The organism is Pseudothauera rhizosphaerae (assembly GCF_004801305.1).
Taxonomy (GTDB): domain Bacteria; phylum Pseudomonadota; class Gammaproteobacteria; order Burkholderiales; family Rhodocyclaceae; genus Pseudothauera; species Pseudothauera rhizosphaerae.
This window is the reverse complement of sequence record NZ_SSOD01000012.1, coordinates 1-56753: the sequence shown is the minus strand read 5'-3', so window position 1 is coordinate 56753 and position 56753 is coordinate 1. Positions and strand designations below refer to the sequence as shown.

The following is a 56753-nucleotide window of genomic DNA, read 5'->3' as shown; positions in this document are numbered from 1 at the left end:
AGCCGCTACTGGGTCACCGTGGCGGCGCGCTGATCTTTTTTCCGCCGGTCTGTCCCCTTTTGCCGCGTCGCCGGGCATAGGAAATGAACACCTCATTTCCACCCATTCCGAAAGGGGCACCGATGCAAAACCTTCGTCCACCGCGCGCCGCGCCGCTCGCCCTGGCCTGCCTGCTGGCCCTGGCGCCGGCCGCGCCGCTGCTGGCCGCCGAGCCGGCCGGCGCGCAGACTGCCCAGCGCCCGCAGCGCTTCGACATTCCGCCGGGGCCGCTGGCCGGGGCGCTGAATCGGTTGGCCGCCACCGCCGGCCTCTCCCTGAGCTTCGACCCCGCGCTGGTCGGCGGCCGGCACAGCGCCGGGCTGCAGGGCAGCTTCACTGCCGGCGCGGCCCTGGCCCGGCTGCTGGAAGGCTCCGGCCTGACGTGGCGCGAACGCAGCCCCGGCGCGATCAGCATCGAACGGCAGCTCGTCGCCCAGGACGGCGTCGTCACCGGCACCCTCAACGTCGGCGGCCTGCGCGGCGACGAAGGCGGCGCCGAGCGCGACCGGCGCGGCTACGACGACGTCTACGACCTGGACGTGTCCACGTCCTACCTCGGCAAGACCGAAGTCGAGCGCTACAAGGGCGCCACTCCTTCCGACCTGCTCACCGGCGTGCCCGGCGTGTTCAGCGGCGACGCCCGCAACAGCGGCGCGCTCGACGTCAACATCCGCGGCATCCAGGGGCCGGGCCGCGTGCCGGTCACCATCGACGGCACCGAGCAGGCGCTGACCGTCTGGCGCGGCTACAACGGCGCCAGCAACCGCAACTACATCGACCCCAACCTCATCGGCGGCATCCAGATCCTCAAGGGGCCCTCGCTCACCCGCAACACCTACACCGGCATCGGCGGCGCCATGGTGGTCAACACCCTGGACGTGGATGACGTTCTCGACCCCGGCCAGACCTTCGGCGGCGAAATCAAGCTCGAAGGCAGCAGCAACTCGGTGGACCCGCGCCTGCCCAGGCTGCGCACCGGCGAGGATTACCGGACGGTCGAAGGCTTCCCGCAAGGCACCCCCAACTTCCCCTACAACGACCGCACGCTGACGGTGCAGCCCAAGCGCGGCGGGGGCGGCTACAACGTCTTCGACGGCGGCGACCACGCCTACCGCCTGGCCTTCGGCTGGCGCCCCGCCGAACAACTGGACCTGATGGCCGCCTACGCCTACCGCGAGCGCGGCAACTACTACGCCGGCAAGCGCAACGCCGGCTACTACTCCAGGGAGCGCACCAGCTCCGCCGACGACTACATCACCAACATGGCCCGCTACTGGCTGCCCGGCAACGAAGTGCCCAACACCTCCAGCCAGATGGAATCCTGGCTGTTCAAGGCCACCTGGCGGCCCAGCCCCGACCAGGCCGTGCAGTTCGGCTACCGCGACAGCCTCACCTACAACGGCGAGATCATGCCCTCGCGCATCATCGAAGCCGACGACCGCGGCGCCGTCCAGTGGCCGCTGAGCCGGGTCGATGCCAAGGCCTACAACCTGGAATACAAATGGCAGCCCGCAGGCAGCCGCTGGGTCGACCTCTACGCCAATCTGTGGCACACCGACACCCGCAGCGACACCTACACCGCCGGCGGCTTCCCCAACTTTGCCTTCGGCCCGGCCGCCCCCTACCTTTTCAACACCGCCCTGCGCGGGCAGGACAGCGGCCGCAGCGGTGTCACCCTGAGCAACAAGATGGCCGTGCTGGACAGCCTGGATCTCACCCTGGGCGGCAGCTACCAGTACGAAAAGCTGCGCTCCGACCGCGACCCGAGCGGCCGCATGGACCCCAACCTGCCCAGTTGGAACGGCATGTGGAGCTACCCGCGCGCCGGCCGGCGGCAGGAATGGGAAGGCAGCTTCAACCTCGACTGGCGGCCCGCCGGCTTCCTGAGCTTCAGCGCGGGGGCGCGCTATGCCAGCTACTGGGCCTTCGACGATTTCCTCAAGGAGCACGAGGGGCAGATCAGGAGCGTGGTGACGACGGGGTACGACGATTTTTCCTACTGGACCGAGGCACCGAGGAGCCAGTCCGATATCGACGCCGATATCGCCACCTACCGCCTGCTCGGCCAGCTCGGCTTCTACACGCCGGAGATGGTCGAAATGCTGATCGCCAGCGTCTCCCGCACCGTGAGCACCACCCACGACCTGCCCGGCACATGGTTACCGGACGGGAACGGCAACTACACGAAAGCGAGCTATCCCTGCTTGAACGGCACGCTCGACGGTGTGGCCAACGTCGTGCACTGCTCCGGTAATCCCATCCGACGCACCGAAACCGACAAGGCCAAGACCCGCAGGGACCGCGGCTGGGTGCCCTTCTTCGCCGCCACGCTCAACTTCAGCGACTACAGCCGCGCCTATTTGCGCTACGGCGAAACCCTGCGCTTTCCGAGCCTGTTCGAAAGCACCATGGCCTTCTCCTCCTCGCTCAACCCCTGGGGCGTCAAGCCCGAACACGCCTACAACTGGGAAGCCGCCTACGTCCATGACCTGAGCCCGCTGTTCGGGCCCGGCACCGTCGCCGACGTCAAGCTGGCCTACTACGACAACAAGACCCGCGACGCCATCGAGCGCGACGGCAGCTTCAACTTCAACAACGTGGACGAGCACCGCATCCGCGGCATCGAACTGAGCGGGCGCTACGACAACGGCCGCTTCTTCACCGACCTGGGCATCAACTACAACCTGGAGAACACGGTCTGCGATGAAGACACCGCGGCCAAGCTGAGCACCACCAACGGCTACGTCCCCGGCAGCGGCCGGCTGGTGCCGGACTGCGTGGACTACGGCTTCCCCGGCGGCTACCTGCTCACCCAGTCCGCCCCGGACCTCTCGGCCACCTGGGCGCTCGGCGGGCGCTTCCTGGAGCGCCGCCTGGAAATCGGCGGCCGCGCCACCTACTACCGCGAATACCGCAACGACGACCTGGAATGGTTCCGCCGCAATTCCTACCAGGATTGCATCGGCCAGCAAGCCAATTGCGGCGGGCGGTTCGTCTACACCTTCAACGTCCCCTTCTCCTGGGGCAACACCCTGCTGTTCGACGCCTACGTGCGCTACCGGCTGGACAAGAACCTGGCCCTCGAACTCACCGGCACCAACCTCACCGACCGGTACTACGTGGACCCCGCCACGCGCTCCGCCGTCGCCGCGCCGGGCCGCAGCATCAAGCTCAGCCTCACCGGCCGCTTCTGAACCCTTTCTTCAACCCTGCCCGGACCCTTCTCCATGACCACGACTGAAACCACCTCCACCCGCAGCCAGCGCCTGAAGGCCGCCACCCACGCCACCCACGACGTGCTCGACAAGCGCGTCATGGCCGGCGACATCTTTGCCAGCCGCGACCACTTCGCCCGCTTCCTGCGCGTGCAGTACCGCTTCCACCGCGACATCGAGGCGCTGTACGCCGACCCGGCCCTGGCCGCCCTGCTGCCGGACCTGGCGGCGCGCTGCCGGCGGCCGCAGGTGGCGGCGGACCTGACCGCCCTCGGCCAGCCGCTGCCGCCTCCCGCGCCGGCCCGGCTGACCGCCGGCCTGCCGCTGCCCGAAGCGCTGGGCTGGCTGTACGTGGCCGAAGGCTCCAACCTGGGCGGCACGCTGCTGTACAAGTGGGCGCACGAAAAGCTCGGGCTGGACCAGAACTGCGGCGCCAGCCATCTGGCCGCCCACCCGGAGGGCGCGGCGCGCCACTGGCGCGAATTCACCGCCGCGCTGGACGCGGTGGCGCTGTCGCCGGCGCAGGAGGCGGCGGTGATCGCCGCCGCCGAGGAAGCCTTCCGCACCGTGCATGGCTACGTGGACGAAGAATTTGGCGGTGCCGTTGCCCGCTGAGCAGGGGCCGCTGCCCGCGCCGCCCGCTGCTGCCTCGCCGCCCCCCTCTCTGTCCGTGCCTGCAGCCGCGCCCGTGCCGCCGCCGCTGCAGGGCTGGCGGCGCGTGCTGCTGCTGTGCCTGGCCGTGATCAGCCTGGGCGTGGCCGGCGTGGGCGTGGTGGTGCCGGGCCTGCCGACCACGGAATTCGTGCTGCTGGCGGCCTGGGCGGCGGCGCGCAGTTCGCCCCGGCTGCACGGCTGGATCGTACGCCACCGCCTGTTCGGCCCGCTGCTGGCGCACTGGCAGGCGGGCCGCCTGCCGCGCCGGGCCAAGTGGGCGGCCACCGCCACCATGAGCCTGGCCGCCACGGTGGCGGCGCTGACCGTGCCGCACCCCGTCGGCGTGGCGCTGCTGGTCGCCTGCATGGCCGGCGTGCTCGTCTGGTTGTGGCGGCGGCCCGAGCCCTGAACGCGGGGCGCGTCCGCGCCGGATGCGCCGCCGATCTTTCCCTCGATGAACTGGATGAAAACATGCAAGCCGATTTCGTTACCCTGCCGCCCGACCTGACGCCCTGGAAGATGTTCCTGCATGCCGACGTGGTGGTGCAGGCGGTCATGGCCGGGCTGGCCCTGGCCTCCATCGCCACCTGGACGGTGCTGGTCGCCAAGACCTGGGAACTGTCGCGCATCGGCCGCGGCCTGCGCGCCGCCGGCGCGGTGCTGGCCCAGGCCGGGCACCTGCCCGAGGCGGCGGACAATCCGCATCTGGACCAGGGCGTTGCCCAGGCCCTGGTCCAGGCCGCCCTGCTCGAACTGCGGCAGTCGGCCGGCCTGGCCGACAAGGCCGGCATCAAGGAACGCCTGGCCCTGCGCCTGGAACGCATCGAACTGGCCTGCGTGCGCCATCTGCGCACGGGCACCGGCCTGCTTGCCACCGTCGGCGCCACGGCGCCCTTCGTCGGCCTGTTCGGCACCGTCTGGGGAATCATGAACAGTTTCATCGGCATCGCCCGGGCGAACACGACCACCCTGGCGGTGGTGGCGCCGGGCATCGCCGAGGCGCTGCTGGCCACGGCCCTGGGCCTGGTGGCCGCGATTCCGGCGGTGGTCATCTACAACCATTTCACCCGCCGCCTGGGCGGCCTCAAGGGCAGCCTGGGCGACCTGTCGGCCGGCGTGCAGCAACTGGTGTCGCGCGACCTGGACCGGCGCGAGTCGCCAAAGGCCGGCATTGCTGCCGTGGCCGGCCACTGACGGAGGCGGCCCGATGGCCATCGCCACCCGCCGGGACGACGACGACCCGGACGAAAACCACGAGATCAACGTAACCCCGTTCATCGACGTCATGCTGGTGCTGCTGATCATCTTCATGGTGGCCGCGCCCCTGGCCACCGTGGACGTGCCGGTGGACCTGCCGGCGAGCACGGCGCGCCCGCAGCCCAGGGAAGGGGAGCCGGTGTACCTGACCGTGCAGGCCGATCTGAGCCTGACGCTGAACCAGGCGGCGGTGACGCGGCAGACGCTGGCGGCCGAACTGGCGCGGGCGACCGGCGGCGACCCTGAGGAACGCATTTTCCTGCGCGCCGACAAGGGCGTGCCCTATGGCGAGCTGATGGAAGCGATGAACGCCCTGCGCGACGCCGGCTACCTCAAGGTGGCGCTGGTGGGGCTGGAGGCCGGGGCGCGATGAGCGGCCCCGCCTGGGCGCCGGGCGAGCGCGCGGGACTGCGCTGGGCGGGCAGCCTGGGCATCGTGCTGCTGGCGCACGCGGCCCTCATCGCCGCCGCGCTGCGCTGGCATGCCCCGCGCGAAGCCGAACCGCCCCCGCAGCCGGCGTCGGCGGTGATGGTGGAACTGGCGCCGCTGCCGGCCGCGCCGCCGGCGCCGCCCACCGCCTTGCCGCCCGGCCCGGCGCAGCAGGCGCAGCGCAAATCCCGCCCGAAGGCCGAATCCGGGCCGGCGCCGAAGCCGGCCCCGCGCCCCGTGCCGCGGCAAGCGCATGCGGAAGTCGCCGAGCCGCAGGCGCCCGTAGACACGGCCGCAGCACGGCAGCAAAGCGCCGAAGACGCCCCCGCCGACGCCGCCCGGGCAGAGGCGAACGGCCAGGCGGACGTGGCATCGAGCACCGCTCCGCCCAGCGTCCAGGCCCCGCCCGGCAGCCGCTATGCCGCCAGCCAGCCGTCGTCGGGCGCGGCCAGCCAGGCGGCGGCCACCTGGCAGGCGCAGTTGCTGGGCCACCTGGAACGCTTCAAGCGCTACCCGCGGGCGGCGCAGCGGCGGCGCCTGGAGGGCGTCGTGCTGGTGCGCTTCGCCGTGGACCGGCAGGGCCGGGTGCTCAGCGTCGGCATCGCGCGCGCCAGCGGCCACGCGCCGCTCGACGACGAGGCCGTGGCCACGGTGCACCGCGCTGCCCCGCTGCCGCCCCCGCCGGCGGACATTCCCGGCGATCCGGTGGAGGTGACGACGCCGGTGGATTTCTTCCTGCGCGGGCGTTAGCGCCCGCCGGGCAGGCCCGGGCGGTGTTTGCTCGCTGGGGCAATAAACCAATGTTTGGCAATGATTATTCCGTGAAACAAAGCCGCTCCTCGCTAGGCTTTTGCGCCGCAACGGCGTAGAATCGCCCGCCTTTCCCAGCCCGGAAGCGCGGAGCGCAGCATGCTCTACCCCACCCGTTTCGACGTCATCGTGGTCGGCGGCGGCCACGCCGGGACCGAGGCTGCGCTGGCCGCGGCCCGCATGGGCTGCCGCACCCTGCTGCTCACGCACAACATCGAGACGCTGGGCGCGATGAGCTGCAATCCGTCGATCGGCGGCATCGGCAAGGGGCACCTGGTCAAGGAGGTGGATGCCCTGGGCGGCGCCATGGCGGCGGCCACCGACGAGGGCGGCATCCAGTTCCGCATTCTCAACGCCTCCAAGGGCCCGGCGGTGCGCGCCACGCGGGCGCAGGCCGACCGGGTGCTGTACAAGGCGGCGATCCGCAAGCGGCTGGAGAACCAGCCCAATCTGTGGCTGTTCCAGCAGGCGGTGGACGACCTCACCGTGGCGGGCGACCGGGTTACCGGCGTGGTGACGCAGATCGGCTTGCGTTTCGAGGCGCCGGCCGTGGTGCTGACCGCCGGCACCTTCCTCAACGGCCTGATCCACGTCGGCCTGGAACACTATTCCGCCGGCCGCGCGGGCGATCCCCCCGCGATCTCGCTAGGCCAGCGCCTGAAGGAACTGAAGCTGCCCCAGGGGCGGCTGAAGACCGGCACGCCGCCACGCCTGGACGCGCGCAGCATCGATTTTTCCGTGATGACGGTGCAGCCGGGCGACGATCCGGTGCCGGTGTTCAGCTTCCTCGGCCACGCCGGCCAGCACCCGGCGCAACTGCCGTGCTGGATGACGGAGACCAATCCCCGCACCCACGACGTCATCCGCGCCAATCTCGACCGTTCGCCGATGTATTCCGGCGTGATCGAGGGCGTGGGGCCGCGCTACTGCCCGTCCATCGAGGACAAGATTCACCGCTTCGCCGACAGGGACAGCCATCATGTCTTCCTGGAGCCGGAAGGGCTGGCGACCCACGAGATATACCCCAACGGCATCTCCACCTCGCTACCCTTCGACGTGCAGTTGGCCATCGTGCGTTCCATCCGCGGCCTGGAGAACGCCCACATCCTGCGCCCCGGCTACGCCATCGAGTACGACTACTTCGATCCGCGCAATCTCAAGTCCTCGCTGGAAACCAAGTCCATCGCCGGGCTTTTCTTCGCCGGCCAGATCAACGGCACCACCGGCTACGAGGAAGCCGCCGCCCAGGGCCTGCTCGCCGGCGCCAACGCCGCGCTGCAGGTGCAGGGCCGCGGGCCCTGGTGCCCGCGCCGGGACGAGGCCTACCTGGGCGTGCTGGTGGACGATCTCATCACCCGCGGAGTGTCCGAGCCCTACCGCATGTTCACCTCCCGCGCCGAGTACCGCCTGCAACTGCGCGAGGACAACGCCGACCTGCGCCTCACCGAAAAGGGCCGCGAACTGGGTCTGGTGGACGACGCGCGCTGGTCCGCCTTCTGCGCCAAGCGCGAGGCGATCGAGCGGGGCACCACGCAACTGAAGGCCGCCTGGGCGCGGCCCGAGGCGATTCCCGCGGACGAGCAGATGCGCGTGCTGGGCAAACCCCTGGAGCGCGAGCAGCGCTACTTCGAGCTGCTGCGCCGCCCGGAGACCACCTATGCCGGCCTGATAAGCCTGCCCGGCTCGCCGGCAGAAGCCGAGACCGACCCCCAGGTGGTGGAGCAGATCGAGATCGCCGCCAAGTACCAGGGCTACATCGACCGCCAGCAGGACGAGGTGGCGAAACAACTGCAGGCCGAGGCCACCCGCCTGCCGGCCGACCTGGACTATGCCCAGGTGCGCGGGCTCTCCAAGGAAGTGCAGCAGAAGCTCAGCGCCCACAGGCCGGAGACCATAGGCCAGGCGGGCCGTATCCAGGGCGTGACCCCGGCGGCCATCTCCCTGCTGCTGGTGTGGCTCAAGCGCCGGGAACTGGCCGCGCGGGGTGCCGACGACGACGGGCGCAAGTCCGCATGAGCGTGCTTGAGCCGTACCGCGGCCAACTGGCCAAAGGGCTGGCGGCCCTCGGTCTGGATTTGCCGGCCGGAACGCAAGAGCGGCTGATCGCCTTCGGCGAGCTGCTGCTGAAATGGAACCGGGTCTACAACCTCACCGCGCTGCGCGCGCCCGAGGAGGTGGTGACCCACCACCTCCTCGATTCGCTGGCGGTGCTGCCGCATCTGGCGGGCGTCGAACGCCTGGCGGACATCGGCTCCGGTGCCGGCCTGCCGGGCATCGCGCTCGCCGTCGTGCGCCCGGAACTGGAAGTGGTGTCCGTGGAGACGGTGAACAAGAAGGCCGCCTTCCAGCAACAGGCGAAGATCGAACTCGGGCTCGCCAACTTCCGGGTGGAAAACCAGCGGGTGGAGAAGCTCGCCGCGGATCGTCCCTTCGACGGCGTCATCTCGCGCGCCTTCGCGGAACTGGCCCTGTTCGTCGAACTGGCCGGCCACCTAGTGGCGCCCGGCGGGCGCATCTTCGCCATGAAGGGCGTGTATCCTGCCGAGGAAATTGCCCGCCTGCCGGCCGGCTGGCAGGTCGCCGCCATCCACCGGCTGGCGGTGCCCGGGCTGGACGCGGAGCGCCACCTGATCATCCTGCAACGGGATCGCAAAGAGGACTGAATGGCTCGCATCTTCTGTGTCGCCAACCAGAAAGGCGGGGTCGGCAAGACCACCACCAGCGTCAATCTCGCCGCCGCGCTGCACCAGGCCGGCCAGCGCACGCTGCTGGTGGACCTGGACCCCCAGGGCAACGCCACCATGGGCAGCGGCGTGGACAAGCGCGCGCTGGAAAAGTCCGTCTACCACCTGCTGGTGGGCCTGGCGGGCCTGGCCGAGGCGCGCACCGCCTCGCCCACCGGCGGCTTCGACATCCTGCCGGCCAACCGCGACCTGGCCGGAGCCGAAGTCGAACTGGTGGACCTGGAGCGGCGCGAAGGCCGCCTGCGCGACGCGCTGCGGGAGTTCGACGCGGACTACGACTTCGTGCTCATCGACTGCCCGCCGTCCCTGTCCATGCTGACGCTCAACGCCCTGTGCGCCGCCCACGGGGTCATCATCCCCATGCAGTGCGAGTACTACGCACTGGAAGGGCTTTCGGACCTGGTAAACACCATCAAGAAGGTACACGCCAACCTCAACCGCGACCTGAAGATCATCGGCCTGCTGCGCGTCATGTTCGACCCGCGCATGACCCTGCAGCAGCAAGTCTCCGCCCAGCTCGAAGGCCACTTCGGCGACAAGGTGTTCCGCGCCATCGTGCCGCGCAACGTGCGCCTGGCCGAAGCGCCCAGCCACGGCATCCCGGGCGTGGTGTACGACAAGTCCGCCAAGGGTGCGCAGGCCTACATGGCCTTCGCGGAAGAGATGATCGAGCGGGTCAAGACGCTCTAACCGAAAGACCGACACCGCCATGACCCCACCTAAACTCAAAGGCCTGGGCCGCGGCCTGGATGCGCTGCTGGCCGCCAACCGCGACGACGACGTTGAACAGGGCGAACTGCAGACCCTGCGGGCCGAACTGCTGCAGCCCGGCAAGTACCAGCCGCGCACGCGCATGGACCCCGGTTCGCTGGAAGAGCTGGCGGCCTCGATCAAGGCCCAGGGGGTCATGCAGCCCATCCTGGTGCGGCCGCTGCCGGCGGTGGATGGCTCGCCGCGCTACGAGATCATCGCCGGCGAACGGCGCTGGCGCGCCGCGCGCATCGCCGGGCTGGCGGACGTGCCCTGCCTAGTGCGGGATATCCCGGACGAGGCCGCGCTGGCCATGTCGCTGATCGAGAACATCCAGCGCGAAGACCTGAATCCCCTCGAAGAGGCCGGCGGCATCCAGCGCCTGATCGACGAGTTCGGCATGACCCACCAGCAGGCGGCCGATGCGGTGGGGCGCTCGCGCCCGGCCGCGTCCAACCTGCTGCGCCTGCTGAATCTCGCCGTGCCGGTGCAGGAACTGCTGATGGCCGGCGACATCGACATGGGCCACGCGCGCGCACTGCTGCCGCTCGACGGCGCGAACCAGATCCAGCTCGCCAACCACGTGGCCGCCCGCGGCCTGTCGGTGCGCGAGACCGAGCGCCTGGTGCAGCACACGCTCAACCCGCGCCAGAAGAAAGCCGCGCCACCGCCGGACAGGGACCTGCTGCGCCTGGAGGAGGAGCTTTCCGACGCCATCGGCGCCACGGTGAAGATCAAGGCCAACCGCAAGGGCGTGGGCGAGGTGGCCATCCGCTTCGCCGATCTGGATCAGCTCGACGGCCTGCTCGCCAGGCTGAGGCAATAGGCATCCCCTGAATAACCATGTGATGGATATGGGAATTTTGCCCGGCCGGGCGAGATGGCTGAATGGGGGGGCATTTCATGGTCATATATAAGACGCATGACCGTCCCGGCCGGATCATGTTGCACCGCATCGGCGGTTTGACTTTGTTACGGTTAACCCCTAGTATTGCCCGGATTTTCGAAGCGGTGGCGCGGCTCCTCGCGCACCGGCAAGGCACATGCTGAAGGCGGTTCTACTGCAGCTTGGCGCAACCCTCCTCGCAACGGCCATCGGGGCCGTTTTTTTCGGGCAGCGCGGCGCGGTCTCCGCGGCATTGGGTGGCCTGTCGGTGGTGATTCCGAGCTGGTTGTTCGCCCTGCGCCTGGCCGCGCTGGCCCGGCGCGGCGCAACGACCCATGTCGCCGCCTTCGTCGTCGGCGAACTCGTCAAGGTTGCGTCGATCGTGGGATTGTTGATGCTGGGTCTGGCGCTGTATCCGGACGCCCATTGGGGCGCCCTGCTGATCGCGCTGATTCTGGCACTTAAAGCGAACTTGTTTGCATTTTTGGTAAAGACCTGACCATGGCTGGAAACGCTCCCACCGCATCCGAATACGTCGTCCACCACCTGACGCACCTCAACAACACGGGGCACGCGCAGAAGAACATCGTCGACTGGTCCGTGATCAATCTGGACACGATGTTCTATTCCCTTTCCATCGGCCTGCTGACCGTCTTCCTGCTGTGGCTGGCGGCGCGCAAGGCCACCTCCGGCGTGCCGGGGCGCTTCCAGGCCATCGTCGAGCTGCTCGTCGACATGGTGGCCGACCAGGCCAAGGGCATCGTGCATAGCGCCGAGTCGCGCCGTTTCGTTGCCCCGCTGGCGCTCACCGTCTTCGTCTGGATCTTCCTGATGAACGCCATGGACCTGCTGCCGGTCGATCTGCTGCCGCGCGTCTGGGAATGGATCTACGCCGCCGGCGGCGGAGATCCGCATCACGCCTACCAGCGCGTGGTCGCCACCGCGGACCTGTCGGCGACGCTGGGCATGTCCTGCGGCGTGCTGCTGCTGTGCCTCTGGTACAACGTCAAGATCAAGGGCGTTTCCGGCTGGGTGCACGAACTCTTCACCGCGCCCTTCGGTGCCCATCCGCTGCTGTGGCCGGTGAACTTCGCCATGCAGATCATCGAGTTCCTGGCCAAGACCATCTCCCACGGCATGCGGTTGTTCGGCAACATGTACGCCGGCGAACTGATCTTCATCCTGATCGCGCTGCTGGGTTCCACCGCCACCGTGTTCGGCTTCCTGGGCCACGTGGTCGCCGGCACCATCTGGGCCATCTTCCACATCCTGATCATCACCCTGCAGGCCTTCATCTTCATGATGCTGACCCTGGTGTACATCGGTCAGGCCCACGAAGGCCACTAAGATTTCGTTTTTGTTGTACCTGGTTTTTAAACTCACCTACCTGTAAGCAAGGAGTCGTCATGGAAAACGTTCTGGGTTTCGTTGCGCTGGCCGCCGGTCTGATCATCGGTCTGGGTGCCATCGGTGCATGTATCGGCATCGGCATCATGGGTTCCAAGTACCTCGAAGCCTCCGCCCGTCAGCCCGAGCTGATGAACGCGCTGCAAACCAAGATGTTCCTGCTGGCCGGTCTGATCGACGCCGCGTTCCTGATCGGTGTCGGTATCGCCATGATGTTCGCCTTCGCCAACCCGTTCCAGCTCTGATCGGTTCGGTTCGTCCTCTTAACCTCACCGAGGGAACAGAACAGTGAATCTGAACGCAACCCTGATCGCTCAGCTCGTTGTGTTCTTCATCCTCGGCTGGTTCACGATGAAATTCGTGTGGCCGCCGATCGTGAAGGCACTCGACGAGCGCGCGAAGAAGATCGCGGACGGGCTTGCGGCTGCGGACAAGGCAAAGGCCGACCTCGTGCTGGCCGAGAAGAAGGTCGTCGAAGAACTGCGCAAGGCCCGCGAATCGGCGGGTGACACGCGCGCGGCCGCCGAGAAGCAGGCCGCCAAGCTCATCGACGACGCCCGAGCCGAAGCCGCCCGCCTGATCGCCAAGGCCCGTGAAGACGCCGAAGCCGAAGCCGGTGCCGCCGCCCAGCGCGCCAAGGAAGCCCTGCGCGAGCAGGTCGCCGCGCTGGCCGTGGCCGGTGCCGAGCGCATCCTGCGCAAGGAAATCAACGCCCAGGCCCACGTCGAGCTGCTCGCCAACCTGAAACAGGAACTGCAATAAGTCATGGCCGAGAACGTCACCATCGCGCGCCCCTATGCGGATGCCGCCTTCGAGCTGGCCCGCGGGGCAGGTGCGCTGGGGCCTTGGTCGGAAGCACTGGATCGGCTGGCGGCACTCGCTGCCGATCCGCAACTGCGGGCGTGTATCGCCGACCCCAAGCTGACCGATGACCAACTGATCAAGCTGGTGCTCGATCTGGCGGGGGAAGGCCTGTCCGCCGAACTGCAGAATTTCGTCCGTGTCCTCGTGGCCAACGAACGCCTGCAACTGCTTCCGGAGATCCGTGACCTGTTCGTTCAGCTCAAGAACGAACATGAGGGCGTCCAGGAGGCGCAGATCGCCTCCGCCTTCCCGCTCGACGATGCCACGCTGGCCAACCTGAAGAGCGACCTTGAAGCCCGCTTCAAGTCCAGGCTCGACATCCAGGTCAGCATCGACCCCGAACTGATCGGTGGGGTCCGCATCGCGGTCGGCGACGAAGTCATCGACGCCTCGGTACGCGGCAAGCTCGCGAACATGGCCGCTGCGCTAAAGAACTAGGAGCATACATCCATGCAACTCAACCCCTCTGAAATCAGTGATCTGATTAAGAGCCGGATCCAGAACCTGCAGCTCGCCGCCACGAAGCGCAACGAGGGCACGGTGGTTTCCGTCACCGACGGCATCACCCGTATCCACGGCCTCACCGACGTCATGCAAGGCGAAATGCTGGAGTTCCCCGGCAACACCTTCGGCCTCGCGCTGAACCTGGAGCGCGATTCCGTGGGCGCCGTGGTGCTCGGCGAATACGAGCACATCACCGAAGGCGACACCGTCAAGGCCACCGGGCGCATCCTCGAAGTGCCGGTCGGCCCCGAACTGATCGGCCGCGTGGTCAACGCGCTGGGTCAGCCCATCGACGGCAAGGGCCCGATCAACGCCAAGCTCACCGACAAGATCGAGAAGGTCGCGCCGGGCGTCATCGCCCGCCAGTCCGTCTCCCAGCCGGTGCAGACCGGCCTGAAGTCGGTGGACTCCATGGTGCCGATCGGCCGCGGCCAGCGCGAGCTGATCATCGGCGACCGCCAGACCGGCAAGACCGCCGTGGCCGTGGACGCCATCATCAACCAGAAGGGCCAGGACATGTACTGCGTGTACGTGGCCATCGGCCAGAAGGCCTCCACCGTCGCCAACGTGGTGCGCAAGCTGGAAGAAAACGGCGCGCTGGAATACACCATCGTCGTCGCCGCCACCGCGTCGGAATCGGCCGCCATGCAGTACCTGGCCGCTTACGCCGGCTGCACCATGGGCGAGTACTTCCGCGACCGCGGCCAGGACGCGCTGATCGTCTATGACGATCTGACCAAGCAGGCCTGGGCCTACCGCCAGGTCTCCCTGCTGCTGCGCCGTCCGCCGGGCCGCGAAGCCTATCCGGGCGACGTGTTCTACCTGCACTCCCGCCTGCTGGAGCGCGCCGCGCGCGTGAACGCCGACTACGTCGAGAAGTTCACCAACGGCGAGGTCAAGGGCAAGACCGGTTCGCTGACCGCCCTGCCGATCATCGAAACCCAGGCCGGCGACGTGTCCGCCTTCGTGCCGACCAACGTGATCTCGATCACCGACGGCCAGATCTTCCTGGAAACCGACCTCTTCAACGCCGGCATCCGCCCCGCGATCAACGCCGGTATCTCGGTGTCCCGCGTCGGCGGCGCCGCCCAGACCAAGGTCATCAAGAAGCTCTCCGGCGGCATTCGTACCGACCTCGCCCAGTACCGCGAGCTGGCTGCGTTCGCGCAGTTCGCCTCCGACCTGGACGACGCGACCCGCAAGCAGCTCGAACGCGGCCGCCGCGTCACCGAACTGATGAAGCAGGCCCAGTACTCGCCCATGTCCATCGCCGAGATGGCCATCGTGCTGTACGCGGTGAACAACGGCTACTTCGACGACGTCGAGGTCAACCGCGTGCTGGCCTTCGAAGCCGCGCTGCTGGGTCACGTCAAGTCCAAGAACGCTGATCTGGTCTCCTCGATCCTCAGCAAGAAGGAGCTCGACGCCGACGGCGAGAAGGCTCTGGCTGCCGCGATCGCCGAGTTCAAGAAGGGCTGGGCCTGAGGCCGCGGACGGAGACGGAATATGGCTAGCGGTAAGGAAATCCGTACCAAGATCAAGAGCGTGCAGAACACGCGCAAGATCACCAAGGCCATGGAGATGGTGGCCGCGTCCAAGATGCGCAAGGCGCAGGACCGGATGCGGTCGGCCCGCCCCTATGCCGAAAAGATCCGCCGACTCGCCGCGAACCTGTCCCAGGCCAACGTGACCGACTACAAGCACCCCTTCCTGGTCCGCAAGGACCAGGTGAAAAGGGTGGGGCTGATCCTGGTGACCACCGACAAGGGGCTGTGCGGCGGCCTGAACACCAACATCCAGCGCGTGGCGATCAACGCCATGAAGGACTGGGAGACCAACGGTGCCACCGAAGTCCGTGCCTGCTGCATCGGCAACAAGGGCCTCGGTTTCATGCAGCGGGTCGGTGCCAAGGTCGTGTCGCACGTCGTGCATCTGGGCGACACCCCGCACCTGGAAAAGCTCATCGGGCCGGTCAAGGTCATGCTCGACGCCTTCCAGAACGACGAGATCGACGCGGTGTTCATCGCCTACACCCGCTTCATCAACACGATGAAGCAGGAACCGGTGCTCGAACAACTGCTGCCGCTGACCGGCGACAAGCTCGGTACGCCCGAAGGTTCGTGGGACTACCTGTACGAGCCGGATCCTCAGGTGGTCATCGACGAGATGCTGGTGCGCTACGTGGAGGCGCTGGTCTATCAGGCCGTCGCCGAGAACATGGCTTCGGAACAGAGTGCGCGCATGGTGGCGATGAAGGCCGCTTCCGACAACGCCAAGAACGTCATTGGTGAGCTGCAGCTGGTCTACAACAAGACCCGCCAGGCTGCGATCACCAAGGAGCTGTCGGAAATCGTGGGCGGCGCCGCCGCGGTGTAACGGATTATTGATTTAAGGAAACGACGATGAGTCAAGGAACGATCGTTCAGTGCATCGGCGCCGTGGTGGATATCCAGTTCCCCCGCGATGCGATGCCCAAGGTGTATGACGCCCTCAAGCTCGAGGATGCCGCCGACTCCTTCGCCGAGGCTGGCCTGACCTTCGAGGTCCAGCAGCAACTCGGCGACGGCGTGGTGCGCACCATCGCGCTGGGCTCCTCCGACGGCCTGCGCCGCGGCATGAAGGTTTCCGGCACCGGCAAGCCGATCTCGGTGCCGGTCGGCCACGGCACGCTGGGCCGCATCATGGACGTGCTGGGTCGTCCGATCGACGAAGCCGGCCCCATCGAGACCGACGAGCTGCGCGCCATCCACCAGAAGGCGCCGAAGTTCGACGAACTGTCCCCGTCCGTGGAACTGCTCGAAACCGGCATCAAGGTCATCGACCTGATCTGCCCGTTCGCCAAGGGCGGCAAGGTCGGCCTGTTCGGCGGCGCCGGCGTGGGCAAGACAGTGAACATGATGGAGCTGATCAACAACATCGCCAAGCAGCACTCGGGCCTGTCGGTGTTCGCCGGCGTGGGCGAGCGTACCCGCGAGGGCAACGACTTCTACCACGAGATGAAGGACTCCAACGTGCTGGACAAGGTCGCGATGGTGTTCGGCCAGATGAACGAGCCCCCGGGCAACCGCCTGCGCGTGGCGCTGACCGGCCTGACCATGGCCGAGCGCTTCCGCGACGAAGGCCGCGACATCCTGTTCTTCGTGGACAACATCTACCGCTACACCCTGGCCGGTACCGAAGTGTCCGCGCTGCTGGGCCGGATGCCTTCCGCGGTGGGCTACCAGCCGACGCTGGCGGAAGAAATGGGCCGCCTGCAGGAGCGCATCACCTCGACCAAGGTGGGTTCCATCACCTCCATCCAGGCCGTGTATGTGCCGGCGGATGACTTGACCGACCCGTCGCCCGCCACCACCTTCCTCCACCTGGACTCCACCGTCGTGCTGTCCCGCGACATCGCCGCGCTGGGTATCTACCCGGCGGTCGATCCGCTCGACTCCACCAGCCGCCAGTTGGACCCGCTGGTGGTCGGCGAGGAGCACTACAACGTCGCCCGCCAGGTCCAGCAGACCCTGCAGAAGTACAAGGAACTGCGCGACATCATCGCGATCCTGGGCATGGACGAACTGTCGCCGGACGACAAGCTGGCGGTGGCCCGGGCGCGCAAGATCCAGCGCTTCCTGTCCCAGCCCTTCCACGTCGCGGAAGTGTTCACCGGCTCGCCGGGCAAGTACGTCTCGCTGAAGGACACCATCGCCGGCTTCAAGGCGATCGTCAGCGGCGACCTGGACCACCTGCCGGAACAGGCTTTCTACATGGTCGGCAACATCGACGAGGCCATCGAGAAGGCGAAGAAGCTCCAGTAATCCGCCCGCCCGCGCGGCGCCTGCGCGCGCCGCGCGGAACTGAAAAGGAAACACTATGGCTATGACGGTACATGTCGACATCGTCAGCGCGGAAGAGCAGATCTTCTCCGGGCTGGCCGAGTTCGTCGCGCTGCCGGGCGAAGCGGGTGAACTGGGCATCCTGCCCGGCCACATGCCGCTGATGACCCGGATCAGGCCGGGTGCGGTGCGGGTGAAGGTGCCGAACCAGACCGACGACGAACTGGTCTTCGTCGCCGGCGGCATCCTCGAAGTCCAGCCGGGGCTGGTGACGGTGCTCGCCGACACCGCGATCCGCGGCCGCGACCTCGACGAAGCCAAGGCCCTGGACGCCAAGAAGAAGGCCGAAGAGGCCATGGCGAACAAGAGCTCGCAACTCGACTACGCGAAGGCCCAGGCCGAACTGGCCGAAGCCATCGCGCAACTGGCGGCGATCCAGAAGCTGCGCAAGCGCGGCCACTGAGCCCGCAAGCGCGTCACAAAGAAAAAGCAGCCTGCGGGCTGCTTTTTTGTTTGTGCGTTGCGGGGGCTCAGCGTTTGCCGGTATGGCCGCCTTCGAGGCGTTCGATGCGCTTGGCCAGGCGCGCCAGCGCATCGCGCAGGGTGCGCAGATCGTCGTCGAAACCCTTCGCCGCGGGGTGCGCCACGAGCAGCGCGCGCTCCTCGGTCAGGTACTCGGCGAGATTCGCACCGGCCTTGTCGGCGATCTGGCGCGGCACCTCGCCCAGCGCCCGTGCGCCGGCCGCGATGCGATGGGCGGCCACGTCGCCCACCACCCGGGCGAGGTCCTCCTCCGCATCCCAGCGCAGGTTGCGGAACACGAAGCCGAGCGCATCCGCGAATTCCGCGTTGCCCTGCAGATGCACTGCGCGCATCGCCTCGTCGTAGCGTCCGAGCGCGAACTGGGGCACCGCCGTCAGCGGGATGCTCAGCACCACGTCGGGCGTTTCGGCGGCGTCGGCCTGCAGCAGGCCGTGGGTGTCCACCGAGAAGCCGATCGATACGGGTGCCACATCGAGGCGCGCGACGAGGCCGGCGTGGGGCTGCAGGCGCTCGCGCGCCCAGGGCGCTGCGGCGAGCAGGTGATTGAAGACCGGGATGAAGGCGTTTTCGATCATGGAAAAGACAAGGGGCGGCTGTGCCGCCCCTGCTCCGGCAGACGTGATGCTGCGAGTTTAGCTGACCTGCTGGATGCCGGCGATGACCCAGCCGCGGCTCCCGTCCACCGGTTTGGTCAGATGCCAGATCTCGTCGAAGGGCTGCGGCGCGGCGTCGGCCTCCTCGCGCAGCAGGCCGGAAAAGCGCACGCCGACGATGTACTGGCCGGCCTCTTGGGCCACTTCCACGACCTGGGCGTCGAGTTCGACCACGTCGGTGCGCTGAACTGCGCCGCCCCGTTCGGTGATCTGCATGCGCACTTCGGCGAACACTTCGGGGGTGGTGAAGGCGCGGATGTCGTCCAGGTTGCCCTCGTCGTGGGCGGCCTGCAGGCGGATGAACTGCACCTTGGCCTCGCGGGCGAAGGCCGCGGCGTCGAAATCGGCGGGCAGGGCGGAGGATTCGCCGGCCGGCGTCCGCACGGCTTCGAACTGGGCTGCGGGGGCGGCCTGCGGATCAGTCCGCCCGGCGCCGGCGTACTGCAGGCGGGCGCTGTCGGCCGGCCGGCGGGTGAGCATGCGGAACAGCAGGAAAGCGCCGCCCACGAGCAGCAGCATCAGCACCAGCGAGCCGAACTCCTCGCCCAGACCCAGGTGGGAGAACAGCGCGGCCAGCCCCAGACCGGCGGCGAGGCCGGCGATGGGCCCCATCCACGAGGAGCGGGGCTTGGCCGCGTTGGGTGCGGCCCCCGCCTGCTGGGTGCGGGGCGGCGTCTGGGCAGTGGCCGGCGCGCGGGGCGCGGGCGTGGCCTGGCGCTGGATGCCGAAGCTGCCGCCGCCGCCAAGGCGCCTGGCTTCGGCGTCGGGCATGGCGACGCCCACGGTGAACACGGTGACGATCAGGGAAAGCAGGAATTTCTTCATCGGTCGGGTTTCTCTTCTCTCGGTTCAGAACTTGTAGCCACGGTGCAGGGCGACGACCCCGGCCGTGAGGTTGAAGTAATCGACCCTGGACAGGCCGGCTCGTTCCATGATCGCCTTCAGTTCCTCCTGGCCGGGGTGCATGCGGATGGATTCGGCGAGGTAGCGGTAGCTGTCGGCGTCCTGGGCCACCTTATGGCCGAGCCAGGGCAGGAGCTTGAAGGAATACAGGTCGTAGGCCGGCTCCAGCGGCTTCCATACCTTGGAGAATTCGAGCACCAGCAGGCGCCCGCCGGGCCTGAGCACGCGGCGCATCTCGGCCAGCGCCGCGTCCTTGTGGGTCATGTTGCGCAGGCCGAAGGCCACCGTCACACAGTCGAAGTGATCGTCGGGGAAGGGCAGCCTTTCCGCGTCGCACTGGGCCACCGGCAGGGCGTAGCCCCGGTCGAGCACGCGGTCGCGGCCGCGCGAGAGCATGGCGTGATTGATGTCGGTGAGCCACACCTGGCCGGTGGGGCCCACGCGGCGCGCGAAGGCGAGCGACAGGTCGGCCGTGCCGCCGGCCACGTCGAGCACCCGGTCGCCCTCGCGCACGCCGGAAACCTGGATCGTGAATGCCTTCCACAGCCGGTGCAGGCCGAAGGACATCAGGTCGTTCATGATGTCGTAGTTGCCGGCAACCGAGGAGAACACCTCGGCGACCTTTTTGTGCTTCTCATGTTCGGCGACGGTCTGGAAGCCGAAGTGCGTGGTCTTGTCGTTCATGGTCGAAGCCTTGGGGCGGCCGGGCGGCGGCCGCGGGAATCAGTGGTGGTGACCGCAGCCGCCCTCGGGCGGCGGGGGCGGCACATCGGCCGGGTCGCGGCTGCCGTCCTCGCGGGTGAGGCGCGCCAAGTATTCCTGCCACAGCGCTTCATGGCGGCGGCCGATGTCGTAGAGGTAGTCCCAGGAGTACAGGCCGCTGTCGTGGCCGTCCGAGAACGCCGGCTTGACAGCGTAGTTGCCCACCGGCTCCAGGCCGAGGATGTCCACGTCGCGCTTGCCCTGCTGCAGCACTTCCTGCCCCGGGCCGTGGCCGCGCACCTCGGCGGAGGGCGAATACACGCGCAGGAACTCGAACGGCAGGCGGAAGGTGCTGCCGTCGTCGAAGGAGATTTCCAGGATGCGGCTGGCGCGATGCAGCGTGATGCCCGTGGGGGTCGGCGTGTTCTGGTCGAGTCCTGCCATGGTGGGCGCTTCCGGTCGGAGGGCACAATCATACCCGAATCGGCCGCCGCCCTTTTTGTGCAGATCGTGGCACCAGCGCTGCAGAGCTGTTGCAGTCCCGTGACTTGTCATCAAACATTCAAATAGCCGCAATACACTGGCCGCGGTCAAACGGAGCCCAGCCATGCCAGCCAACATTCTGCTCGTGGAAGACGAACCGGCGATCCAGGAGTTGATCGCCGCCAACCTCGCCCGCGCCGGCCACCACGTGGTGCGTGCGGCCGATGCGGAGACCGCCCAGCGCATCGTGCGCGACGCGCTGCCCGATCTGGTGCTGCTCGACTGGATGCTGCCCGGCATGTCCGGCGTCGACTTCGCCCGCCGGCTGCGGGCCGAGGAGCGCACCCGGGATATCCCCATCATCATGCTCACCGCCCGCGGCGAGGAGCAGGACAAGGTGGCCGGCCTGGAGACCGGTGCCGACGACTACATCACCAAGCCGTTCAGCCCGCGCGAACTGGTCGCGCGCATCAAGGCCGTGCTGCGCCGCCGCGCGCCGCAGGTGACCGAGGATGCGGTGGAACTGGGCGGCCTGCGCCTCGATCCGGTGACCCACCGCGTGACGGCGGGGGAGCAGTCGCTCGCGCTGGGGCCGACCGAGTTCCGCCTGCTGCACTTCCTGATGACCCACCCGGAGCGCGTGCACTCGCGTGCGCAACTGCTGGACCAGGTGTGGGGCGACCACGTGTTCGTCGAGGAACGCACGGTGGACGTGCACATCCGCCGCCTGCGCGGCGCGCTCGAAGCGGGCGGCCACGACCGCCTGATCCAGACCGTGCGCGGCAGCGGCTACCGCTTCTCGGCGCAGGTAGACCCCGCCGACGCCGTGCGATAATCCGCCGATCCATCTCGTTCGAGTTGAGCATGGCTATCCGGTCGGTGCGCTACATCTGGGCCAGTGCGCTGGGCACGCTGGCGCTGCTGGCCGGCCTGGGCCTGGTGGCCGGCCTGGTCGCCGGCGTCGAGGCTGCGCTGGCGGTGCTGGTCGGCGCATTGCTGCTGCTCGGCTGGCACCACCTGCGCAACCTGCAGAGCCTCGCGCTGTGGACCCGCGAGCCCATCGGCACCCCGGTGCCGCGTGCGTTCGGCATGTGGGGTTTCGTGTTCGCCGATCTGGCGCGGCGCTCGCGCCTCGCCTACGACATGCGCGAACGCCTGTCGGCCTCCCTCGAGCGCTTCCGCGAGGCCAGCCAGGCCATGCCCGACGGCGTGCTCTATCTGTCCGCCCACGACGTGATCGAATGGGTGAACCACCGGGCGGAGCAGCATTTCGGCCTCGATCACGCCACCGACCTCGGCGTGCCGGTCACCAACCTCGTGCGCCAGCCCGAATTCGCCCGCTATCTCGCTTCCGGCCACTATGCCGAGCCGCTGGTCATGGCCTCGGCCAGGCGGGGCGGGCTCACCCTGCTGGTGCAGGTCATCCCCTTCGGGGAGGAGCAGAAGATGGTGGTGTCGCGCGACATCACCCAACTCGAAAAGCTGGAGACCATGCGCCGCGACTTCGTTGCCAACGTCTCCCACGAACTGCGCACGCCGCTGACCGTCGTGAGCGGCTTCCTGGAAACCCTGCTCGACGGCTGGAACGACTATTCCCGCGAGGACATCGAGCGCTTCCTCAAGCTCGCCCACGACCAGTCCTCGCGCATGCAGCACCTGATCGAGGACCTGCTGACCCTGTCCGCCCTCGAAACCGGCGCGCCCGCACCGGCCGAGGAGCGCGTGGACGTGGCCGGCCTGCTGCGCGAGGTGCATCAGCAGACCGACCTGCTGTCGGCCGGCCGCCACGAGGTCACGCTGCAGATCGACGGCGACGGGGTGCTGCTCGGAAGTCAGAAGGAACTGCACAGCGCCTTCGCCAACCTGGCGAGCAACGCGGTGCGCTACACGCCGGAGGGCGGCAAGGTGCGCCTGATCTGGCGGCGCGACGGGCAGGGCGGCGAGTTCGCGGTGGAGGATACCGGCATCGGCATCGCGGCCGAGCATCTGCCGCGCCTCACCGAGCGCTTCTACCGCGTGGACCTGGGCCGTTCGCGGGAGACCGGCGGCACCGGCCTGGGGCTGGCCATCGTCAAGCACATCCTCACCCGCCACCAGGCGGAGCTGCAGGTCGAGAGCGCCCTGGGCAAGGGCAGCCGCTTCAGCGCACGCTTTCCGAACGCCCGCCTGGCTGTTGGCTGAAGCCGTTCGGGCCGTGGTTCGGCGCCGATATCTCGAAGCTGACCTGATCGAAGTTGGGCCCCTGCAGCAGCGCCTTGAGCAGGCGGTATTGCGCCAGCCGCTCGTTGCGGAACACCTCGATCACGCGGTTGGGCTGGAACCAGCCGTGGGGCAGCACCAGCGTGTCCGGCGTCTTCAGCGCCTCGGTGCCGGGCACCAGGAAGGCCTGGCTGTAGGGCGTGCGGTTGCCCACGTGCAGGGTCAGGATGCGCGCGGCGAGAACCTCGGGCAGGCCGGGCAGGACCTGGACGCCGGCCTCCATCACGCCGTCGTTGCGATACATCAGCCAACTGATGCGGGCGAGCAGGAAGTTGTCGCTGTCGGGCGGGCGGATGCCGATGAGCTGGTGATGCTCCAGGCGCTCGTGTTCCTGCAACTGGGTGAGGCGGAAGCCGGTGACCGACTGGTCCGCGACCTGCCAGTGCACGCAGGCGAAACCCAGTTCCTCGGCGCGGCGTTCGCGCTCGGCCGCGGTGCGCGGGTGCTCGACCTCGGGCGCACGCTCGCCGAAGGTCATCAGGCTGATGTCGCTGCGCAGGCTCTTGATGCCGTCCAGTGCCTTGGGCTGCTCGAACACCTGCCCGGCGACGTGGTAGCCGATCGCCAGCCAGTCGCCGCAGACCGACGCGGTTCCCCGCGCGCCGCGGCGCGGGAAGCGGCGTCCGGCGGAGGCCAGGCCCCACGGGCGGTACAGGGAGACGAGGAGGCGGGCGGCGGTGGCGGCCGGGCAGTCGGAGCCCAGGCCGAGCGAGGCCGGGCTGACGCCCTGCTTGAGCTGGCCGAAAACGGCCTGGATCTGCCCGGACAGGCGGCTGCCGTCGAAGCGGCGCAGGCTGGCCGACGCGGTGAGCACGCCGATGGGACGCAGGGCATGGTCCAGGGTCAGATCCAGCGCATAGGTCTGGTGCCGGGCCGGATCGGCGTCGGCCGAAATGTCACAGTAGGGTGCAAAGCGCTGCGCCCACTTGCAGATCAGGTTGAACTCCCGTTCGGCGCGCGCGAAGGGGTTGCCCAGATCCACCAGCAGCACGCCCACATAGGCTTCGAGGGCGCTCTGCGCGTGCCATACGTCGTTGAGCGGGTCGCTGACCCGTACCCGCAGCTTGCCGCTCTGCTCGGCGATCACGAAGCACTCGTGCAGGTCGGCCCAGTAGCCGCGCGGCACCGCGCGGTGGGCGCGCAGGTATTCGAGGATGGCCAGGCCGGTGTATTGCAGGCGGCGCTGGATCAGCAGAGGCAACTGTTCGGCCAGCGTGCCGTGCGGGGCGTCCTGGCGCGTGATCTGTGCGTAGGAGCGCGCCATGCCGAGCCACAGCGCCACCACCGACTGCAGGACGTTGTTTTCCTCGCTGTCGGGCGGCAGCGGCTGGGCCGCGTAGCGGCGGGCGTATTCGGCCTGCACCAGGGCGATCTGTTCGCGTGCCGCCTCGAGCACTTCCAGGTGCTGGTTGGCGGCCGGCACCGCATCGAGCAGCCCGGCGACCATCGCCGACAGCGTCGCATGGGTGGCGTCCACGTCCAGCGGATGCAGCTTGGGAAGCTCGGCGAGGCACTCGGCGGGGTTGCGGTAGTCCATGGGTTCTCCGTATCTGGCGAGGTCCGCGCGCGGCATCGCCTCGTGCTCAGCCGGCCGTCAGTTCGGCCAGGGTGCGGCGTACGGCCTCGCCCAGTTCAGCCGGGTCCGGTGCGCTGCGCGGAACACCGTCGCGCTGGGGCGCGCCCCACACCGACTGCGGGAAATGGCGGTCGTCGGCAAAGCGCGGGATCACGTGCCAGTGCAGGTGCGGCACCACGTTGCCGAAGCTGGCCAGGTTGATCTTGTCCGGCCGCATCGCCTCGCGCAGCGCGATCTCGGTAGCCATCACCACGTTGAACAGGTGGCGCTGCAGCGGCGGGGCGAGGTCGCTCATCTCGGCCACGTGCTCGTGCCAGACTACGCGGCAGAACCCCGGGTAGTCGGCATCTGCCACGGCGATGACGCGGCACAGCGAGTCTTCCCAGATCACGCTTTCGTCCGTGCCGGCGCACAAGGGGCAGGTCATGCTGGCAGTCTCCTGCGCTGGGTTCTCAATCGGAACTGTACGCCGCCCGGATATGCGGCAGAAGGGCAATCAACGCCGCTCCGTGACCTTTTCGGCGGCGCCCGCGCTCGCGCCGGTCGCGGCGGTTTCCTCCGGCGCGCCCTGGCTGAAGGAGATCAGCGTGCCGGGCGGGATGGCCTCCCAGCGTTCGTTGTCGGTCAGCGGCGTGGTGGCGATCACCGCGACCCGGTCCGCCGGCGTGGTGAGTTCGCTGAAATCGACGGTGACGTCCTGGTCGTTCAGATGCGCATCGGCGAAGGGCGCCTGGCGCACGATGTAGGTGAGCCGCGTGGCGCAGTGGGCGAACAGGCGTTCGCCGTTGGAGAGCAGGAAGTTGAACTCCCCGTGCGCCGCGATGGCGCCGGCCAGTCCGGCCAGGACCTCGAACAGCGCCGCCGGCGTGGGCGGCGCGTCCGGGAAGCGCTGCGCCAGGGTGTCGAGGATGTGGCAGAAGGCGAGTTCCGAGTCGGTGCAGCCGACCGGGCGGAAGCGCCCGCTGAGGGCGGGGGCGAAGTCCTTCAGATTGCCGTTGTGGGCGAAGATCCAGTACCGCCCCCACAGTTCGCGCTGGAACGGATGGGTATTCTCCAGCCTTACCTCGCCCTGCGTGGCCTTGCGGATGTGGGCGATGACGTTGAGCGAGTGGATCGGATACTGGCGCACCAGTTCGGCCACCGGCGAATCGACGCTGGGCTTGGGGTCCAGGAAGACGCGCACCCCGCGCCCCTCGAAGAAGGCGATGCCCCAGCCGTCGCGGTGGTGGTCGGTCAACCCGCCGCGCGCCTGGAAGCCGGTGAAGGAAAAGCAGATGTCGGTCGGCACGTTGCAGTTCATGCCGAGCAGTTGGCACATGGCGGTTCCTCGTCGCGGTTTGCCCGTAAGTGCCGATTTTACGGCGGACGAGCCTCTTCGCGCGCTTATCCGATGCCGTGTCGTCTCATCGCATCTGCCCGCTAATCGCCATGTTTCCGCGAGCTTCGCCGGTATTCGGTGCGCCGCCGCCATGCCGGCAATACCAGCACCCGCAGCCAGTGCGCCCGCCAGGCGAGCAGCAGGGCAATCGAGGTGGCGGCGCCCGCCAGCAGCATGACCCAGACCAGGCTGGCCATCGATGGCCGGTCAGCGATGAAACAGAACGCCGCCGAGAGCAGCAGGCTCGCCCAGCCAGCCAGGCGCAGCCGATTCGCCTTTGCCGTGGTCAATGCGGCCTTGCGGCCAAGTATCTGCCGCCAATGCACCTCCAGGCTGAGCGCCAGCCAGCCCATGCCGGTCAGGGAGAAGAGTACCGCCAGGCACAAGGCCAGCGCTTCAGCCATGGACCACCTCCGTCGCCATCGGTGCCACGGGCGTCTGTTCCCGCCGGGCGAGCTTGCGCGCCGACCAGGCGGCAATGCCGGCGGTGGCCAGCAGGCTGAGATCAACGCCCGCCACCGCCCAGTAGGGTTCGCCAGACATCGTCTTGATGAGATGGTCGCCGGTGGTCAGCCAGTTGAGCCCGACCGCGGACACCGCCAGCACGGCGATCCCCCAGCATTGCTCGCGCCACGCCGGGTTCATGCGCGCCCGGGCCACCGGCGCGCTGCGCCACAGCGCGTGCGCCAATGCCAGCATCCAGCAGCCCCAGAAGGCCAGTTTCTCCCAATCCACTTTGCCGGCCAGATCGGCGGGCAACAGGCGATTGATCACCAGCATGCCGACGGCGGCGATCATCATGCCGGTCACCGTCGTGACCGCCAGCGCATCGACGATGCGGCTGCCCTGGCTGCCGCTCTCGGCATGCTTCCGCTTGCGTTTCTCGACGAAGAAGATGAAGCCGGTGGCGATGCACACGCAACCCAGGAGCCCGCCCAGCACATAGAGCCAGCGCAGGGGCCAGTGTTCGAAATGCTGCAGGTGCAGGCCGGTGAGGAATTCGTTGATGCCGCCCACCGCGCCGGGCGGCGGTTCCTCGCGCAGCACTTCGCCGGTGCTGGCCTTGAAGTGGATGGCCTGCCCGACCAGCGCCACCTGATCGCTGCCGGCGCGATACAGGCTGACGTAGCCGTTGGCGTCACCCAGATGCTCGATGCTGAGCAGCCCCACCTCACCCGGCATGTCGCGCGCCGCCCAGCGGCGCTTGGCTTCCAGCACCATCGCATCGACCGAAGCCAGCGGCGCGGCGATGCCCGCCGGTTCATGCGGCAAGCCGGTGCGCTGCGCTTCCAGCACCTCGTGCTGCTTGTGCAGCGGCTTGAGCAAGGTGTGACCAACCGGGAAGTACAGCGAGCCGGCAAAGATCACCAGGCCGGTGAAGGCGAAGAAGAAGTGGAAAGGCAGCGCCACCACCCCGGTCAGGTTGTGCAGGTCCAGCGCGCTGCGCTGGGTGCGCTTCCAGGGCCGGAAGGTGAAGAACTCGCGGAATATCTTGCGGTGCATGATGACCCCGGTCACCAGCGCCGCCAGCATGGTGAAACCGGCCAGGCCGACCAGCCAGTAGCCCAGGTTCATCCACGACCAGTTCAGGCCGTAATGCATGGGGTAGAACCAGTCGCTGCCGATCTTGAGCTTGTCGTCGGCCAGGAAGCGGCCCGAGCGCGGATCGATGGTCGCCCAGCCATGCACATGGGCGTGCTCGTCGGCATCATCCTTCAGCTTGTTGGGCACATCGAACTCCGCACCGATGCGCAGCACCGGGTCGCGGTGCGTGGTGTAGGCCCAGAGCGAGGACATGGGCAGCGTGTCCGGGTGCGGCAGCGGCCCGATGACGCGCTGCTGCGTCGCCACCATGTCGTCCGGGTGGGGTCTGAGCTGCGCATAGACCGGCTGCAACACCGCGTCGAAGCTCGGCATCGGCTGCGGGTCGAAGCGTGTCTCGGGAATCGCCCAGCGGTCGATCTCGCGGTCGAACACCGACAGCGCGCCGAAAAAGAAGGCGGCCATCAGCACGAAGCCCAGCACCAGGCCGAACCAGGTGTGCAGCCAAGCCATGCGATTGAGAAAACGGTCTTTCATGTCAGCAGCACCCGCTGCAAAGCCAAGGCGGCGACGGTCATGCACACCGCCCCGCCGCCCAGCACCGCCCACACGCGGACGAGGCTGGCGGCGGCGAAGGCCCAGAGGAACAGGGACAGGAAGACCAGAAAGGCGAGCAGCAGCAGCGCCGTCTCGGCCTCGTGGAAATCGACCCCCAGCGCCACCAGCCCCGCCACCCCCAGCGTGGTGAAGCCCCAAGTGAAGGCGTAGCCGCCCAGCAGCGCGGCGGCGACGCGGTGGAGGATGGACGGGCGCGTACGTCCCCGGAGGGCGGCGTGCGGCCCGGGGCCATGCGGCAGGGCTGCGTCTCGAGGCGACGGGTCAGTCATCAGTCATTACCGGCATCGGAAAGTCTCCACGTGACGCGGGTAACCGGGGGCAGGAATCGGCAGTCGTACGGGTCTGCCCCCGGCGCCTTGGTCAGAGCTTGTAGTCGAGCGAGATCGACATGGTCCTGGATGCGCCGTAGATCGCACCGTACTGGACCGTCCGCAGGTATTTCTTGTCGAACAGGTTGTTGATGTTCAGGCGCAGGGTGGCCTTGTCGTTCAACTCGTAGGCCGCGAAGGCGTCGGCGAGAACATATGCGTCCTGCCACGCGCCACCGGTCTTGGAGACATCGGACTGCCAGCGCACCCCCGAGCCCACCCGCAGTTTGGGCAGCATCGGAACGCGTGTGTCGGCGCGGAGTTTCAGCGTACGCCGCGGTACCCATTCGTAGATGTCCTTGCCATCATCTCCCGTCAGCCTGAGCAAGGTGAACCCGGCCGTGAGCTGGGTATCCGCGCTGATGCGGCCGGTGGCCTCGATCTCGAAACCACGCGACTTCACGTCCTTCGGTTCATAGTAATTCTGCTGGGCGACGGTGTCGAAGCCTGCAATGGTTGCCAGTCCCTTCTGCTTGGCGCTGAAAACGGCAAAGGTGGTCAGCAGCGTGCGATTCAGCCACTCGGCCTTGATGCCGGCCTCGGCGTTGACCCCTTTCATCGGCGCGAGGTACGCGCCATTGACGTCGCGCTGATCCTGGGCCTGGAAGATATCCGAGTACGAGGCGTAGGCCAGCAGGTCCGGTGTGATGTCATAGGTCACCCCGACATACGGGCTGGCCTTCTCGGTCGTTTCGTTGTCGAGGTTGGTGCCGCCGCCGTAGATCGCGGTCCCGTCGCGCTTGAGGCGGATGGCGTTGATGCCGATGATGCCCTTGAGCTTGTCGGTCAGTGCCAGACGGGTTGCAGCGTACAGGCGGGTGATGTCCTGGTCGCCGTCCGATGCGACGCTCTTGGCGCCCCAGTCGGGTTCCGCATAGACGTCGCCGGCATACGGGAACGCCGGCATTACGGGGAAGGTGGCGCCGGCGTAAGAATAGGTCAGACTCGTCTGCTTCGAATGGCTCAAGCCGAACACCGCTTCGTGCTGACGGCCGAAGGCATCGAAACGGCCGGTGAGGGAGAGATCGAGGATGTCGCTCTGCGATTCGCTCTTGCTGCGATATGGCCAGCCGACCAGGCCGGTGTTGTCATCGTTCAGGTAGCCGGTGAGGGAGTAGGCGTAGAACAGCTTGGTGGCACCGTTACCCTTGGTGTGGCTGTAGGTCGCCTTGGCCTCCCAGTCGGGCGACAGCATGTGGGAGTACTCGACGAAGGCGTTGTACGACCGGTTGTTCCAGCGCGTCCAGTCCTGCGAGGTCGAGGCCGAAACATCGAAATTGGCGAGCGTACCGTCGGCATAGGGCAGCGTCAGCGAGCCCCACATCGGTGAGCGCTGCTTGGAATCCTGGTAGGTCAGGCCCAGGGTCAGCACCCCGTCGAGACCTATCTGCCCTTCGACGACGCCGTAAAAGGCGGTGCGCTCGTCGTGGAGTGCGCGCAGGTGCGAGTCCTTGTCCTCGTGTGTCACGACCAGTCGGCCTGCCCACTGGCCATCCTGAGAGAGCACCTTGTTGTAGTCCAGGGCCAGGCGCTTGAGGTCATGGGACCCGCCAGTGAGCTGGATTTCGCCGCCGTCCTTGTTGGTGGGCCGCTTGCGGACGAAGTTGATCGTGCCCGAGGCGTTGCCGACGCCGGTGAGCAGGCCGTTCGCTCCGCGAATCAGTTCGATCTTGTCGAACAGGAAGGTGTCCAGTTGGCCTTCGACAAGACCCCAGTCGTTGGTCATCCCCAGACCGTCGATCTGCGTCAGCATGACATCGAAGCCGCGCGCGTTGTAACCGGTACGGTTGGTCTCCCACTCCTCGACGTTGACGCCGGTACCGAGACGCAGCGCATCGTTGCTGTTGCTGACGCCGAAGTCACGCAAGGTTTCCTGGTCGATCGTGCTGATCGACTGTGGCGTGTCCTTGATCTCCATGGGCAGATTGGTGGCGCCTTTGGAAACACGGAATTCACGTTTATGTTGAACGGTGATCGTGGGCAATCGCACCTCCCCGCTGGGGTCAAGCACCGGCGCTGGCTGCAGCACGTACCGCCCCTGCGCATCCGCCACCGCCCGCAGGCCGGTACCGGCCAGCAGCGCCGCCAGGGCGGCGTCGGGTGTCAGCTCGCCCTGAACGCCGGGACTGTGCTTGCCCTGGGCCAGGTCGGTGCTGCCGGTGAGCAGCACGCCGGATTCGCCCAGGAAACGGGTCAGCACCGAGCTCAGCGGCCCGGCGGGAATGTCGTAGCTGCGGGCACTGGCGGCTGCAGGCGTTTGCGCCTGGGCGGCACCGGCCCAGCCGCCGGCGGCGACACCGGCCAGCAGCAGGTGGATGGCGACTGCGGCGGGACGCAAGGCAAGGCGCGGTGCCTGGCTGCCATGTGCGGCTTGCGGTTCTGGATGACGAAACACGTGACTTACCCCTTTTCGGTCGGATTGGTTCAAGCAGCGGACCGGAACGCGTCAGCGCCCGCATGCCGGAACCTGCCCGCCTTCGGCGCTGCAGGTCTCGACACGGGATTGGCGGGTGCCTGACAGGCCTTGCATCCGGTGCGGATGCGCGGGCTGGCGGCAGTGGCTACATGCACGCCTCCGCCCGGCAAGGCGGGTGGCGCACAAGGCGACTTGCGTGTCCTCGACGGGTAAACCGGATGAGGGCGAAAAATGTGGAAGTTTTCTTCGAAAATTTTTTCGAAAGCTCTGGGAGTCTGTGCCGGCGCGGTTCCCGGCCGGCTACGGTCAGCGGGCGCGGGCTTCGATGGTGGTCCACCAGGGCAGCGGCTGGCGCACCTGGATGGGCAGCGTCTGCTGGAGCATGGCCAGGGTGCCGTCGAAATCATCCAGGGGGTAGCTGCCGAGCACGGTCAGGCCGGCGACTTCCGGCGCCACGGCGATGTGGCCGCGGCGGTAGCGGCGGAGTTCTTCGACGACCTGCGCCAGAGACAGATCCTGCGCCAGCAGGATGCCACGCGACCAGGCTTGGCGGGCGGGGTCCGCCGCTGCCATTTCTTCCAGGCGGTCGGCAGTGAAGCGGACCTGCTGCCCCGCTTCGACCACGATGCTGCCGGCACCCTGGGCCAGCGTGACCTCCACCGCGCCTTCATAGACGGCGAGCCGGGTGCCGCCTGCGTCGTCCAGCCGGACGTTGAAGCGGGTGCCGAGGGCGCGCAGCCGCCCATGGGCGGTGTCGACCACGAAGGGCCGCCCCTTGTCGGCGGCGGTCCGGATGAGGAGCTCACCGCTGCGCAGGCGCAGGCGGCGCAGGTCGGCGCGGTAGTCCTGGTCGAAGGCGCTGGCGCTGGCGATCCAGACCTGGGTGCCATCGGCTAGGACGACGTCGCGCCGTTCGCCAGTGGCGGTGCGGTGGTCGGCAAAGCCGGCGAGCAGCGGGTCGGCCAAACCGGCCTGCTGCCGGACGGCCCAGCCGAGCAGGCCGCCGCTGCAGGCCATGGCGGCGATGCCGAGCAGCAGGGAACGGCGTCTGGACAGACGCTTGCCGGCGGCATGCAGGGCATCGGCGGCGAGGCGCGGCACGGGGGTGGCCTGCAGGGGGGCGAAGCGCTGGCCGACACGTTCGACGAAGGCCCAGGCGGCCCGGCTTTCGTCGCCGCTGGCGAGCCAGGCCTGCCAACGGGCGCGGTCGGCGTCGGTGGCATTGCCCGACTGAAGCAGCGAAAACCAGGTGGCGGCCTGTTCCATGGCCTCGTGGCTGGGCGTGCGCAGGCCCGGCAGGATGGCGTTCATGCCTGCCCGGCGCCCTGCCCGACCAGCGTGGCGGCTTCGAGCCGCATGCAGTGGAGCATGGCCTGGGTGACGTAGGTGCCCACCGTGCGCGAACTGACGCCCAGTTCACGGGCAATTTCCTGGTATGTCATGCCGCAGGCGGTGGACAGCACCAAGGCGCGGGCGGCCCTGGCCGGCAGGCTGCACAGCATGGCGTCGATCTCCCGCAGGGCCTGCAATACGATGTGCTGATCCTCTGGCGACGGTGCCTGGGCCTCCGGCAACACGGCCAGGGTTTCGAGCCAGGCGCGCTCGACTTCGCGGTGGCGCCAGAGGTCGACGCACAGGCCGTTGGCGACAACGCGCAGGTAAGCCCGCACTTCCGGCTGACTGTCAAAACGCTGCGGCGAACGGAGCAGCCGAACGAAGGTGTCGTGAGCGAGGTCGGCCGCCTCCGCCGCGCAACCCAGCCGCCGCCGCAACCAGTTCTGCAGCCAGTTGTGGTTGTCCTGATAGAGGAACTCGACAGAGGGCGAGGATGCGTACTCAGAGGTACTCACGGGCGACTCGGAGGGTGTACCGCGCAACGGCAGAATAAGAATCACTATCAATTATCTATGTGGACAACGATCGATGCAACTCCATGAATACACTTCGGCCGATCCCACATCACCGGCCTGTTCGAGGCCTTCGACGGCATCGAGACCCACCGGCCTGGGGATCAACGCTCCAGATTCCACACCAGCTTGAGCGTGGCGCGCGTCTGCCGCGGGAGCGGTTCGCGCCGATCACCCGTATAGCCCAGCCGGTCCAGGGCGAAGACCAGTTCCCGCCCCGGCGCTCCCAGCCAATCCGTCCAGCGCAGCCGCGCGCTGACGCCGAGCGCCTGCGAGACGTTGTCCCATTGCAGCAGCACGCTTTGCGCCAGGCGGGTGTCGGGCGCGTGGTCCAGCCGCAGCGTGGCGAGCTTCACCGTGAAGCGGCCGGTGGGCAGGGTGATCGCATTGCGCCCCATCCCGACGCGGGCTTCCCAGCGACTGTCGGGCTTCCAGCCCAGCGTCACGAACTGGTCGTTGCGCCGGCCATCGTAGTAGCCGCCGGCGCGCAGCTCGGCCGAAACCCACAGGGGCCGGGAGGGCGAGGTCTCCAGCAGGCCGTACAGGTACTGCCAGCGGTAGCTGCCCGGCGCCAGCCAGGTGCCCGGCACCGGCGCGTAGCCGCTTGCCAGCCGGTCCGCCTCGAAGAACACCTCGGCCATGACCGTGTCTCCGGCGGCGTTGGTGTAGGCCACCTCGGGGTTGAGCACCCGCGTGCGTTCGGCGCCGTCCAGGGTGCGCCGGTAGCTCCAGTCCACGGCGGGGATGACGCTGGCGCCGTCCCGGGTGCGGTGCCACCAGCCCGCCGTCCCCTGGCCGCGCAACACATTGGCCTCGGCCAGGTAGCCCAGGGCCGGATCGAAGCCGGCGCCGATGCGCTGGAACTCGGCCGAGGCCATGGGGCCGGTGTTCAGGTAGGCGAGGCTGCCGCCCCAGGCCCGGCCGGTCACGTCGGCGCCGGCCGCCGCATCCGCGTTGGTCGATTGCATCGCCCAGCCGTGCGCCTCCAGCGTCCTGCCGCCGGACCACGTGGTGTCGCGGAATTGGTAGTCCACGCCCCACAGGCGGCTGCCCGCCGTGCCCTGCGGGTTGCCGCGGGTGGCCAGCAGCCCCACGCGCTGGCGCGCATCCAAGGGCTTGGCGAGCCGCAGCACGGCCACGTCGGCGGAAGGCTGGTCGGGCAGGCCCGGCTCGGTGGCGCCGCCGGCCACCCGGGCGGCGAAGGCGCCGAATTCAAGCCCCGCCGCGCTGCCGGTGAGCTTGAGGCCCGCATCCAGCGCCCGCGCCCGGCCCCCGGCGTCCAGCCCGATGCGGCGCGAGTAGTAGGGAATGACCGCCGCCTCCACCAGCCCGCCGAAGCTGAAGCGGCCGGCGTCGCGCAGGAAGAACTCGCGCTTTTCGGGCCGGAACAGTTCGAAGCGGGTGAGGTTGACCGTGCGCTCGTCGGCTTCGGCCTCGCCGAAGTCGATGTTCAGCGCGGCCGTGGTGCGCAGGCCGCCGTGGCTCTCGTGGAACAGCTCCAGGCCGGGTTCGATCCGCTGCTCGGGCTTGCCGCTGCCCGATGCCGCCGAGGATTCATGAGAGACGCGCAGCGAGGGCTTGATGCGCAGTCCGCCGCCGTCGCGCCCGGAGCGGAGCGCCGGGATGGCGATGGCGTCCCCCAGCGAGTAGACGGTCTTGTCCGGCCGGGCGCCGGCCAGGCGCACGCGCTCGCTGCCGCGCGGCATCCAGCGCTCGGCGTTGATGCGCCAGGTGGCGGAGTCGCCGCGCCCGAAGACCGACAGCGGAATGGCCAGCCGCGCGCGCCAGCCATCGGCGCCGATGCGCGCCTCGCTGGTCCACTGGGCGTCCCAGTCGTGGCGCATCAGGCCGCCGTCGTAGATCAGGGCGTCGAACTGCGCCCCGTGGGCGTTGACCGCGAACAGGTAGCCGTTGCGCCCCGCGCCCTCGGCGTCGATCACCAGGGTGACCTGGTCCTCGGCCAGCATGCCTTCCACGTCGCGGCGCATCTGGCGCGCCACGATGGCGCCGGGCTCGGCGTCGTCGGCCTGGATGTCCACGAACAGGGTGCGGGCGTCCTGCCAGAGCCGCAGCCGGGTACGGCGGGTCGGCGCGGCTCCGGTGGCCGGCGCGGCCTGCACGAAGGCGTCGTGGACCAGGCTGTCGGCCGGCGGCGGCGTCGCCGAGGCCAGCGCCACGGCCGGCATCGCGGCCAGCGCCAGGGCCATGCGGGGTAGGTCAGCGGTCATGCCCGCCTTTGCGCCAGAGCCACGCCAGCCAGCGCGGCCGCCAGGCGAGCGTGAAGGCGACCAGCACCGTGCCCAAGGCCAGCAGCACCGCCCAGACACGAGCAAGGCTGGCGGCGGCGAAGGCCCAGAGGAAAACGGCGAGGTAGACGGGGAAAGCCAGCAGGTGGAACAGCGTCTGCGCCTCGCCGTAGGGCATGCCGGCGGCCACGGCGAGGGCGATGCCGCAGGCGACGATGCCCCAGACCAACGCATGGCCGCCGAACACGACGGCGGCGCAGCGGGAAAGGGTGGACGGGTTCAAAGGCATGGGCATCGGGAAATACCGGGATCACTAGACATGACACGCGAAACCGGAAAAAGGGCCACCGCAGGCAAACTTTTCTGCGCCGGCCAGCGGATTGCGGTTTCGGGCGAAGTTTCCGGGTTGGCCGCAAGGGCAATGAAAAACGCCGGCGGGGCGGACTCACCGGCGTTTGTCGGGTCACTCGGCACCCGTGTCCCGGATCGGCTCTGCGGTCAATAGCTCGCGTTGAGCGTCAACTGCGCGTTGCGCGGCCTGCCGTAAGCCTCGCTCACGCCCCATTGCCAGTGGCCGGAGATGGCCGAGTAATAGACCTTGTCGAAGACGTTGTTGATGTCGAGCTTGACGTTGAGGCTCCTGGTCAGGCGGTAGGTGGCCGACAGATCGACGATGGCGCGGGCGTCCTGCTGGTTGCGTACGACTTCGCCGTAGTAGTTTGCGAAATCGCGGTACATCCTGTTCTGCCAATTGATCCGTCCGCCCAGCGTCAGCCGGTTCAGCGCGCCGGGCAGGGTGTATTGGGTGCTCAGCTTGAACAGCGTGGTCGGATTCATGGTATTGAGCCGCTTGCCGATATTGGCCGGAGTAGCGTCCTTGCGGTAGCGCGTTTCAGAGTAGGTGAAGCCGGTCCCGATCTGCCAGTTGGGCGTCAATGCGCCTTGCAGTTCGATATCCACCCCCTCGGTACGGACCAGGCCGGCGGCGCGGTAGCAGCCTTCGGGAATCGTCCCGGGGCAGTCGCTCTGGTCGTCCAGCCAGACAGCCCGATCGCTTTCGTCGATGCGGAACAGCGCGATGCTGCCGTTCAGCGCGCCGCCCAGATATTCGCCCTTCACCCCGATTTCGTAGTTCTTGCCGACTTTGGGCGACAAGGTGCTGCCGCTCTGATCGCGCTCGTTCTGCGGCTGGAAGACATCGGTGTAGCTGACGTAGGCGGAATGCTGTTTTTCGAACTTCCAGGTCAACCCGGCGTATTTCGTCAGGTGCGCATTCACCGAATAACCCCTTCCGCCGAGCGTGTCCCCTCGCTCGTACCAGTCCAGCCGCGCGCCCAGCAGCAGATCCAGCGTGTCGGCGATGTTGAACTTGCCTGCCGAGTAGAGGCTGTCCTGCTTGTAGTGGGTCGAATACTTGCTCAGCCAGGGGCTGGTGCTGCTGGTGTCCGGCCGGGGCGCGACGTGGTTCCAGGTGGACAGATCGACGCCGCTGGTGATCAGGGCGTCCCAGCCCTCAAACCACTCGGAAACGCGGCTGTCCTGGCGGTTGACCGTGGCGCCGAAGGCCAGGTCGTGCTGGCGCCCGAACCATGAAACGGGGCCGGTCACGTTGAGGTCGGCCGCCTTCTGCTTGCGTGTGGTCTGCGCTGCCCACCACACGTGCCCATAGCCGACGGGGGGCGTGGGGAGCAGACTGGTCGCCAGCAAGTCGTAGCGGCCATCGACGTAGGTGCCGTTGAAGTTCAGCTTCCAGCCCGCGCCGAGATCGTGCAACAGGTTGGCGTAGAACGTATTGGCTTCGTTCTTGTTGTATTCCCAGTCCGCGCCGACGAAGGTCGAACGCGACAGATCGAGATGCTGGAATCCATAGCTCGTCGGCATGCCGCCCCAGCTCAGGTTCTTGTTGGAATAGAGATGGGAATAGCCAAGATTGAGTGTCGTGCGCTCGGTCAGGTCGATATCGACCGTGACGTAGCCCAGTCGCTTGTCGTTGAAGGCATGATCGTAGAAATCGCTGGCGTCCTGGCCGAAACCGACGACGCGGGCGCGCACGCGGCCATCCTCCGTCAAGGGGCCGCTGACGTCGGCCATCAGCCGGTAGTCGTCCCAGCTTCCCGCGCTGATGGAACCCTTGAACTGCCACGTGTTGGTCGGCCGTTTGCGGATCATGTTGACGGCGGCCGACGGGTTGCCGCCACCCTGCATCAAGCCCGTCGCCCCGCGGACCACCTCCACCCGGTCCTGCATGGCCAGGTTGCCGAGCGAGTCTCCCGAGTACCAGTCGTAGCGGGTGGCAATGCCGTCCTGCGTCACGTTTTCGATTATGTAGCCACGCGATTCCAAGACCGGGCGGATGTCCTGGGACTGAAGCGACAGCCCCGGCGTCGCCTTGGCGATATCGACCAGATCGACCAGGTTGTCGGCCGCGATGCGGGCGCTGGTCAGCACCGTCACCGATTGCGGCGTCTCGCGCAGGGTGAGCGGCAGGTGGGTGGCGCTGGACATGCTGCGGGTGGTAAACGAGCCGGTGCCTTCGGTGGTGCCGCTGCGCTCGGCTTCGGCCGTTACTTGCACCGGCGCCAGCGTGGCTTCGCCGCCGGCCGGCGGCGGTGGCGCCCGGCGCAGCAGGTAGTTGCCGCCGCCCTGGTTGACCGCCTCCAGCCCGCTGCCGCCGAGCAGCCGGGCGAAACCTTCGTCGACGCCGTAGTCGCCCTGCAGGCCGCGGCTTTCCTTGCCCGCGGTCAAGGCCGCGTCGAAGGACAGGACCACGCCGGCGGCGCCGGCGAAGCGGCTCAGCGCGGTGCCGAGCGGGCCGGCGGGAATGTCGTGGTGGCGTTTGGCGGTTTGCGGTGTGGCGTGCTGGGCCAGCGCGGCCGCTGGCAGCGCGAGCGGCGCGGCCAGCGCCAGGCCGACGCAGGCGCGGCGCACCGCGGCGAGCACCGGGTCGAGGGGCCGGCCGTGCCGGAGGGAATGGCGGTGCATGGGATTTTCCTCGTTTCGTTCAAAAGGGGATTTCCCCTGTGGGTCGAACGAAATCGGGAAAAGGACAACGGCCGGTGAAAAATCTTCAGGCGCCGGCCGCCTCGATCTGCGTCCAGTAGCGCGTGAAGCGCCGGATGCGCACCGGCAGCGCGCGTTCGACGGCGAGCAGCGCACGCTCGGTGTCGTCGATCGGGAAGGCGCCGGACAAGCGCAGGCGGGCGACTTCCGGCGCGCAGCCCAGGTGCCCGCGGCGATAGCGCGACAGTTCGGCGACGAAGCGTTCCAGCGGCATGTCGGCAACGACCAGCATGCCGTTCACCCAACTGGCCGGCCCGTCGGCCGACGGGCCGGTGCCGAGGACGGCGTTGCGGCTGAATTCGCCTTGCTGGCCGGCGGCCAGCCGCTGCCGGGCGGCCGCATCGTCGGCTGGGCGCAGTTCGACGGCGTGCTGCTCGACGCCGACCCGCGTGGCGTGCGCAAGCTGGCGCACGGTGAAGCGCGTGCCGAGCGCCTCGACCACGCCGTCGCGGGTCTGCACCCGCAAGGGGCGCTTGACCGGCGCTGGGTCGGGCGCCGACTGGACCAGGATTTCCCCCGCGTGCAGGCGGATCAGCCGCTGCTGCGCGTCGTAGCGGACGTCGGCGCTGCTGTCGGTGTTGAGGATCAGCGTGCTGCCGTCGGCCAGCGTGAAGCTGCGCCGTTCGCCCAGCGCGGTGCGGTAGCCGGCGGCGAGCGCCGGGTACTCGCGCACGCCCAGCCAGCCAGCGCCGCCGGCCGTGACCAGCAGCGCGACGCCCTTGAGCAGATTGCGGCGGTCGCGGCGGGCGGCCTGCGCGAGGTCGAGCGCGGCCGCCGCGTGCGGGCCGGGCAGCGCGCCCAGCCTGGCGCGCAGCGCCAGCACCTGCTGCCAGGCCCAGCGATGTTCGGCGGCGGACCGCAGCCAGCGCTCGTGCGCGGCGTGCCGGTCCGGGCCGGCGTCGTCGGCGCAGAGCTGGGCATGCCACTCGGCGGCGGCCTTGAGGGCTTGCCGGTCGATGGTCAAAGCGGCGTCTCCAGCATCAGCAGCAGGCAGTGCTCGGTGGCGCGCGCCATGTATTTCTTGACCGAGCTGACGCTGACCTGCAGGCGTTGGGCGATCTCGGCATAGCCCAGCCCTTCGAGCTGCGACAACAGGAAGGCTTGGCGCGGCCTGGGGCCGAGGCCGTCGAGCATGGCGTCGATCTGGCACAGGGTTTCGAGAATCAGCGCGCGGGTTTCCGGCGAATGGGCGACCGGCTCCGGCTGCAGGGCCAGGACTTCCAGCCAGGCCTTTTCCAGCGCGCGGCGGCGCAGGTGGTCGACCATCACGCGGCGGGCGACCGCGGCGAGGAAATGGCGCGGTTCGCGCAGATCGTCGAGCTGGCCGCCGGCCGCCGGCGAGCTCAGCACGCGGACGAAAGTGTCCTGGGTCAGGTCCGCCGCTTCCCACACGCAGCCGAGCTTCTTGCGCAGCCAGCCGTGCAGCCATGAGCCGTGGTTCCGATAGAGATCGGAAACAGCGTCGGTGTTCGGCGCGGCGGCAGTCGATATCGAATCCACGGTAGCCTCGGGCAAGGGGAGCGCGCTGGCTGGCCGGAATCGGACGTGGCTGGCGTCAGTTATTGCGAATTGTTCGCATTCTTTTGGATTTGGTCTGTCGCGTCAAATTTCGGACTGGATCAATAGCTCGCGCTCAGCGTGAGCAGCACGCTGCGCGGCCTGCCGTAAGCCTCGGTGGCGCCCCAGTACCAGTCGTCGTTGGCGATGCTCGAGTAGTAGACCTTGTCGAAGACATTGTTGATGTCGAGCTTGAGGTTGAGGTTCTTCGTCAGGCGATAGGTAGCCGACAGATCGACGATGGCGCGGGCGTCCTGCTGGATGCGCACCATCTCGCCGTCAGCGTTCGCTGCGTCCCGGTACATCTTGCTCTGCCAGTTGACCCGCCCACCCAAGGTCAGCCGGTTCAGTGCGCCGGGCAGGGTGTATTGGGTGCTCAGCTTGAACAGTGTCGTCGGAATCCCGGTGTCGAGGCGCTTGCCGATGTTGTCCGGGTTGGCATCCTTGCGGTAGCGCGTTTCGGAGTACGTAAAGCCGGCCCCGATCTGCCAGTTGGGCGTGATGGCGCCTTGCAGTTCGAGATCCACCCCCTCGGTGCGCGCCAGGCCGGACGCGGCGTAGCAGCCTGTGGGAACGGTGCAGGCGGGCAGGCTGCCCGGCAGGCCCAGCCAGGCGGCCCGGTTGTTCTCGTCGATGCGGAACAGCGCGATGCTGCCGTTGAGTGCGCCGCCCAGATACTCGCCCTTCACCCCGATCTCATAGTTCCTGCCGCTCCTGGGCGGCAGAAAACTGCCGCTCAGGTTTTGCTGGTTCTGCGGTTGGAAGACATCGGTGTAGCTTGCATAAACGGAGTGCCGGTCGGCGAATTTCCAGGTCAGCCCGGCATATTTCGTCAGGTGCGCGTTTTCCGAATAGGAGGACGTACTGCCGGTATCCCAGGCGATTTTCCGGTCATACCAGTCCAGCCGCGCGCCCAGCAGCAGGTCCAGCGTGCCGGTGATGTTGAACTTGCCGGCGGAGTACAGGCTGTCCTGCTTGAAACGATCTGAAAGGCGCAAGGGGCTTGTACTGCTGGTGTCCGGTCGGGGCACGACATGGTTCCAGTTCGTCAGATCGATACCGCCGGTTATCGGATTGTCCCAGTCCGCGCCCCAGGAGGCGTTCTGCCCGTTCTGGTGGTTGAGCGTGGCGCCAAACACCAGGTCGTGTGTGCGTCCGAACCAGGAAACCGGGCCGGACACCTTGAGGTCCGCCGCCTTCTGCTCGCGCGACGATTCACCTGCCCACCATACGTGCCCATAGCCGCCGACGCCGGGGGTTGGGACCAAATAGGTCGCCAGCAGGTCATAACGACCATCCACGTAGGTGCTGTTGAAGTTCAGCTTCCAGCCTTCGCCGAAATCGTGTGTCAGGCTGGCGTAGACCGTATCGATCTGATTCTTGTTGTATTCCCAGTCCGCACCGGCAGAGGTCGAGCGCGGCAGATCGAGGTGCTGGTAGCCATAGGTCGTCGGCATGCCGCCCCAGCTCAGGTTCTTGTTGGAATAGAGATGGGAATAACCGAGGTTGAGCGTGGTGCGCTCGGTCAGGTCGACATCGACCGTGACATAGCCTAAACGCTTGTCATTGAACGCAAAATCATAGAAGTCGCTGGCGTCCTGAACATAGGCGACGGCGCGGCCGCGTACGCGGCCATCCTCCGTCAAGGGACCGCTGACGTCGGCCATCAGCCGGTAGTCGTCCCAGCTTCCCGCGCTGATGGAACCCTTGAACTGCCACGTGTTGGTCGGCCGTTTGCGGATCATGTTGACGGCGGCCGACGGGTTGCCGCCACCCTGCATCAAGCCCGTCGCCCCGCGGACCACCTCCACCCGGTCCTGCATGGCCAGGTTGCCGAGGGAGTCCCCTCTGCCCCACTCGTATCGGGTGGCGATACCGTCCTGCGTCACGCTTTCGACTGCGTAACCACGCGAGTACAGCTGGGGGCGGACTTCGTTGGAATTAAGCGTCAGCCCCGGCGTTGCCTTGGCGACATCCACCAGATCGACCAGATTGTCCGCCTCGATGCGGGCGCTGGTCAGCACCGTCACCGACTGCGGCGTCTCGCGCATGGAGAGCGGCAGGTGGGTGGCGCTGGACATCGTGCGGGTGGTGAAGGAACACGTGCCTTCGGTGGTGCCGTCTTTCACGCCCTGCGCCGCGACCGTGACCGGTGCCAGCGTGGTTTCCCCGCTGCTGTTGGCGGAGGTGGGCCGGATGACCAGGGTTTTCCCCTCGACCACGGTGCTTAGCCCGCTGCCGGTCAGCGCCTGTGACAGGGCTTCCTGCACGGAGAGGCGGCCTTTGATCGCCGGCGCCGTCTTGCCCTTGACCTGAGTGGGGTCGAAGCTGAGCAGGGCACCGGCCGTTTCGCCGATGCGGTTCAAGGTGGCGGCGAGCGGGCCGGCCGGGATGTCGAATTCGTGGGCGGTGCGCTGCGTCTGGGCCAGGGCGGGCGGCGGGAGGATCGTCGCGGCGACGGCAATGCCGCCGAAGGCAAGGCGCAGGGCCAGGATGAGGGGGCGGCAGGCGGGTGGGGGCGGGAAGCGGAGTGGAGCGCGCACGGCGGGTTTTCCTCGGGTTCGTTTTGAAGGGGTTTCACGCTCCCTGTCAAACGAAACCGAAAAAAGGTACAGCGCCGCGTATCCAGTCTCGCGCAGATGCGCCGCGGGCGGGGCGGCGTCTTTGCTCCGGGTTTTACCGGGCGACGACGAGGGTGCCGCGCGCCGGGTCTTCCGGGTGCAGCGGCTGGGTGCGCACGGGGAGGATGCGGCCGATGGCGGCCAGGGCGCCTTCCGTGTCGACGAGGGGGTAGGTGCCGGAGATGCGCCACTGGCGCACGGCCGGGGCGCATTCCAGGGGCGCGCTGCGGTAGCGGGCGAGTTCGGCGACGAAATCGGCGAGCGGCATGTCGTCGGCCACCAGGATGCCCTTGATCCAGGCGCTGCTGCCGGGACGGGCGGCCTCTCGCGCGATGATGCCCTGGCGTCCGAAGCGGGCGGCCTCGCCGGCGGCGAGGATGGGAGGCGCGCCTTCGGCCAGGCTGGCGTGAATCGCCACCCTGGCTTGCACGACGGTGACCTGGGTGCTGTCGCTTTCCTGCCGGACGACGAATTGGGTGCCGAGCGCTTCAACCCGCCCTTCGGCGGTTTCCACCAGGAACGGCGGGCGTGTTGCCGCCGGCGAAGGGGCGGGCGCGGTGGCAACCATGATGCGCCCGCGCCGCAGGCGGATGAGGCGGGCCGAGGCCGAGAAGTCGATGTCGATGGCGGTGTCGGTGTCCAGGCGCAGGAGGCTGCCGTCGGCCAGGGTGAGGTCGCGCTGTTCGCCGATGGCGGTGCGCTGGTCGGCGGACCAGTCGCTCTGCCGCCAGCCTTGCCGGGCCGCGATGCCGATGGCGCAGAGGATGCCCAGTTGCGCCAGGAAGCGGCGGCGCCCGGGGCGCTGGTCCTTGCCGGTGGCGTTGAGCGCGGCGACGGAGGCTTGCGCGTGTTGGCGCGGAATGCCGGAAACGCGGGCGGTGGCGGCGCTGATGTGCTGCCAGGCGGCTTCGTGGCGGGAATCCGCGGTGCGCCAGCCGGCACAGGCCGTCCGGTCGTCGGCCGTGGCCTCGCCGGAGGCCAGCAGCACGAACCAGCGCGCGGCTTCTTCGATCAGCGCCGGGTCGATGGCGGCGTTCATGGCTTGACGATGCCGGCCAGGTGCAGCGTGGCGCGCAGCATGTACTTCTTGACCATGCTGAGCGAGACGCCGAGGCGCCGGGCAATTTCGGCGTAGGTGAGGCCCTCGACCTGGGAGAGGAGGAAGGCCTGGCGCGCCCTGGCGGGCAAGCCCGCGAGCAGGGCGTCGATTTCGCACAGCGCCTCGGTGATGAGCGCCCGCTCTTCCGGGCCGGGGGCCAGCGGTTCGGGGTGGCTGGCGATGGCATCTAGGTAGGCGCGTTCGAGCTCCTTGCGCCGCAGGTGGTTGGCCATGATGCGGCGGGCCACCGTGGTCAGCCAGGCACGCGGCTCGCGGATTTCGTCCAGGCTCGGCGCGAGCAGCGCCTGGACGAAAGTGTCCTGCGCCAGATCGGCCGCCTGGTAGGTGCAGCCGAGTTTCCTGCGCAGCCAGCCATGCAGCCAGCCGTGATGCTCGCGGTACAGCTCGGCAACGGGTTGGGGCGAAGCGACGGCACTCAAGGACAGCCTCCGGAAAAACAGGAATCGTCGGCTGGCTATGGTGCGGGCCTGGCTTGCCGTTGAGAATTGTTCTTATTGATTATCCTGTCGGCCGAAGGCTGGCGTCAAATTCTGATTCCGGGTGAAGTTCCTTCGCCATCTGGAGACGCTCCATGACCGCCCAGACCATCCACCGGCCCGATTCCGTGCATCTGAAAGTCGAGGAACTCGCCGTCCGGGACGGCGGTAAGCCGTCCCGGAGGGGAACGCAGTGCCGCGTTCCCGGTTGTTCTGGCGCCGTTCGGCACCACCATCAATAGCCCGCATTCAGCGTCAGCAGCGCGCTGCGTGGTCTGCCGTAAGCCTCGGTCGCGCCCCAGATCCAGTCGTCGGCGGCGATGGTCGAGTAGTAGACCTTGTCGAAGACGTTGTTGATGTCGAGCTTGAGGTTGAGGTTTTTCGTCAGACGATAGCTGGCCGAAATATCCACAATGGCGCGCGCGTCCTGCTGGATGCGTACCGCCTCTCCGTAGGCGTTCGTCGCGTCCCGATACATCTTGCTCTGCCAGTTGACCCGCCCGCCCAGCGTCAGCCGGCTCAGTGCACCGGGCAGCGTATATTGGGTGCTCAGCTTGAAGAGTGTGGTCGGGTCCGCGGTGCTGAGCCGGTGACCGATGTTGTCCGGATTGGCATCCTTGCGGTAGCGCGTTTCGGAATAGGTGAGGCCTGCCCCGATCTGCCAGTTGGGCGCGAGGGCGCCTTGCAGTTCGATATCCACCCCTTCGGTACGGACCAGGCCGGCGGCGCCGTAGCAGCCTGCCGGAACGGTGCAGGCACTCTGGTCGCTCAGCCAGGCGGCCCGGTCGTTTTCGTCGATGCGGAACAGTGCGATGCTTCCGTTGAGCGCACCGCCCAGGTATTCGCCCTTCACCCCGAGCTCGTAGTTCCTGCCGCTCTTGGGGGGCAGAAGGTCGCCGTTCAGATTGCGCTGATTCTGTGGTTGAAAGACATCGGTGTAGCTGACGTAGGCGGAGTGCCGGTCCGCGAACTTCCAGGTCAGCCCGGCATATTTCGTCAGGTTCGCATTCTCCGAAAAGGAAATAGCGCTACTACCCGTATCTATAACTTTGTCATACCAATCCAGTCGCGCGCCCAGAAGCAAGTCCAGCGTGTCGGCAACGTTGAAGCGACCGACGGAGTAAAGGCTGTCCTGTTTGTAGCGGGTCGAGTAGACATACCGCAGGGGGCTCGTGCTGCTGGTGTCCGGCCGGGGTATGGCATGGTTCCAGGTCGCCAGATCGACGCCACGGGTCAGGAAATCGGGATCGTCCCAACTCTTGAACCACTGGGTGTCACGTTCGTTCTGACGGTTGACCGTGGCGCCGAACACCAGGTCGTGCTTGCGCCCGAACCAGGACACCGGGCCGGAGACCTTCAGGTCGGCGGCCTTCTGATAACGCACCGACTGTGTTGCCCACCACACATGCCCATGACCGCCGACATCGGGGGTAGGGAGCAGGAAGGTTCCAAGCATGCCGTAGCGGCCATCCACATAGGTGGCATTGAAGTTCAGGCTCCACCCCCCGTCGAAGTCGTGCGCCAAACTGGCGTAGAACGTATCGGCCTCGGTCTTGTTGTACTCCCAGTCCGCGCCGACGAAGGTCGAACGCGACAGATCGAGGTGCTGGTAGCCGTAGCTCGTCGGCATGCCGCCCCAGATCAGGTTCCTGTTGGAGTACAGGTGGGAGTAGCCGATGTTGAGGGTGGTGTTCTCGGTCAGATCGACATCGAGCGTGGCATAACCCAGGTGCTTGTCGTTGAAGGCGAGGTCATAGAAATCGCTGGCGTCCTGGCCAAAGCCGACCAGCCGGGCGCGCACCCGGCCGTCTTCCGTCAGGGGGCCGCTGACATCCGCCATCAATCTGTAGTCATCCCAACTGCCGGCGCTGGCGGAGCCCTTGAATTGCCAGGTGCTGGTAGGCCGCTTGCGGACCATGTTGATGGCAGCGGACGGGTTGCCAGCTCCCTGCATCAGTCCCGTCGCCCCCCGGACGACCTCGACCCGGTCCTGCATGGCCAGGTTGCCAAGCGAGTCTCCACCACTCCAGTCGTACAGGGTGGCGATGCCATCCTACGTCACGCTTTCGACGGTATAGCCACGCGATTGCAACACAGGGCGGACTTCGCTGGAACTCAGTGACAGCCCCGGCGTCGCCTTGGCGACGTCGACCAGATCGACCAAGTTGTCCGCCTCGATGCGAGCGCTGGTCAGCACCGTCACCGACTGCGGCGTCTCGCGCATGGTCAGCGGCAGGTGGGTGGCGCTGGACATGCTGTGGGCGGTGAAGGAACCGGTGCCTTCGGTGGTTCCATTTCGTACGCTTTTCGCGGTCACCTTGACGACCGGCAACGTGCTTTCCGATGAAGGATTGCCGGCTGCCGCGGCAGTCGGGGCTTCCACCAGGGTATAGGCGCCATTCGACTGGCGCACCGCATCCAAGCCCGTGCCGGACAGCAGAGCCTCGATGGCGCCCTCGGTAGTGTAGGTGCCGCTCAGGCCGGGGCTGTTTCGCCCTTGCACCAGTTCGGATGAACCCGCCAGCAGGACACCGGATATGCTCGCAAACTTGGACATCACCGAGCCCAGGGGGCCGGCGGGAATGTCGTAGTGCTTCGTGGCGTCCGCCGAGGCTTTCGGCGTGTCAGCGCTTTGTGCGTGAGCAGCGGTGCTCCAGCAGGCCGCCGCCATTGCGCCGCCCACCAGGGCCAGGTGCACGGCCAGTACCAGGGGGGCGGGCCGGAGGTTGGGCGTCTCTTCTTCGGGTTGGGGCTTGCCAGCCCGGCGGCTGGTGTGAATGGCGCGGTTCGTCATGCTTCGTCTTCCTTGGACAAGGGGGTCGTTCAGCGGAAACAAGCTGCCCCTTCGCGCTGATCAAGCTCGCTGCCTGGGAAGACAACCGGCGCATGCTGCGCGCCCGGTGCCGCACCGGCCCGCGTCAGCACCGCTTGCTCCCTTTGGGCGCAAGCCGCCGAAGGGGGCAACCGGTGACGCGGAACCAGCCGTGGGTGGCTGATGAATGAACGATTGGGAAGCCTTTCATTCGGTTAATCGAACGAGAGGCCCAAGAGCGGAACCGTTTTGGTTCCGCCCCGGGAAAAATTTGGAGCCGGTCCGAGCCGGAGGGGGCGGACTCAGCGGCTGGCGGCTTTGCCGGCGCTGCCGCTGCGCGCTTCGATGGTGCTCCACCACGGCAGCGGTTGCCGTACCTGGATGGGCAGGACGGAGGCCAGCATCACCAGCGCGCGGTCGCTGGAGTCCAGCGGGAAGCTGCCGTAGACGCGAAGGTCGGCCACTTCGGGCGCCACGCCCAGGTGGCCGTGGCGGTAGCGCGCAAGTTCGGCCGCCAACAGGCTGAGCGGCATGTCCTGGGCTATCAGGATGCCCTGCGTCCAGCCTTCGCGCGAAGGGTCGGCTGCGGCCGTTTCGCCAATGGCCTGTTGGTCGAAGCGGGTCTGTTCACCGGCGCGTATCACGGTGGTTGCCTCGCTGCCCGCGGTGCGCACTTCTACGGCGCCTTCGTAGACGGAAACGGCGGTTTGCCGGCCCTCCAGCCGCACGTCAAAGCGCGTGCCCAGCGCCCGCAGGCGGCCGTGCGGGGTATCGACCACAAAGGGGCGCGTGGCGTCAGGGGCCGTTTCGATGAAGATGTCGCCGGCGACCAGGTGCAGGCGGCGCAGATCGGGGCGGAAGTCTTCGTTGAAGGCGCTGGCCGACCCCAACCAGACACGGGTGCCGTCGGTCAGGCTGATTTGCCGCGTTTCACCCACGCCGGTGTGATGGTCGGCCACCCAGGCCCTGGCAGGCAGCAATGTGTGGCGCCATGTGGCCCAGCTCAACAGACCGGTGCCGCCGAACGCGGCCAGACCCAGCAGGATCCGGCGGCGGCGCGCCAGCCGGCCTTGGGCGGTCTGCAGTATGCCCACGGTGGTGCGCGGGTCGGGGCTGGTCTGGATGGGGGCGAAGCGGTTGCTGACGCGCTGGACGTAGGCCCAGGCGTTGCGATGCTCTTCGCAGGCGGCCAGCCATGCCTCCCATTGGCTGCGGTCGGCATCGGTGGCGTCGCCCGAGCGAAGCAGCGCGAACCATTCGGCAGCCTGCTCCTTGGCGCTGAAAGAAATGCCCGTCTGCTCGGGCGAAACGGAAAACTCAATCGCCGACATGCCGGAGAGGCGGCTCTTCCCGCAGTTCTTCCATTTCCATGCACCGCAGCATGGCCTGAGCCACGTACTTTCTAACCATGCGGGCGGAGACCCCCAACTCGGCGGCGACTTCCTTGTCGGTCATCTCGCAACCCACGGCCAGCACGAAGGCCCGGGCCGCCTTGGCGGACAGGCTGCGCAGCAGGGTGTCGATCTCCTGCAGCGCCTGCAGCACGATGCACTGGTGCTCCGACGACGGGGCAAAGGCTTCGGGTTGAGCGGCCAGGGCTTCGAGCCAAGCCTCTTCGATCTGGCGGCGGCGCCACAGGTCCACACACAGGCCATTGGCCATGGTGCGAAGGTAGGAGCGGGCTTCGGGCCGGCTGTCGAACCGGCGCGGGGTGACGATGAGGCGAATGAACGCGTCATGCGCCAGGTCCGCCGCATCCGCGGCGTTGCCCAGGCGACGGCGCAGCCAGCTCTGCAGCCAGTCGTGGTGGTCGCAGTAGAGGGACTCCACCGTGGAAGTGAGCGGGTAGTCGGAATCACTCACGGGCGGTTATCGCGCTGGGCGATGGCACGGCCACGCACAGCTTTTATCAGGTCGGCAAGATATTTAAATGAGAATCACTTTCAATCATGCCGTAAACAGTGCCTATCACACAACGTCTCTGGATTGAAGCGGACTTGCCTGGGCATGGGCGCCTGCCAGGCCTTCGTCGCCGTGGCCGTGGCGTTGTACTTTCGCCGGGCAGCCAAGCAATGCGCATCGAGCAGTCACCGCTGCCGCGCGCCATTTCTGGAAGGCTTTGGAAATTCGGAATGGAGCGGGCGAAGGGAGTCGAACCCTCGTCATCAGCTTGGGAAGCTGAGGTAATAGCCGTTATACGACGCCCGCAGAGGAGGCAGGCATTCTAATGGAGCGGAGCCGGGGCGTGCAATCGGCGGGGGGTGGGCGTGGTAAAATCCGCGCCTGTCCAGCGCCGCGGCGCAGAGCGCACACCCCGATCCCATGATCCAGCTTTTCGTCAATGGCCAGGCCGAAACCGTCGACGACGGCCTGACCGTCTCCGATCTCCTCTCCCGCCGCGGGCTCGCCGGCAAGCGGCTGGCGGTGGAGCGCAACGGCGAGATCGTGCCGCGCGGGCGGCACGCCGAGACGGCGCTGGCCGACGGCGACCGGCTGGAGATCGTGGTGGCGGTCGGCGGCGGCTGACGCGGCGCGCCATCCCGTTCCTCACATTCCTACAGGTTCATCATGAACGACGCCCTGGTCATTGCGGGCCAGTCCTACGGCTCCCGCCTGCTGGTCGGCACCGGCAAGTACCGCGATTTCGCCGAGACGCGCGCGGCCATCGACGCCAGCGGCGCCGAGATCGTCACCGTGGCGATCCGCCGCACCAACATCGGCCAGAACCCGGACGAGCCCAACCTGCTCGACGTGCTGCCGCCCGAGCGCTTCACCATCCTGCCCAACACCGCCGGCTGCTACACCGCCGAGGACGCGGTGCGCACGCTGTGCCTGGCGCGGGAGCTGCTCGACGGCCATGCGCTGGTGAAGCTGGAAGTGCTGGGCGACCCCAGGACCCTGTTCCCCAACATGCCCGAGACGCTGAAGGCGGCCGAGACCCTGGTCAGGGACGGTTTCGACGTCATGGTGTACTGCTCGGACGACCCCATCCAGGCCAAGATGCTGGAAGAGATCGGCTGTGTGGCGGTGATGCCGCTCGCCTCGCTGATCGGTTCCGGCATGGGCATCCTGAATCCGTGGAACCTGCGCCTGATCATCGACGCGGCCAAAGTGCCGGTGCTGGTGGACGCCGGCGTGGGCACGGCTTCGGACGCGGCCATCGCCATGGAACTGGGCTGCGACGGCGTGCTGATGAACACCGCCATCGCCCAGGCCCGCCAGCCGGTGCTGATGGCGCAGGCCATGAGGAAGGCGGTGGAGGCCGGACGCGAGGCCTACCTGGCCGGGCGCATGCCGAGGAAGCTCTATTCGGCGGACCCCAGCTCGCCCACCGGCGGCCTGATCGGGTCCTGAGCATGACGCAAGGCATCGACGACCGCGCCCTGACCGAGGGCGAGGAGCACCGCTTTTCGCGCCGCTCCATCCGCAGCTTCGTGCTGCGCCAGGGGCGCATGTCGGAGGCGCAGCAGCGCTATCTGGACACCGTGCTGCCCCGCATCGGCATCCCGTACCGGGAGGCGGCGCTGGATCTGGACGCGGCCTTCGGGCGGAAGGCGCCGAAGATTCTGGAAATCGGCTTCGGCATGGGCGAGACCACCGCGCGCATCGCCGCGGCCCACCCGGAGAACGACTACCTGGGCATCGAGGTGCACACCCCCGGCGTGGGCGCCCTGTGCAAGCTGGTGGAAGAGCAGGGCCTCGCCAACGTGCGCATCATGCAGCACGACGCGGTCGAGGTGCTGCGCGACATGATCCCGGAGGGCGCGCTGGCCGGCGTGCACGTGTTCTTCCCCGACCCCTGGCGCAAGAAGCGCCACCACAAGCGGCGTATCGTCCAGCCCGATTTCGTGGCGCTCGTCGCCGTCAAGCTCGCCCCGGGCGGCTACCTGCATTGTGCGACCGACTGGGAAGACTACGCCCACTGGATGCTGGAAGTGCTCTCCGCCGAGCCGGCCCTGGCCAACACCGCCAGCGGCTTCGCCCCGCGTCCGGACTACCGCCCGCTGACCAAGTTTGAAAACCGCGGCTTGGCGCTGGGCCACGGCGTGTGGGATCTGGTGTTCCGCCGCCGCGACTGACCTCCCGCCCCGCCTTGGGGTATGCTCACGCGTCATAGAGGTCGGCGCGGCGGGGTCTGCGGCCTCAGGTGCCTTCTTGTCGACCCCTTGGAGCGGCCTTCATGATCGGACGATTCTTCGCCTTCCTCGGCCGGGTGCTCGCGGCCTGCGCGCGCTGGCTGGATGCGGTGCGGCGCATCGCGTTCAACCTCGTCTTCCTGATCGTACTCGGCGTGCTGGTCGCCCTCTTCTTCGCCCCCGGGCCGCAGGTGCCGGATGGCGCCGCCCTGGTGTTGCGGCCGGCCGGGGTGCTGGTGGAGCAGTCGTCCTTCGAGGATCCCCTGGGTGTGCTGCGGGATGCGGGCGCGGCGACCGGGGAGGTGGCGCTGGCCGACCTGCTCGAAGCGGTGCGCGCCGCGCGCGGCGACTCGCGCATCTCCCTGCTGGTGCTGGAAACCGACCGCCTGCAGGGCGGCGGATTGTCCAAGCTCGCCGAACTGCGCGCCGTGCTGGCGGAGTTCCGCGCCGCCGGCAAGCCGGTGTTGGTGCGCGGCGAGCGCTTCAGCCAGGTCCAGTACTACCTCGCCTCGGTGGCCGACGAGATCCACCTGGCGCCGGACGGCTACCTGCTGCTGCGCGGGCTGGCGCGCTACGTCAGCTATTTCGGCGACGCGCTGGAGCGCCTGGGCATCAAGGTGCATGTGTTCCGCGTCGGCGAGTACAAGTCCTTCAGTGAGCCCTTCACCCGGCGCGACATGTCGGAGGAGGACCGCTCCTCCACGCGCGACCTGCTCGACGGCCTGTGGGACGTCTTCCGCACCGACGTGGCAGCGGCACGCAAGCTCGACGGGGCGGCGCTGGACCGCTACATCGCCGACTACCCGGCGGTGCTGGCGGCGACCGGCGGCGATGCAGCGCGGGCTGCGCTGGATGCCGGCCTGGTGGACCGCCTGAGCACGCGGGACGAATGGCGCAAGCTGCTGATCGAGCGGGTCGGCAGCGGGACGGCGGTGGAGAACGGCGAATCGGTCACTGCCAACGGGGAGAGCTTCCGCCAGATCGGCGTCGGTGCCTACCTTGCGGCTGTGCGCAGCGAACGGCCGCGGGCCGCGGAGAAGATCGCCGTGGTGGTGGCCCAGGGCACCATCCTGGACGGCGAGCAGCCGCCCGGCGCCGTGGGCGGCGACACCATGGCGCGGCTGATCCGCGAGGCGCGGGAGGACGCGGGCGTGAAGGCGCTCGTCGTGCGCATCGACAGCCCGGGGGGCAGCGCCTGGGCGTCCGAACTGATCCGCCGCGAACTGGAACTGACCCGCCAGGCCGGCAAGCCGGTGATCGCCTCCATGAGTTCGGTGGCCGCTTCCGGCGGCTACTGGATCGCCGCCGGGGCCGACGAGATCTGGGCCAGCCCGGTCAGCCTCACCGGCTCCATCGGCATCTTCGCCATGTTCCCCGAGTTCTCCCAGCCCCTGGAACGGCTCGGTGTGACCGTGGACGGTGTGGCCACCGGCCCGCTCGCCGGCGCCTTCGACCCGCGCCGGCCCATGGAACCGGCCGCTGCGCAGGCGCTGCAACTCGGCATCGAGCACGGCTACCGCCGCTTCCTGGAAACGGTCTCCAAGGCGCGCGGGCTGAGCGTGGAAGAGGTGGACGGCGTGGCCCGCGGGCGGGTATGGACCGGCCAGGCGGCCGCCGACCTGGGCTTGGTGGACAAGCTCGGCGGGCTGGACGGGGCGATTGCCGCCGCCGCCGCCCGCGCCAGTGTGAAGGAATACGAACTGACGTGGCCGGCCGCCCATCTGTCCCCCGCCCAGCGCCTGCTGCGCAAGTTCGCCGCATTCGCCGGCTTGGACGCGGCGCCGGCCGCCGGCAGCGGCGTGCTGGGCCGCCTGATCGGGGAGCTTGAGACGGCCGCCGGCGAACTGCTGCGCTGGAACGACCGCGACCACCTGTACGCCCACTGCCTGTGCGAGGCGCCCTGAGGGCGGGCCGCTCCCGCCACGATCTACGCGCGCCAGAACGGCCTGGCGGCCTCGATCAGCGCGTCCTCGCGGCGGATGCCGATGTCGCGCAGCAGGCGATCGTCCAGTTCATGCAGTTCGCGGCGCTGGCGGCTGCGGGCCATCCACAGCGCAACGGTGCGGCGGAATGCCCGGAGGCCGGCGACGACGAGCGTTCCGGGGCGTGCAACCGGCGGGCGGAGGGCGTGGTCGAAGGTGTTCATGATGCGTTTCCTGCCTGGTGGGTGAGGCGAGTCGCCCCGGCCTGAAGGGCTCGCGGGACTCATGCCCAGCTTGGCTTCCTTGCCCTGCCGCATCCAATCGTTTATTCCGAAGCGTGGGTTCGGAAAACGCGATGGCGCAGGAACCCCATCCGCGGTTTACTGGAACCCGTCGACGCACATCGAACCGGACGAAACCATGATGGAGCTCTACCACCTGAGAACCTTCGTCGCCGTGGCCGAGGAGCGCAACCTCACCCGCGCCTCGGAACGCCTGTTCACCAGCCAGCCGGCCATCAGCGCCCACATCAAGGCGCTGGAGGAAACCCTGGGCGTCACCCTGTTCGACCGCACCCCCAAAGGCATGCGGCTGACCTCCGTGGGCGAAGACCTGCTGCCCCGCGCCCGCCGGGCGCTGGCTGCCGCCGGCGATTTCGTCCAGCACGCCCGCAGCCTGCGCCATGAAATCACCGGCAGCGTGCGCATCGGGCTCAACACCGATGCCCGCTTCCTGCGCGTGGCCGCCCTGCAGACGGGACTCGCGGCCCGCCATCCCCACCTGGACGTGGCCATGCTGGGCGGCACCACCTGGCTCAACCTGCCCGCGCTGCGCGCGGGCAAACTGGACGCCGCCTTCATCTCCGGCACGTTCAGCGATTCCGACCTGACCCTCCACTACCTCTGCGACGAACCCCTGGTGGTCGCCGCACCCAAGGCGATGAGGGCCCGCATCACCGATGTCGACATCGCCAGACTGGCACGCCTGCCCTGGGTATTCACCTCGCCCGACTGCGCCTATTTCAAGGTCATGCACGCGCTCTTCCATGCCAACGGCTGCGAACCCATGCGCACGCTGCTCGCCGACCAGGAAGACGCAATGATCGAACTGGTGCGTGCTGGGGTCGGCCTGGGCATCGTGCGCGCCGGCGTCATCGGCGGCGATGCCGACAGCGCCTACGAACTCCCCGTGCCGCTACCTTCCGTGCCCCTGCAGTTCGCCGTTCTGCGCGAACGCGCCGGCGATCTGGTCATCGGCGCACTGATGGAGGTGCTGCGTGAAGTGTGGGAACTGGAGATGCCGGTGGGTGTGGCATGCGAGGCGGGGTAGGGTAGGGTAGGGTAGGGGCTTTCCCTCCCCCCCGCAGATACACACGTTCTTCGCGGAGGACATGGCCTCTCCGGCAGGTTGTAGCTCCCTCTCTCACCCCGGATAGCTACACTCCGGAAGACGTCATCGCCCGCCTGTACGCCGTTGTAGCTCCCTCTCTCACCCCGGATAGCTACACTGACCCGGCCTTTGGCTACACCCTGCGCAAGGTTGTAGCTCCCTCTCTCACCCCGGATAGCTACACTCCGAGGCCAACGAGGAAGCGCACCAGGAACGTTGTAGCTCCCTCTCTCACCCCGGATAGCTACACTACCATCGTCATAGCAAGCCAGAAGGGCGGCGGTTGTAGCTCCCTCTCTCACCCCGGATAGCTACACTAGCAGGTCATCGTTGGCCTGGTCGAGCAGGGTTGTAGCTCCCTCTCTCACCCCGGATAGCTACACTCCGCCAGCCGCGTCACCGTGAACAGCGTCGGTTGTAGCTCCCTCTCTCACCCCGGATAGCTACACTCGCAGCGCCGCGTTCTACGGCCCCGAAGACGTTGTAGCTCCCTCTCTCACCCCGGATAGCTACACTCAGCAGCAACCGCGAACTGTATGCGGACGTGTTGTAGCTCCCTCTCTCACCCCGGATAGCTACACTGAGGCGGGATTTGTTCGCTATCAGCACGATGTTGTAGCTCCCTCTCTCACCCCGGATAGCTACACTGGAATCATTTAGACACCTCGGCCAGTTGTTGTTGTAGCTCCCTCTCTCACCCCGGATAGCTACACTGAGGCGGGATTTGTTCGCTATCAGCACGACGTTGTAGCTCCCTCTCTCACCCCGGATAGCTACACTTTCTTCGGTAGGAGGGTGTGAAATGCTCAAGTTGTAGCTCCCTCTCTCACCCCGGATAGCTACACTGAAGCGCAGGGGAGTCACCTCTGCGAGCACGTTGTAGCTCCCTCTCTCACCCCGGATAGCTACACTCGTACCCACCAGGCGCACGCGCTGCGCGAAGTTGTAGCTCCCTCTCTCACCCCGGATAGCTACACTGCGCCCAGCACCAGGGGCTTGAAGCACACCGTTGTAGCTCCCTCTCTCACCCCGGATAGCTACACTATGGCGCTATCGACGCTGCTGTACTTGCGCGTTGTAGCTCCCTCTCTCACCCCGGATAGCTACACTTACAACCAAATGAGCTGGTTGTCCTCCGGGGTTGTAGCTCCCTCTCTCACCCCGGATAGCTACACTTCGAAGACGCTGGCCTACATGCGTGATATGGTTGTAGCTCCCTCTCTCACCCCGGATAGCTACACTCGCCTTCTTCACCGGCCTGGATGATTTCGAGTTGTAGCTCCCTCTCTCACCCCGGATAGCTACACTCGCTCACGCTGGCGAAGCTGAGCGATGAAGGTTGTAGCTCCCTCTCTCACCCCGGATAGCTACACTTCGACGTGCTTGAGCTGTCGCGCACCAACCGTTGTAGCTCCCTCTCTCACCCCGGATAGCTACACTGTTCGCGGCGAGCGCAACGGAAGGCAGGAAGTTGTAGCTCCCTCTCTCACCCCGGATAGCTACACTTTCTGCCGCGTGCGAAATCCAGCCTTACAGGTTGTAGCTCCCTCTCTCACCCCGGATAGCTACACTAGCGAGAATCGTGGGGATGCTCTTCGAGCTGTTGTAGCTCCCTCTCTCACCCCGGATAGCTACACTCAGGGAGCAATGGCTTACTGCATCCACAGAGTTGTAGCTCCCTCTCTCACCCCGGATAGCTACACTAGGTGCGCATGTTGTGCCCCGTCTGTCGCAGTTGTAGCTCCCTCTCTCACCCCGGATAGCTACACTCGAATTCTTTAAATGGCTTTTCACGTCGAAGTTGTAGCTCCCTCTCTCACCCCGGATAGCTACACTCACGAAGCATTAAGCCATGACGCCCGACAAGTTGTAGCTCCCTCTCTCACCCCGGATAGCTACACTATCCGCGAGATGACGCAGGCCGAGTTTTATGTTGTAGCTCCCTCTCTCACCCCGGATAGCTACACTGAGCTGGCGAAGAGCGCCGGCCGCTACACTGTTGTAGCTCCCTCTCTCACCCCGGATAGCTACACTCCGAGTATGAGCGCCAGTGCATCACCTACGGTTGTAGCTCCCTCTCTCACCCCGGATAGCTACACTACGCGCTCAACCGTTTCCCATCGCCCGCCGTTGTAGCTCCCTCTCTCACCCCGGATAGCTACACTCCATCGCGCTCGACGGTCCCTGCCTGTCCAGTTGTAGCTCCCTCTCTCACCCCGGATAGCTACACTCCTAGCGTTTGAGGTAGCTGCTGTGGGCGGGTTGTAGCTCCCTCTCTCACCCCGGATAGCTACACTGCTGGCCCCGCGCCTTCCCGCGGGCGCGCGGTTGTAGCTCCCTCTCTCACCCCGGATAGCTACACTCGCCCGCCGGAGGGCCGACGCGAACCCTGCGTTGTAGCTCCCTCTCTCACCCCGGATAGCTACACTCCGGACGAGTACACGCCCGATGACGTGCCGGTTGTAGCTCCCTCTCTCACCCCGGATAGCTACACTCGGGCGAGGTCGTGCTGCTGGAGAACTGCCGTTGTAGCTCCCTCTCTCACCCCGGATAGCTACACTAGGGAATCGCTGATTTATTCCTCCGCCGGCGCCCCGGCACAGAGATGCGCTTGAGATAATGGAGGCTGTGTTCGAATGACAGGACGTGGGCCGATGCAATCGAGCTTTTCCGAGTTGGAGTACGC

General features: G+C 67.6%; 53 protein-coding genes, 1 tRNA gene and 1 CRISPR repeat array (1 of these 55 running past the window's edge). Of the genes, 27 read left to right on the top strand and 27 right to left on the bottom strand.

Annotated elements, in window-relative coordinates; all coding sequences use genetic code 11:
* The 20 genes from E6O51_RS14755 to E6O51_RS14660 form a co-directional block, all read left to right on the top strand.
* On the top strand, positions 1-33 hold the 3' portion of the coding sequence (locus tag E6O51_RS14755; protein WP_136385764.1) for a FecR domain-containing protein. Its footprint begins 939 nt before the window's first position; the window shows 33 of its 972 coding nt (coding positions 940-972); its start codon lies beyond the left edge, outside the window; the stop codon is at positions 31-33.
* Between the two features lie 89 nt (positions 34-122).
* Positions 123-3233 (top strand): TonB-dependent receptor, encoded by a 3111-nt coding sequence (locus E6O51_RS14750; protein ID WP_136385763.1) that lies wholly within the window; start codon positions 123-125, stop codon positions 3231-3233.
* Between the two features lie 33 nt (positions 3234-3266).
* Positions 3267-3869, top strand: coding sequence for a biliverdin-producing heme oxygenase (locus E6O51_RS14745; RefSeq protein WP_136385762.1), 603 nt, complete (start codon positions 3267-3269; stop codon positions 3867-3869).
* Positions 3853-4317 (top strand): YbaN family protein, encoded by a 465-nt coding sequence (locus tag E6O51_RS14740; protein WP_211091423.1) that lies wholly within the window; start codon positions 3853-3855, stop codon positions 4315-4317. Before E6O51_RS14745 ends, E6O51_RS14740 begins: the two co-directional genes overlap by 17 nt.
* 62 nt (positions 4318-4379) lie before the next feature.
* A complete protein-coding gene (gene exbB / locus E6O51_RS14735; RefSeq protein WP_211091422.1) occupies positions 4380-5102 on the top strand; it encodes a tonB-system energizer ExbB in 723 nt (240 codons plus the stop codon).
* 13 nt (positions 5103-5115) lie between these two features.
* Positions 5116-5538: a TonB system transport protein ExbD gene (gene exbD, locus E6O51_RS14730; RefSeq protein ID WP_136385761.1), complete on the top strand. Its 423-nt coding sequence runs from the start codon at positions 5116-5118 to the stop codon at positions 5536-5538.
* A complete protein-coding gene (locus E6O51_RS14725) occupies positions 5535-6344 on the top strand; it encodes an energy transducer TonB (protein ID WP_136385760.1) in 810 nt (269 codons plus the stop codon). The genes exbD and E6O51_RS14725 overlap by 4 nt, the downstream gene beginning before the upstream one ends.
* Positions 6345-6503: 159 nt before the next feature.
* Positions 6504-8420 carry a tRNA uridine-5-carboxymethylaminomethyl(34) synthesis enzyme MnmG gene (gene mnmG / locus E6O51_RS14720; protein ID WP_136385759.1) on the top strand — a complete coding sequence of 639 codons (1917 nt, stop codon included), beginning with the start codon at positions 6504-6506 and terminating at the stop codon, positions 8418-8420.
* Positions 8417-9067 carry a 16S rRNA (guanine(527)-N(7))-methyltransferase RsmG gene (rsmG, locus tag E6O51_RS14715; RefSeq protein WP_136385758.1) on the top strand — a complete coding sequence of 217 codons (651 nt, stop codon included), beginning with the start codon at positions 8417-8419 and terminating at the stop codon, positions 9065-9067. Before mnmG ends, rsmG begins: the two co-directional genes overlap by 4 nt.
* Positions 9068-9838 carry a ParA family protein gene (locus E6O51_RS14710; protein ID WP_136385757.1) on the top strand — a complete coding sequence of 257 codons (771 nt, stop codon included), beginning with the start codon at positions 9068-9070 and terminating at the stop codon, positions 9836-9838.
* A 19-nt stretch (positions 9839-9857) separates the two neighbouring features.
* Complete coding sequence (locus tag E6O51_RS14705; RefSeq protein ID WP_136385756.1) at positions 9858-10724, top strand: ParB/RepB/Spo0J family partition protein; 867 nt, start codon at positions 9858-9860, stop codon at positions 10722-10724.
* Between the two features lie 217 nt (positions 10725-10941).
* Positions 10942-11283 (top strand): ATP synthase subunit I, encoded by a 342-nt coding sequence (locus tag E6O51_RS14700; protein ID WP_136385755.1) that lies wholly within the window; start codon positions 10942-10944, stop codon positions 11281-11283.
* A 2-nt stretch (positions 11284-11285) separates the two neighbouring features.
* Complete coding sequence (atpB, locus tag E6O51_RS14695; RefSeq protein WP_136385754.1) at positions 11286-12131, top strand: F0F1 ATP synthase subunit A; 846 nt, start codon at positions 11286-11288, stop codon at positions 12129-12131.
* A 59-nt stretch (positions 12132-12190) separates the two neighbouring features.
* Complete coding sequence (gene atpE / locus E6O51_RS14690; protein WP_002925444.1) at positions 12191-12436, top strand: F0F1 ATP synthase subunit C; 246 nt, start codon at positions 12191-12193, stop codon at positions 12434-12436.
* A 43-nt stretch (positions 12437-12479) separates the two neighbouring features.
* Complete coding sequence (locus E6O51_RS14685) at positions 12480-12953, top strand: F0F1 ATP synthase subunit B (protein ID WP_136385753.1); 474 nt, start codon at positions 12480-12482, stop codon at positions 12951-12953.
* 3 nt (positions 12954-12956) lie between these two features.
* Positions 12957-13493, top strand: a complete 537-nt coding sequence (locus E6O51_RS14680; protein ID WP_136385752.1) for a F0F1 ATP synthase subunit delta — start codon at positions 12957-12959, stop codon at positions 13491-13493.
* Positions 13494-13505: 12 nt separating this feature from the next.
* Complete coding sequence (gene atpA, locus E6O51_RS14675) at positions 13506-15044, top strand: F0F1 ATP synthase subunit alpha (protein ID WP_136385751.1); 1539 nt, start codon at positions 13506-13508, stop codon at positions 15042-15044.
* 21 nt (positions 15045-15065) lie between these two features.
* Entirely contained in the window at positions 15066-15935 is an 870-nt protein-coding gene (gene atpG, locus E6O51_RS14670; protein WP_136385750.1) for a F0F1 ATP synthase subunit gamma, read from the top strand.
* A 26-nt stretch (positions 15936-15961) separates the two neighbouring features.
* Positions 15962-17362: a F0F1 ATP synthase subunit beta gene (gene atpD / locus E6O51_RS14665; protein WP_136385749.1), complete on the top strand. Its 1401-nt coding sequence runs from the start codon at positions 15962-15964 to the stop codon at positions 17360-17362.
* A gap of 55 nt (positions 17363-17417) precedes the next feature.
* Positions 17418-17843, top strand: coding sequence for a F0F1 ATP synthase subunit epsilon (locus E6O51_RS14660; RefSeq protein ID WP_136385748.1), 426 nt, complete (start codon positions 17418-17420; stop codon positions 17841-17843).
* A gap of 67 nt (positions 17844-17910) precedes the next feature.
* On the opposite strand, the gene E6O51_RS14655 is transcribed toward E6O51_RS14660, so the two are convergent.
* From E6O51_RS14655 to E6O51_RS14640, 4 genes are read right to left on the bottom strand one after another with little or no spacing between them, the layout of a single operon-like run.
* Complete coding sequence (locus E6O51_RS14655) at positions 17911-18498, bottom strand: ubiquinone biosynthesis accessory factor UbiJ (protein ID WP_136385747.1); 588 nt, start codon at positions 18496-18498, stop codon at positions 17911-17913.
* 57 nt (positions 18499-18555) lie between these two features.
* Positions 18556-19401, bottom strand: a complete 846-nt coding sequence (locus E6O51_RS14650; RefSeq protein ID WP_136385746.1) for a Tim44 domain-containing protein — start codon at positions 19399-19401, stop codon at positions 18556-18558.
* A gap of 24 nt (positions 19402-19425) precedes the next feature.
* A complete protein-coding gene (ubiE, locus tag E6O51_RS14645; RefSeq protein ID WP_136385745.1) occupies positions 19426-20163 on the bottom strand; it encodes a bifunctional demethylmenaquinone methyltransferase/2-methoxy-6-polyprenyl-1,4-benzoquinol methylase UbiE in 738 nt (245 codons plus the stop codon).
* Positions 20164-20202: 39 nt separating this feature from the next.
* Positions 20203-20625: a gamma-butyrobetaine hydroxylase-like domain-containing protein gene (locus E6O51_RS14640; RefSeq protein WP_136385744.1), complete on the bottom strand. Its 423-nt coding sequence runs from the start codon at positions 20623-20625 to the stop codon at positions 20203-20205.
* Between the two features lie 163 nt (positions 20626-20788).
* On the opposite strand from E6O51_RS14640, the gene phoB reads away from it, so the two are divergent.
* Both phoB and phoR read left to right on the top strand, forming a co-directional pair.
* The gene (phoB, locus tag E6O51_RS14635) at positions 20789-21499 is read left to right on the top strand and encodes a phosphate regulon transcriptional regulator PhoB (RefSeq protein WP_136385743.1); all 711 of its coding nucleotides are present in this window, start codon (positions 20789-20791) and stop codon (positions 21497-21499) included.
* Between the two features lie 29 nt (positions 21500-21528).
* Positions 21529-22845, top strand: coding sequence for a phosphate regulon sensor histidine kinase PhoR (phoR, locus tag E6O51_RS14630; RefSeq protein WP_136385742.1), 1317 nt, complete (start codon positions 21529-21531; stop codon positions 22843-22845).
* On the opposite strand, the gene E6O51_RS14625 is transcribed toward phoR, so the two are convergent.
* From E6O51_RS14625 to E6O51_RS14520, 22 genes are all read right to left on the bottom strand, one after another.
* Positions 22805-24460, bottom strand: coding sequence for a hypothetical protein (locus E6O51_RS14625; protein ID WP_230976806.1), 1656 nt, complete (start codon positions 24458-24460; stop codon positions 22805-22807). The two genes, phoR and E6O51_RS14625, sit on opposite strands and share 41 nt — an antisense overlap.
* 46 nt (positions 24461-24506) lie before the next feature.
* The gene (locus E6O51_RS14620; protein WP_136385741.1) at positions 24507-24926 is read right to left on the bottom strand and encodes an HIT family protein; all 420 of its coding nucleotides are present in this window, start codon (positions 24924-24926) and stop codon (positions 24507-24509) included.
* Positions 24927-24995: 69 nt separating this feature from the next.
* Positions 24996-25817 (bottom strand): class II glutamine amidotransferase, encoded by an 822-nt coding sequence (locus E6O51_RS14615; protein WP_136385740.1) that lies wholly within the window; start codon positions 25815-25817, stop codon positions 24996-24998.
* Positions 25818-25918: 101 nt separating this feature from the next.
* Positions 25919-26281, bottom strand: a complete 363-nt coding sequence (locus E6O51_RS14610) for a DUF3325 domain-containing protein (RefSeq protein ID WP_136385739.1) — start codon at positions 26279-26281, stop codon at positions 25919-25921.
* Entirely contained in the window at positions 26274-27956 is a 1683-nt protein-coding gene (locus E6O51_RS14605; RefSeq protein ID WP_211091421.1) for a PepSY-associated TM helix domain-containing protein, read from the bottom strand. Before E6O51_RS14605 ends, E6O51_RS14610 begins: the two co-directional genes overlap by 8 nt.
* Entirely contained in the window at positions 27953-28306 is a 354-nt protein-coding gene (locus tag E6O51_RS14600; RefSeq protein ID WP_211091420.1) for an iron uptake protein, read from the bottom strand. The genes E6O51_RS14605 and E6O51_RS14600 overlap by 4 nt, the downstream gene beginning before the upstream one ends.
* Before the next feature lie 91 nt (positions 28307-28397).
* Positions 28398-30833, bottom strand: a complete 2436-nt coding sequence (locus tag E6O51_RS14595; RefSeq protein WP_136385738.1) for a TonB-dependent siderophore receptor — start codon at positions 30831-30833, stop codon at positions 28398-28400.
* A gap of 294 nt (positions 30834-31127) precedes the next feature.
* Positions 31128-32132 carry a FecR domain-containing protein gene (locus E6O51_RS14590; protein WP_136385737.1) on the bottom strand — a complete coding sequence of 335 codons (1005 nt, stop codon included), beginning with the start codon at positions 32130-32132 and terminating at the stop codon, positions 31128-31130.
* Positions 32129-32671, bottom strand: coding sequence for a sigma-70 family RNA polymerase sigma factor (locus tag E6O51_RS14585; RefSeq protein WP_136385736.1), 543 nt, complete (start codon positions 32669-32671; stop codon positions 32129-32131). The genes E6O51_RS14590 and E6O51_RS14585 overlap by 4 nt, the downstream gene beginning before the upstream one ends.
* A 161-nt stretch (positions 32672-32832) precedes the next feature.
* Positions 32833-34956, bottom strand: coding sequence for a DUF5916 domain-containing protein (locus E6O51_RS14580; RefSeq protein ID WP_230976805.1), 2124 nt, complete (start codon positions 34954-34956; stop codon positions 32833-32835).
* A complete protein-coding gene (locus E6O51_RS14575) occupies positions 34946-35269 on the bottom strand; it encodes an iron uptake protein (RefSeq protein WP_136385735.1) in 324 nt (107 codons plus the stop codon). The genes E6O51_RS14580 and E6O51_RS14575 overlap by 11 nt, the downstream gene beginning before the upstream one ends.
* Positions 35270-35472: 203 nt before the next feature.
* Positions 35473-37956, bottom strand: coding sequence for a TonB-dependent siderophore receptor (locus E6O51_RS14570; RefSeq protein WP_136385734.1), 2484 nt, complete (start codon positions 37954-37956; stop codon positions 35473-35475).
* 85 nt (positions 37957-38041) lie between these two features.
* Positions 38042-38998, bottom strand: coding sequence for a FecR domain-containing protein (locus E6O51_RS14565; RefSeq protein ID WP_168735288.1), 957 nt, complete (start codon positions 38996-38998; stop codon positions 38042-38044).
* Positions 38995-39534 carry a sigma-70 family RNA polymerase sigma factor gene (locus E6O51_RS14560; protein WP_136385732.1) on the bottom strand — a complete coding sequence of 180 codons (540 nt, stop codon included), beginning with the start codon at positions 39532-39534 and terminating at the stop codon, positions 38995-38997. Before E6O51_RS14560 ends, E6O51_RS14565 begins: the two co-directional genes overlap by 4 nt.
* A 119-nt stretch (positions 39535-39653) precedes the next feature.
* The gene (locus E6O51_RS14555) at positions 39654-42134 is read right to left on the bottom strand and encodes a TonB-dependent siderophore receptor (RefSeq protein WP_168735287.1); all 2481 of its coding nucleotides are present in this window, start codon (positions 42132-42134) and stop codon (positions 39654-39656) included.
* A 133-nt stretch (positions 42135-42267) separates the two neighbouring features.
* A complete protein-coding gene (locus E6O51_RS14550) occupies positions 42268-43251 on the bottom strand; it encodes a FecR domain-containing protein (protein ID WP_136385730.1) in 984 nt (327 codons plus the stop codon).
* Positions 43248-43751: a sigma-70 family RNA polymerase sigma factor gene (locus tag E6O51_RS14545; protein WP_211091419.1), complete on the bottom strand. Its 504-nt coding sequence runs from the start codon at positions 43749-43751 to the stop codon at positions 43248-43250. Before E6O51_RS14545 ends, E6O51_RS14550 begins: the two co-directional genes overlap by 4 nt.
* A gap of 292 nt (positions 43752-44043) precedes the next feature.
* Complete coding sequence (locus E6O51_RS14540) at positions 44044-45855, bottom strand: TonB-dependent siderophore receptor (RefSeq protein ID WP_330997918.1); 1812 nt, start codon at positions 45853-45855, stop codon at positions 44044-44046.
* 6 nt (positions 45856-45861) lie between these two features.
* A complete protein-coding gene (locus E6O51_RS14535) occupies positions 45862-46602 on the bottom strand; it encodes an STN domain-containing protein (protein WP_136385727.1) in 741 nt (246 codons plus the stop codon).
* A gap of 320 nt (positions 46603-46922) precedes the next feature.
* On the bottom strand, positions 46923-47951 hold the full coding sequence (locus E6O51_RS14530) for a FecR domain-containing protein (protein WP_136385726.1): 1029 nt from the start codon (positions 47949-47951) through the stop codon (positions 46923-46925).
* Positions 47938-48483 (bottom strand): sigma-70 family RNA polymerase sigma factor, encoded by a 546-nt coding sequence (locus E6O51_RS14525; RefSeq protein ID WP_136385725.1) that lies wholly within the window; start codon positions 48481-48483, stop codon positions 47938-47940. The genes E6O51_RS14530 and E6O51_RS14525 overlap by 14 nt, the downstream gene beginning before the upstream one ends.
* A 270-nt stretch (positions 48484-48753) precedes the next feature.
* A tRNA-Gly gene (locus E6O51_RS14520) sits at positions 48754-48828 on the bottom strand.
* A gap of 114 nt (positions 48829-48942) precedes the next feature.
* Between E6O51_RS14520 and thiS the strand changes: the two genes are divergently transcribed.
* From thiS to sppA, 4 genes are all read left to right on the top strand, one after another.
* Complete coding sequence (gene thiS / locus E6O51_RS14515; RefSeq protein WP_136385724.1) at positions 48943-49146, top strand: sulfur carrier protein ThiS; 204 nt, start codon at positions 48943-48945, stop codon at positions 49144-49146.
* A 42-nt stretch (positions 49147-49188) separates the two neighbouring features.
* A complete protein-coding gene (locus tag E6O51_RS14510) occupies positions 49189-49974 on the top strand; it encodes a thiazole synthase (protein ID WP_136385723.1) in 786 nt (261 codons plus the stop codon).
* A gap of 2 nt (positions 49975-49976) precedes the next feature.
* Positions 49977-50699, top strand: coding sequence for a tRNA (guanosine(46)-N7)-methyltransferase TrmB (gene trmB, locus E6O51_RS14505; RefSeq protein ID WP_136385722.1), 723 nt, complete (start codon positions 49977-49979; stop codon positions 50697-50699).
* Between the two features lie 101 nt (positions 50700-50800).
* On the top strand, positions 50801-52660 hold the full coding sequence (gene sppA / locus E6O51_RS14500) for a signal peptide peptidase SppA (RefSeq protein WP_136385721.1): 1860 nt from the start codon (positions 50801-50803) through the stop codon (positions 52658-52660).
* 23 nt (positions 52661-52683) lie between these two features.
* On the opposite strand, the gene E6O51_RS14495 is transcribed toward sppA, so the two are convergent.
* Positions 52684-52902 carry a DUF1127 domain-containing protein gene (locus E6O51_RS14495; protein WP_136385720.1) on the bottom strand — a complete coding sequence of 73 codons (219 nt, stop codon included), beginning with the start codon at positions 52900-52902 and terminating at the stop codon, positions 52684-52686.
* Positions 52903-53098: 196 nt separating this feature from the next.
* Between E6O51_RS14495 and E6O51_RS14490 the strand changes: the two genes are divergently transcribed.
* A complete protein-coding gene (locus tag E6O51_RS14490) occupies positions 53099-54007 on the top strand; it encodes a LysR family transcriptional regulator (protein ID WP_168735286.1) in 909 nt (302 codons plus the stop codon).
* A gap of 77 nt (positions 54008-54084) precedes the next feature.
* Positions 54085-56628: direct repeats of the CRISPR family, unit length 36 nt; unit sequence GTTGTAGCTCCCTCTCTCACCCCGGATAGCTACACT.
* Between the last annotated feature and the right edge of the window lie 125 nt (positions 56629-56753).

Excerpts from the sequence above, each read along its gene's own strand:
- E6O51_RS14620 (WP_136385741.1), bottom strand. The coding sequence starts at position 24,926 with ATGACCTGCCCCTTGTGCGCCGGCACGGACGAAAGCGTGATCTGGGAA.
- E6O51_RS14680 (WP_136385752.1), top strand. The coding sequence starts at position 12,957 with ATGGCCGAGAACGTCACCATCGCGCGCCCCTATGCGGATGCCGCCTTC.
- mnmG (WP_136385759.1), top strand. The coding sequence starts at position 6,504 with ATGCTCTACCCCACCCGTTTCGACGTCATCGTGGTCGGCGGCGGCCAC.
- E6O51_RS14745 (WP_136385762.1), top strand. The coding sequence starts at position 3,267 with ATGACCACGACTGAAACCACCTCCACCCGCAGCCAGCGCCTGAAGGCC.
- E6O51_RS14535 (WP_136385727.1), bottom strand. The coding sequence starts at position 46,602 with ATGACGAACCGCGCCATTCACACCAGCCGCCGGGCTGGCAAGCCCCAA.
- phoB (WP_136385743.1), top strand. The coding sequence starts at position 20,789 with ATGCCAGCCAACATTCTGCTCGTGGAAGACGAACCGGCGATCCAGGAG.
- E6O51_RS14610 (WP_136385739.1), bottom strand. The coding sequence starts at position 26,281 with ATGGCTGAAGCGCTGGCCTTGTGCCTGGCGGTACTCTTCTCCCTGACC.
- E6O51_RS14750 (WP_136385763.1), top strand. The coding sequence starts at position 123 with ATGCAAAACCTTCGTCCACCGCGCGCCGCGCCGCTCGCCCTGGCCTGC.
- E6O51_RS14530 (WP_136385726.1), bottom strand. The coding sequence starts at position 47,951 with ATGTCGGCGATTGAGTTTTCCGTTTCGCCCGAGCAGACGGGCATTTCT.
- E6O51_RS14710 (WP_136385757.1), top strand. The coding sequence starts at position 9,068 with ATGGCTCGCATCTTCTGTGTCGCCAACCAGAAAGGCGGGGTCGGCAAG.
- sppA (WP_136385721.1), top strand. The coding sequence starts at position 50,801 with ATGATCGGACGATTCTTCGCCTTCCTCGGCCGGGTGCTCGCGGCCTGC.
- E6O51_RS14615 (WP_136385740.1), bottom strand. The coding sequence starts at position 25,817 with ATGTGCCAACTGCTCGGCATGAACTGCAACGTGCCGACCGACATCTGC.
- E6O51_RS14605 (WP_211091421.1), bottom strand. The coding sequence starts at position 27,956 with ATGAAAGACCGTTTTCTCAATCGCATGGCTTGGCTGCACACCTGGTTC.
- E6O51_RS14495 (WP_136385720.1), bottom strand. The coding sequence starts at position 52,902 with ATGAACACCTTCGACCACGCCCTCCGCCCGCCGGTTGCACGCCCCGGA.
- atpA (WP_136385751.1), top strand. The coding sequence starts at position 13,506 with ATGCAACTCAACCCCTCTGAAATCAGTGATCTGATTAAGAGCCGGATC.
- E6O51_RS14640 (WP_136385744.1), bottom strand. The coding sequence starts at position 20,625 with ATGGCAGGACTCGACCAGAACACGCCGACCCCCACGGGCATCACGCTG.
- phoR (WP_136385742.1), top strand. The coding sequence starts at position 21,529 with ATGGCTATCCGGTCGGTGCGCTACATCTGGGCCAGTGCGCTGGGCACG.
- rsmG (WP_136385758.1), top strand. The coding sequence starts at position 8,417 with ATGAGCGTGCTTGAGCCGTACCGCGGCCAACTGGCCAAAGGGCTGGCG.
- E6O51_RS14590 (WP_136385737.1), bottom strand. The coding sequence starts at position 32,132 with ATGAACGCCATCCTGCCGGGCCTGCGCACGCCCAGCCACGAGGCCATG.
- atpE (WP_002925444.1), top strand. The coding sequence starts at position 12,191 with ATGGAAAACGTTCTGGGTTTCGTTGCGCTGGCCGCCGGTCTGATCATC.
- E6O51_RS14575 (WP_136385735.1), bottom strand. The coding sequence starts at position 35,269 with ATGCCCATGCCTTTGAACCCGTCCACCCTTTCCCGCTGCGCCGCCGTC.
- E6O51_RS14660 (WP_136385748.1), top strand. The coding sequence starts at position 17,418 with ATGGCTATGACGGTACATGTCGACATCGTCAGCGCGGAAGAGCAGATC.
- exbD (WP_136385761.1), top strand. The coding sequence starts at position 5,116 with ATGGCCATCGCCACCCGCCGGGACGACGACGACCCGGACGAAAACCAC.
- atpG (WP_136385750.1), top strand. The coding sequence starts at position 15,066 with ATGGCTAGCGGTAAGGAAATCCGTACCAAGATCAAGAGCGTGCAGAAC.
- thiS (WP_136385724.1), top strand. The coding sequence starts at position 48,943 with ATGATCCAGCTTTTCGTCAATGGCCAGGCCGAAACCGTCGACGACGGC.
- E6O51_RS14655 (WP_136385747.1), bottom strand. The coding sequence starts at position 18,498 with ATGATCGAAAACGCCTTCATCCCGGTCTTCAATCACCTGCTCGCCGCA.
- atpD (WP_136385749.1), top strand. The coding sequence starts at position 15,962 with ATGAGTCAAGGAACGATCGTTCAGTGCATCGGCGCCGTGGTGGATATC.
- E6O51_RS14700 (WP_136385755.1), top strand. The coding sequence starts at position 10,942 with ATGCTGAAGGCGGTTCTACTGCAGCTTGGCGCAACCCTCCTCGCAACG.
- E6O51_RS14570 (WP_136385734.1), bottom strand. The coding sequence starts at position 37,956 with ATGCACCGCCATTCCCTCCGGCACGGCCGGCCCCTCGACCCGGTGCTC.
- ubiE (WP_136385745.1), bottom strand. The coding sequence starts at position 20,163 with ATGAACGACAAGACCACGCACTTCGGCTTCCAGACCGTCGCCGAACAT.
- E6O51_RS14600 (WP_211091420.1), bottom strand. The coding sequence starts at position 28,306 with ATGACTGACCCGTCGCCTCGAGACGCAGCCCTGCCGCATGGCCCCGGG.
- E6O51_RS14725 (WP_136385760.1), top strand. The coding sequence starts at position 5,535 with ATGAGCGGCCCCGCCTGGGCGCCGGGCGAGCGCGCGGGACTGCGCTGG.
- E6O51_RS14650 (WP_136385746.1), bottom strand. The coding sequence starts at position 19,401 with ATGAAGAAATTCCTGCTTTCCCTGATCGTCACCGTGTTCACCGTGGGC.
- trmB (WP_136385722.1), top strand. The coding sequence starts at position 49,977 with ATGACGCAAGGCATCGACGACCGCGCCCTGACCGAGGGCGAGGAGCAC.
- E6O51_RS14510 (WP_136385723.1), top strand. The coding sequence starts at position 49,189 with ATGAACGACGCCCTGGTCATTGCGGGCCAGTCCTACGGCTCCCGCCTG.
- E6O51_RS14490 (WP_168735286.1), top strand. The coding sequence starts at position 53,099 with ATGATGGAGCTCTACCACCTGAGAACCTTCGTCGCCGTGGCCGAGGAG.
- atpB (WP_136385754.1), top strand. The coding sequence starts at position 11,286 with ATGGCTGGAAACGCTCCCACCGCATCCGAATACGTCGTCCACCACCTG.
- E6O51_RS14580 (WP_230976805.1), bottom strand. The coding sequence starts at position 34,956 with ATGACCGCTGACCTACCCCGCATGGCCCTGGCGCTGGCCGCGATGCCG.
- exbB (WP_211091422.1), top strand. The coding sequence starts at position 4,380 with ATGCAAGCCGATTTCGTTACCCTGCCGCCCGACCTGACGCCCTGGAAG.
- E6O51_RS14625 (WP_230976806.1), bottom strand. The coding sequence starts at position 24,460 with ATGGACTACCGCAACCCCGCCGAGTGCCTCGCCGAGCTTCCCAAGCTG.
- E6O51_RS14550 (WP_136385730.1), bottom strand. The coding sequence starts at position 43,251 with ATGAACGCCGCCATCGACCCGGCGCTGATCGAAGAAGCCGCGCGCTGG.
- E6O51_RS14705 (WP_136385756.1), top strand. The coding sequence starts at position 9,858 with ATGACCCCACCTAAACTCAAAGGCCTGGGCCGCGGCCTGGATGCGCTG.